Origin of the sequence: Cellulomonas fimi, from assembly GCF_028527925.1 — a bacterium.
GTDB classification, from domain to species: Bacteria; Actinomycetota; Actinomycetes; order Actinomycetales; family Cellulomonadaceae; genus Cellulomonas; species Cellulomonas fimi_C.
This window is the reverse complement of the sequence record NZ_JAPESW010000012.1, coordinates 57,506-99,773: the sequence shown is the minus strand read 5'-3', so window position 1 is coordinate 99,773 and position 42,268 is coordinate 57,506. Positions and strand designations below refer to the sequence as shown.

Sequence of the window (42,268 nt, the reverse complement as noted above, 5' to 3'; positions counted from 1 at the left end):
GTGCCCGCGAAGACGGAGCGACCGGCGTACGACGCGTTGGCCTGGTCCATGAGGCTGTCGCGCACGCCCTCGATCTCGGCGGCCAGGGCCTCGCGCGAGGTGGCCCCGAGGCCGCCGTTGCCGCCCTCCTCCTGCCGATAGGTGGACCAGCACCACTTCGCACCTCGGAGGAGAGGGACGACCGCATGTTCCAGCTGGACCAGCCGCCCGCCCACGTCGGATCGGCCGTCGTCCACCGTCAGCCGATCGTGCACCCCGACAGGTCCGTGTTCGGGTACGCGGTCCGTGCGTCCGTCATGGCTCCGGACGGCTCCGTCGAGCCCGAGCACCGCGTCGAGCACCTCGTCGAGGCGCAGTACCGGATCCTCGACCCGGACCTGCTGTCCGGCGACAAGCTGCTCATCCTGCGTGCCACCACCCGCGTGATGATGGGCGGGCACGACCTGCCGCCCGCCGGCGGCGGGGTCGTCGTCGAGATCCCCGGGCACATGACGTCGGGCGAGGACGCGGCCGAGCAGGTCATCGCGCTCAAGCACATGGGCTACGGCCTCGCGCTCGGCGACTACACGGGCCTGCCCGCGCACGACGAGTTCCTCTCGATCGTCGACTACGTGAAGATCGACGTCGCCACGCAGGCCGACCGGCTCGACGACCTCGTCGCGCACGTCCACAAGTGCGGCGCGCACGTCATCGCGGAGCGCGCCGACTCGCGCGACCGCATCCACGCCGCGCTGTCCGCCGGGGCGGACCTGCTGCAGGGCCCCATGTTCGAGCGGCACCGCTCGGACTCCGGCCGCCAGCTCTCCGCGGGCGAGGTGCAGTGCTTCGAGCTCGTCCGGCTGCTGTCCGCCGAGTACCCCGACCAGGACGCCGTCGTGCACGTCGTGGAGTCGGATCCCGAGCTGACGATGCGCGTCCTGCACCTCGTGAACTCCTCCGCGAGCGGCGTGCGGCGCCGGATCGACTCCGTGCGGCAGGCCGTCGTGCTCGTCGGCCCGCGCCAGCTCAACGCGCTCGCGATGGCGTCCCTCGTCGACGCGCGCACCGCCGCCGTCGGCCCCCTGTGGTCCGTCCTCACCCGGGCGCTCACGTGCTCGCGGCTCGCCGGGACCGACGCCGGGTACGTCGTCGGCATGCTGTCCGCGGTCGCGTCGCACCTCAAGCTGTCGATCGACTCGATCATCGAGCGGTCGGGCGTCTCCGAGGCCATCGCCGACGCGCTGCGCGACCAGACCGGCCCGCTCGGTCCCGTGCTCGCCGCCGTGCTCGCGCACGAGGAGAACGACACGGCCGCCGTCGTCGCCGCCGGGTACGAGCCCATCGAGGTCGCGCACGTGCACCTCGCCGCGATCCCCGAGGCCCTCGCGACCGCGACCGCGCTGGCGACCGCCGCGGCCTGACCCGACGGGCCCCCGGCCCGCGGCCCCGCCCCGTGCTTCCGCGCGGTCCCCTGCCGGTCGGGTCGCACGGGCTCGGGTCGTGCGGGGTCGGGTCGTGCGGGGTCGGGTCGTGCGGGGTCGGGTCGTGCGGGATCGGATGGCGCGAGGTCGGGACGCGCGTCCGTATGCGCGGTCAGTCCGTGACGTCCCAGGCCGCGTCGAGCGCGACCTCGCGCCCGCGCGTCGGGTCGACGAGCACCGTCTCGACCGCGAACCGCGCGGCCCACCGCCCCGCCGCCTGCGCGAGCCCCGCCGCGAGCCCCGCGACGTGCACCGCGTGCACCACCGCGTCCGGCCCTGCACCCTCGACCCACCAGTCGACCGGCGCGCCGTCGACCGTCAGGTCGTCGTGCTCGACCCACGTCGCCGGCGCGTCCGGCAGCAGCGCGCGCGCCTCGGCGGGGACGTCGGCGACCTCACCGCCGGGCCCGACCTCGCCCGCCGCGAGCTCGTCGACCATCGGCAGGTCGAGCAGCTCCGCGGTCCGCGCCGAGCCGGGGACGACCGCGGCGACGTCCGTGCGCTGCCACCACATCGGCCGGTCCGCGACCGCCGCGTCCTCGGCGCGCACGACCGCGACCCGTCCGACGCCGACGAGCGCCGGGACCCGCTGCGGCGCCGCGTCCGGCCTCGCGGCGCGCCACACGGCCGACGCGACCCCCGGGTCCACCGCCGCCCCGACCGCCCATGCGTCCAGCAGCGCCGTCCAGGCCGCCTCGTCCACCTCGTCGAGCGTCGCGACGCCGCCGAGCGCGCGCTGCACCCCGACGTCGCACGCCGCGAGCACGTCGGGCGTGGCGGGCAGCAGCGCGGCGACCACCGGGTCGACGCCGGCACTGCCTCCGTGACCCGCACCGCCTACGCCGCTCGCGACACCGGCACCGCCCCCGTCGCCCGCGCCGCCCGCTGCGAAGGGCCCTCGGGGTGCCAGACCTGCGTGCGTCCGCAGCCACCACGCCGTGTACGACGGCGCCGTCGCGCCGTGCTCGCCGCGCACGCGCTCCACGAGCGCCCGCCGCAGCGCCGGCTCGCCCGCGAGCCGCGCGAGCACCGCGGGCCACGCGCCGTCCGCCACCGCGTCGAGGTCCGCGACCGCGACCGCCTCGCCGACGTACGCGCCCGGACCGAGCCGCTCCGCGAGGAGGTCGAGGTACTCCTCCCAGCCGTCGAGCGACTGCGCCGCGAGCACCCAGGGGTCCGACGGGTCGTCGCCGAGGGACGCCGCGTCCGCGACGACGTGGTCCACCCGGACGACCACCAGGTCGGCGCGCACCCCCGCCGCCTCCAGCACGTCCGCACCCCACCGGTCGACGTCGCCGACCGACACCGGCGCCAGCACACGGTCGTCGAGCAGCGCCGCAGCCGGACCGCCGGGCAGCACGAGCCCGTCGGCCGGGGTCGGCTCGCCGTCGGCGGCCGTGAGCGTGAGCAGCCCGAGCCACGGGCGGACCTCGGGCGGCGGCGCGCCGGGCAGGGTCGCGGCGACGACCGTCAGGACCGCGTCCGTGACCTCCGACGCCGCGTCGAGGTCGTCGTCGTCCGCGGCCGCCAGGACCGCCGACCGGACCGCGGGCTGGGTCAGCAGCGCCTCCGCGTCGGCCTCGAACGCCCCCAGCCGCTGGAGCAGCGGGTGCTCCGCGGCCGGGTCGACGATGCGCAGCCCCCACCGGCCCAGCACGTCGAGCGCATCCGCACCGAGCCGGTCCGCGAGCCCGCCGTCGAGCATCAGCGTGCCGCGCGCGCCGCGCACCACCCGCCCGTCCGCGAGCGGCACCGGCAGCGCACCGAGCGCCTCCCGCGTGCGCGAGTCGTCCGCGAGCCCCTCGAGCGCGGCGTAGAGGTCGGGCCACGACGCGTCCGCCACCGCGGGCAGGTCCTCGACGACATCGGCGAGCGACCTCACGTCGACGCCGAGCGTGCGCGCCTGCGCCTCACGCCCCGGGGGCAGCTCGACCAGCCCCGCGACCCGCGCGCCCAGGGCCGCGACCGCCTCGCCACGTCCGGCCTCGCCCTGCACCGCGACCGCGTCGCGCGGCGCGACCAGACCCGTCCCGTCGTCCGCTCCGCCGTCGGTGCCGGCGTCGGTGCCCGCGCGCCGCAGCAGGGGCGTGCGGGCCAGCCGCTCGACGACCCGCGCCCGCAGGTCGCCGTCGAGCGCGCCGTCCGCGAGGCCCGTCGGGACCAGCGCGAGCGCGTCCCCGCCGTCCGCCGCGACGCGCTGCGCGAGCGTCCCGTACACCTGCGCCGCACGGTCCAGCATCGCGTCCGTGAGCGGCCCCGCGGCGACGCGGCGACGGGTCGGGTCGAGCGGCATGGTCGCGACCAGCAGCGCGGGCAGCGTCGACGGCTCGTCGGTCGGCGTCGGCGCGTGCATCACGCGGGTTCCCGCGTGCGCGCCCGACCGCGGCAGCGCCCACGTCACGCGCCAGTCGCGCGCGGCCCGCTCCTCGACCGGCCGGTCGGCGAGCAGCGCGAGCGGCAGCTCGCCCTCCGCGGACGCCACGAGCCACCGTCGCCCCACGTCCGCCACGCGCCGGGGCGGCTCGTCGGACGTCAGGTCCTCGACGACCACCTCGACCAGCGCCGGCAGCGCGAGCAGCAGCGCGTCGTCGACCGCGCGCAGCAGACCGCGCACCTCGTCGGCGGCGACCTCGTCGCGCAGCTCGAGCACGACCGCCGTGTCGTAGCCCGCGGGCGGTGCGCCGTCGGCCGGGAACGGCAGCCGCAGCGCGGGCAGCGAGCCGTCCCGGCGCCGCACCTCGTCCGCGAGCGCCGGGACCTGCGCGGCCGCGTCCGCGAGCAGCCCGACGGTGTCGCGCAGGCTGAACCGCACGCCGCCCGTCGTCGACACGACCGACACCTCGTCGGACACCGCGCGCACGGCGGCGAAGCCCACCCCGAACCGTCCGACCACCCGGCGCTCGGGTGCCGTGCCGCCGTCGGGGCGCTTCGACGACGCGCGCATCGACGCGAGCGACGCGACCCCCGCCTCGTCGAGCGGCGCACCGGTGTTGGCCGCGACCAGCACGAGCGTGCCGTCGTCCGCGCGCGCCAGCCGCAGCAGCAGCCGCCCCTCGACGCCCGCACGGGTGGCCGCGTCGGCGGCGTTCTGCGCGAGCTCGACCACGACGCGGTCGCGGTAGTAGCCGCGCGCGTGGTCCTCCTCGGTGTTCGCGTCCTCCCGCAGGCGTGCCGGGGACGCGCGCCACGCCCCCAGCACGGCGGCGCGCAGGGCCGCGGTGCCGAGGGCGTCGAGCGTCACTGCTCCGGGTCGGTCCCGGTCTCGGCCGCCGGCGCGTCGGCCGGGGCGTCCTGCGCGTCGGGCTCCTCCAGGAGCGCCTCCTCCACGATCTCCGCGGCGACCGCGGGCTCCACGACGACCTCGTCGGCGGTCGCGCGCTCGCCCGCGTCAGCCCTCTCGGCGGCGTGCTCGTCGGCAGCCGGCTCGTCGACAGCGGGCTCGTCGACAGCGGGCTCGTCGGCAGCGGGCTCGTCGGCGGCAGCCTCCGTGGCGACCGCCTCCGCCGCAGCGGCGTCCACGGCGACGGCCTCGTCCGCGTCGACCTCCACGACGACCACCTCGACCGAGGCAGGCTCCGCGACGACGCTCTCGTCCGCGGCGGCGACCGGCGGGGCAGCCGGCGCGTGCGGCACGACCTCGACGCGCATCTCGTCGATCAGGGGGTCAGGCGCGGGCCAGTCGCTCGGCGGCGCCTCGGCGTCGGTCTCGGAGTGCGCACCGCAGCCGTGGTCGAGGCTCACGACCTTGCCGTCGTCGGGCGACCACGCGTTCGCGCAGACCCCGAACACGGTGCCGAGCGACCCCTGCAGCGGCACGAGGAACCCGCACGACGCGCACGCCGCGGACGCCGCGAGGGCCCCGGCGGTCGTCGGGCCGTGCGAGCCGCGGTACCAGCGCTCGGCGGCCTCGTCGCGACCCTGCGGGGACAGGACGCGCACGCGGGCCAGGGCGAGCTCGTCGATCGCGACGGAGTCGAGCTCGTCGTCGCCCGTGGGGGTCCAGCCGGGCTCGAGACGCGGGTCGTCGGGGCGGAAGGGCAGCACGTCGCCGGGGCCGATGTCGCCCGGGCGCAGGCGCTCGGACCACGGGACCCAGGTGGCGGCGAGGATCGCGTCGTCGCCGGGCAGCAGCTCGGCCTCGCAGACCGTGGGCGTGCGGCCGCGGGGGACGCGCGCGACGGTGACGGTCCACTCCCAGCCGCGGTACCCCTTGGCGAGGCACGCGAAGCGGTGCGAGACCAGCCGCTCGCCCTCGACGACGTGACCGAGGTGCTCGCCGACGTCCGCGGGGTCCTCGGCGATGCCGATCGCGACCTCGCGGGCCAGGTCGACGGCGTTGCCGAGGACGGCGTCCTTCGTGGCGACGGCCATGCTCAGGCCTCGAGGTCGTCGGCGACGCGGCGCAGCAGCGTGGCGTACTGCGTGGCGCGGGCCTTCTCGGGGTAGCGGCCGCGGCGCAGGTCGTTGCCGACGCGGTCGAGCACCTTGATGAGGTCCTCGATGATGACGGCCATGTCGTCCGCGGGCTTGCGCGCGGCCTTCGCGACGGACGGCAGCGGGTCGAGGATCTTCACGGACAGCGCCTGCGGGCCGCGACGGCCGTCGGCGACGCCGAAGTCGACCTTGGTGCCGGGCTTGGGCGTGACGCCCGCCGGCAGCGCGGACGCGTGCAGGAACACCTCGCCGCCGTCGTCGTCGGCGATGAACCCGAACCCGCGCTCGGTGTCGAACCACTTGACCTTGCCGGTGGGCACGGCAACCCCTGTCCTTCTGCGTGACGACGTCCCCTCGACGTCCTGACCCTCCAGGTTACCGGCCCGTGCCGCCGCGGTGCGCCTCCCGGTCGTCGACCACCCGGCCGCGCGGTGCTCGCGGCCGGGTCAGCCCTGCGCGAGCCGGTCGAGCGCGAGCGCGGCGAGCACCGCGGGGCCGGTGACGAGCGCGTCGTCGGCGAACCGGGCCTGCGCGGAGTGGTTGTACGCGGCGGTCGTCGGGTCCTCGCCCACGGGCGTCGCGCCGACCGCGACGAAGACGCCGGGCACCTGCTCGAGCACGTAGGAGAAGTCCTCCGCACCGGGCAGCGGCTGCGCCGCCTCGTGCCACGCGCCTGGCCCGAGCAGCACAGGGACGACACGGGCCGCGCGCTCCACCTCGTCGGGCGAGTTCACCGTGACCGGGTATCCGCGCTGGTAGTCGACGCTGACGGTCAGCCCGTGCGCCGCGGCGACGCCCTCGCACACGCGCGCCAGACGCCCCGGCACGACGGCGTGCGCGGCCTCCGAGAACGTGCGGATCGTCGCCTCGAGCCGTGCCGTCGGCGCGATCACGTTGTCCGTCGTCCCGCCGAGAATGTGGCCGACCGTGACGACGACCGGGTCGAACACGTCGAACTGCCGCGTGACCATCGCCTGCAGCGCGAGGACGATCTCGGCCGCGACGGGGACGGGGTCGGCCGCGAGGTGCGGCATCGACCCGTGCCCGCCTCGTCCGTGGACCGTGACGTGCACGGTGTCCGCCGCCGCGAGGATCGTGCCGGGGCGCGACATGACGACGCCCGTCGGCAGCAGCGACGACATGACGTGCAGCGCGTACGCGGCGACGACGCGGTCGCCCGCCGCGTCGAGCACGCCCTCCTCGATCATGAGCCGCGCGCCGTGGTCACCCTCCTCCCCCGGCTGGAACATGAGCACGACCGAACCCGCGAGCCGGTCGCGCAGGGACGCGAGCAGGCGCGCGGCACCCACGAGCCCCGCGGTGTGCAGGTCGTGGCCGCACGCGTGCATCACGCCGGGGTTCTCCGACGCGAACGGCTCGCCGGACTCCTCCGCGACGGGCAGCGCGTCCATGTCGCCGCGCAGCAGGATCGCGGGGCCCGGGCGGGCGCCGCGCAGCACCGCGACCACCGACGACAGGCCCGTGCCCGTCGTGACCTCGAGGTCCAGGCCGTCGAGCGCGTCGAGCACGAGGCGCTGCGTCGCCGGCAGCGACAGCCCGATCTCGGGCGAGCGGTGCAGCGCGTGCCGGAGCGCGACCACGTCGTCGCGCTGCGCGCGGGCGTCGGCGAGCAGCGCCGCGAGCGCGTCGTCGCCGACGTGGCCCGTGGTGGGGTCGAGGGATGCGGTCACGGCTGACCTCCGGACGAGGGCGGGTGGACGTCTCGCACGCTAGCCCGCCGCCCCGTCCGACGCCGCCGCGACGCTCTCGGGACATCGACGCCTCGACGCGCCGAGGCACGTCGGCGCGGCGCCGGACCCGGCAGACGACGCCCCCGGCCCCCTCGTGACGCTCGGCCGTGCGGTGGAGCGTGACGTCGGCCCCCACCGGCCGCGAGGGCGGGAACGTATCGTGGGACGGATGGCCACGTTCACCGGGTACCTGCGCGCGTGCGGGGACGACGACCTCGTCACCCTGCTGCGCCTGCGCCCGGACCTGGCCTCGCCGTCCCCCTCGACGCTGTCGTCGCTCGCCGCACGGGCGACGAGCCGCGCGAGCCTCGAACGGGCCCTCGCCGCCGTCGACGCGGGCGTCCTGCAGGTCGTCGAGGCCGTCGTCGCCCTGGGCGCCGAGCGCCCCGTCACGGCCGCGTCGGTCCGTGCCGCGGTGGCCGGCGACGACGCTGCGGGGGCACGGCTGGTCGACGCCGCGCTCGCCGACGCGCAGGCACGGGCGCTGGTCCACCCGGACCTGCCGGAGGGCCCCGACGCCGGTGCCCGCACCGCCCGGAGGCGGTCGACCTCGCGTGACGACGTGCCGCTGCACGCGGCTCCCGGGCTCGCGGAGCTGCTCGGCCCGTACCCCGCGGGGCTCGCGCCCGTGGAGCACCACCGCGCCGACGCGCACGCGGACACCCACGGACCCGAGGACCCGGCCGAGGTGCGCGCGCTCCTGCAGGACGCCCCGGCGGGCGCGCGGCAGGTCGTCGACGCGCTGCTGTGGGGACCGCCCGTGGGGCTCGCACCGAGCAACGCGACCGCGACCGCGGGAGCCGTGCAGTGGCTGCTGCGACGCGGGCTCCTCGTGCACGGCGACAGTCGCCACGTCGTCCTCCCGCGCCGGGTCGCGCTCGCGCTGCGCGACGGGCGGACCCACCGCGCACCCGCCCTGCCGCCGACGGTCCCGACGGACGCCCCGCACCGGTCCCCCGCGCTGGTCACGGCCGAGTCGGTCGCGGCCGGCGAGCACGTCGTGCGGCTCGTCGCACGCCTCGCCCATCTGTGGGAGCGCGCGCCCGCGCCCGTGCTGCGGTCGGGCGGGCTGGGCGTGCGCGAGCTGCGGCGGGTCGCGACGACGCTCGACATCGACGAGGCGGAGGCCGCGTTCGTCGTCGAGCTCGCGGGCGCGGCAGGTCTCGTCGCCGACGACGGCGAGGAGTCGCCGTCGTTCCTCCCGACGCTCGACCTCGACGACTGGACCGCGCTCGACGTCCCCGCCCGCTGGGCGGTGCTCGCGCGGACCTGGCTCGCCACGCCGCGCACGCCGTGGCTCGTGGGCAGCCGTGACGAGCGTGGAGCCGTGCGTGCCGCGCTCGACCCCGAGCTGCACCGGACGTGGGCGCCCCGCCTGCGCCGCTCCGTGCTCGGCGTCCTCGCGGACGCGGACGGCGTGGCGCTCACCGCGCACCAGGTGCTCGACGTCCTGCGCTGGCGCGCCCCCCGGGCCGTGCCGCCCGAGCCCGCCGTGACCGCCGTGCTGGTCGAGGCGGGACGGCTCGGCGTCCTCGGCGCGGGTGCCCTCTCCCCCGCGGGACGCGCGCTCCTCGCGTCCGCGGACGACGACCGCACGGCCGCCGACGCGTTCGCCGCCGCGCTGCCCCCGGCCGTCGACGAGGTGCTGCTCCAGGGCGACCTCACCGGCATCGTCCCGGGCCGGCCGAGCGCGGCGCTCGAGGCCCTGCTCGACGCCACGTCGCACGTCGAGTCCCGCGGCGGCGCGCTCACGGTGCGGTTCACGCCGACGACCGTCCGTGCGGCCCTCGACGCGGGCGCGACGGCCGACCAGGTCCTCGCCGACCTCGCGGCGCACGCGCGGGGGGTCGTGCCGCAGCCGCTCGAGTACCTCGTCCGCGACGCCGCCCGTCGCCACGGCCGCCTGCGGGCCGGCACGGCGTCGAGCTACGTGCGCGCCGACGACCCCACGCTCCTCGCGGGCCTCGTCGACGACCCCCGCCTCGCCGACCTGGGCCTCGTCGCGCTCGCCCCGACCGTGCTCGTCGCGCAGGCGAGCACGCGCGAGCTCGTCGACGTGCTCCGCGAGCGCGGGCTCGCGCCCGTGACCGAGGGGCCCGACGGCCAGGTCCTGCACCTCGAGCCCGTCGTCCGACGCGTGGGCCGTCGCGGTGCCGCGGCCGCGCGCCGCCGTGCGAGCGCCGCCGTCGCGCCGACCGGCCCCACCGCGTTCCGCGAGCCGCTCCCCGACGCCCGCCTCGCCGCGCTCGTGCCCGAGCTGCGGCGCGCGGACGCCGAGCAGGTCACGGACCGCGTCGCCCGCACGCGCGACCTCCCGCACCCGGGCGGTGACCCGACGGCCCCGCCCGCCGCGTCCCTGCGGGCAGCCCCCGGTCCGGCCGTCGGACCGGGTGACGGCGACGGTCCCCGCACACCCGGCACGCCCGGCGCCCGGCCGGGGACGACGGATGTGGAGACCGGGGCGTCGTACGCACGACGCGCGGCCGCCGTGCGGGCCCGTGGCGCGGGGCGCGCCGACAGCGGTGCCGGCGAGCCGGGCGGGGGAGGTGACGTGACGGGCGCGGGACGTGCCGGAGCGGGCGTCAGGGGTGCGCTCGCGCGGACGGGCGGCGGCGCGGCCGGCGCGGCCGGCGTCGGCGCTGTCGGCAGCGTCGGTAGCGTGGGCGGCGAGGGAACAGCCGACCCGGCCGCGGCGTTGGTGCTGCTGCGCGAGGCGGCCGCGGAGCGCTCGACCGTGTGGGTCGAGCTCGTCGGGCCGCAGGGCGTGCCCGAGCGGCGGCTGCTGCGACCCGTGCACGTCGAGGGTGGACGGCTCCGGGCCGTCGACCCCGCGCGCGAGGCGGAGCTGACCGTCGCGGTGCACCGCATCGCGTCCGTCCAGCGCGCCGACGACGACCCGCCCGGAACCCGGTTCGGCACCCCGGGTGACACCACTGCCGCCGACGAGGCGAAGGAGACCACGTGACGAACGGCCCGCTGATCGTGCAGAGCGACAAGACGCTGCTGCTCGAGGTCGACCACGACCAGGCCGACGCCTGCCGGCGGGCCATCGCCCCCTTCGCCGAGCTGGAGCGCGCGCCCGAGCACGTGCACACGTACCGGCTCACGCCGCTGGGCCTGTGGAACGCGCGCGCCGCCGGGCACGACGCCGAGCAGGTCGTCGACGTGCTCCTGGAGTACTCGCGCTACCCGGTGCCGCACGCGCTGCTCGTCGACGTCGCCGAGACCATGTCGCGGTACGGGCGGCTGCAGCTCGTGCAGCACCCCGTGCACGGGCTGGTCCTGCACGCGCTCGACGCCGCGGTGCTCGCCGAGGTCATGCGGTCGAAGCGCACCGCCGGGCTGCTCGGCGCGCGGATCGACGAGACCGACGTCGTCGTGCACCCGTCGGAGCGCGGGCACCTCAAGCAGGTGCTGCTCAAGCTCGGCTGGCCCGCCGAGGACCTCGCGGGCTACGTCGACGGCGAGGCGCACGCGATCGACCTCGCGCAGGACGGCTGGCACCTGCGGCCCTACCAGGAGCACGCGGTCGAGTCGTTCTGGCACGGCGGGTCGGGGGTCGTCGTCCTCCCGTGCGGCGCGGGCAAGACGCTCGTCGGCGCCGGGGCGATGGCGAAGTCGTCGACGACGACCCTGATCCTCGTCACCAACACCGTGTCCGCGCGGCAGTGGCGCGACGAGCTCGTCAGGCGCACGTCGCTGACCGAGGACGAGATCGGCGAGTACTCGGGCGCCCGCAAGGAGATCCGCCCGGTCACCATCGCGACCTACCAGGTGCTCACGACGAAGCGGAAGGGCGTCTACACGCACCTCGAGCTGCTCGACGCGCGCGACTGGGGCCTCATCGTCTACGACGAGGTCCACCTGCTGCCCGCGCCGATCTTCCGCATGACGGCCGACCTCCAGGCCCGCCGTCGCCTGGGCCTGACCGCGACGCTCGTCCGCGAGGACGGGCGCGAGGACGAGGTGTTCAGCCTCATCGGCCCCAAGCGGTTCGACGCGCCGTGGAAGGACATCGAGGCGCAGGGCTACATCGCGCCCGCCGACTGCATCGAGGTCCGCCTCACGCTGCCCGACCACGAGCGCATGCTCTACGCGACCGCCGAGCCCGAGGACAAGTACCGCCTCGCCGCGACGGCCGCCGGGAAGAACCGGGTCGTCGAGCGGCTCGTCGCGCAGCACGAGGGCGACCAGGTGCTCGTCATCGGCCAGTACCTCGACCAGCTCCACGAGCTCGCCGAGCACATCGACGCCGACCTCATCACGGGTGAGACGACCGTGCGCGAGCGGCAGCGCCTCTTCGACGCGTTCCGGGCCGGCGAGATCCACAAGCTCGTCGTCAGCAAGGTCGCGAACTTCTCGATCGACCTGCCCGAGGCGTCCGTCGCGATCCAGGTGTCGGGGTCGTTCGGGTCCCGCCAGGAGGAGGCGCAGCGCCTCGGCCGGATCATGCGCCCCAAGTCCGACGGCAAGACCGCGCACTTCTACACCGTCGTCGCGCGCGACACCGTCGACCAGGAGTTCGCGGCCCACCGCCAGCGCTTCCTGGCGGAGCAGGGCTACGCCTACTCCATCGTCGACGCGGAGGATCTCGACGTAGCGCAGTAGATCGTGGGGGCGGCCGAAGGCCGCACTCGCGATCTACGGAGCGGAGTCGAGATCCGACCACAAGCACGGGGACCTCGCCCCGCCCCCCGACCAGAGACGCGATCCGCCACACCTCCGCGGGAGCGACTTCCGCCGGAGTCAGACACATCGATGTCGCACAGCGGAGCCGAAGCCGCCGCCCAACGGAAGGGCGGCCCGGCGTCGGCGGCACGTGAGCGGTCAGCGTCGCGCGACGGCTCCGTCGCCGGCCACCCACGACAGCCACCGATGTGCCTGCGACCGCATGAGCTCGCGGGCGGAGTCGCGCAGGTCCCACAGCGCGGGTCCGACGCGGGCGGCCTGACGGACCCAGCCGGGCGCCGATCCGGTCCACCAGGCGACGACGGCGTCCCGCTGCCAGGCGAGCGTCTCGCCGACGGCGGTCCGCGCGCGCTCGACGACCGCGGCGACGTCGTCCACGACGTGCGCGACGGCGGCGTCGAGGCGTCCACGGTCGACGAGCGAGCCGGTGCGCGTGTCCGGCGCCACCGTCGAGCCCGCGGTGGCGGGGCCTCCCGGTCCTGCGGCGTGACCGGGTGCGGTGAGGGCGAGCATGCCGACGACCGTGAGGACCGCGACGGCGACCGTGCGGCTCACCCGTCTGCTGCGCGGCACCTGTCCCACCTTCCCGTCCCGATCTGCTCCCAGCGGCTCCGGCGGGCGCGGCCCGTCCCTGTGAGTTCGCTGTGTGCCACGACCCTCCCACCGTCGGCCTCGGGTCGTCAATGCGCCGCGCCGCCCTGACCTGCGACGACACGCCGGCGAGCGCGGCGACGGACGGCGGTCCCGCGAGCCGCACGGGAACCCCGCGGCACGGTGTCTCGTTGCGACGGGTACCACCCTGAGAAAGGATCGTCGCGTGCGTCCCCGGTCCCGCGCGTCGTCGCTCGTGCCCTTCGTCGGTCCCGCGTGCGCGGCCGCCGCTGTCGCCCTCGCGGCGGTGCCCGTCCTCGCCGCGGCGCCGGCGTCTGCCGTGCCGCTGCGGTCCGCGGAGCCGGTGTCGATCACGGCGGACATCACCGACGAGGTCGGGGCGCTCGGCGGCTCGCAGGGTGAGGTGCAGGCGGCGCTCGACGAGCTGTCGGACGCGACGCCGTACGACCTGTACGTGGTGTACGTCGCGGACTTCGCCGGGCAGAACCCGGTCGACTGGGCGCAGGCGACGGCCGCGCAGTCGGGACTGGGCGAGTCGGACTTCGTGCTCGCGGTCGCGACGGAGGCGCGGCGGTACGCGCTCGTGCCGGAGTCCACGGGCGACCTGTCGAGCGGCGAGGTGCAGGCGGCCGCGACGGCTGCGGAGGACCAGCTGGCGCAGGACGACTGGGCGGGTGCGGCGGTCGCGACGGCCGACTCGCTGCGCGCCTCGGCGACGGGTGCCGGCGGTGGCGGCGGGTTCGGCTTCGGCGGGGTGCTGCTGCTGGGTCTCGTCGTCATCGGCGGGTTCTTCGCCCTGTCGGCGTTCCTCCGGCGCCGGCGGGACCGCCAGGCCGGACCGCCCCCGCAGCAGCAGGCCGTCGGGCCCGTCGACGAGCTCGCGGCGCTGCCGACCGCGGAGCTCGACAAGCGGTCGTCGTCGGCGCTGGTCCGGATCGACGACGCGCTGCGCACGTCGGAGCAGGAGCTCGGCTTCGCGCAGGCGCAGTTCGGACCGGACGCGACGCGCGAGTTCGAGCACGTGCTCACGACCGCGAAGCAGCAGGTGACCGAGGCCTTCCGCCTCCGCCAGACGCTCGACGACGACATCCCGGACACTGAGCCGCAGGTCCGCGACACGGCGACGCGCATCATCCGGACGGTCGCGCAGGTGTCCGCGGCGCTCGACGCGCAGAAGCAGGCGTTCGACGAGCTCCGTGACGTCGAGTCGCGTGTCGGCGACGCGATCGAGGCGCACGCGCGCGAGGCCGCGGCGCTGCAGTCGCGTGTCGACACGGCCCGCGCGACGCTGCAGACGCTCCAGACGCGGTACCCGGCGACGGCCCTGGCGTCCGTCGTGCACAACCCCGACCAGGCGCGGCTCCTGCTCGACGAGGTCGGCGCGACGCTCACCCAGGGCCGCACGGCGCTCGGGCAGGGCGACCGCGCGACGGCCGTCCGGTACGCACGGGCCGCGGAGGAGGCGCTCGGGCAGGCGCGCGTGCTGCTCGACGCGGTCGACCACGCCGGTGCCGACCTCGCGTCGGCGGGTCCGCGCCTCGACGCGGCGATCGCGTCCATCACCTCGGACATCGCCGACGCGCAGCGGCTCGGCCCCGGCCGCCCCGAGGTCGCACCGCGCGTCGCGGCGGCGCAGACCGCGATCGCCACGGCGCAGACCGCCCGGACGGGCGCGGGCGACCCGCTCGCGGCGCTGCGCACCATCACCGAGGCCGAGGCGGCGATCGACGCGGCCCTGGCGCCGCTGCGCGAAGCGCGTGAGCGTGCCGACCGCGCGCGGAGCCTGCTCGACGAGACGCTCGGCCGGCTGCGCTCGGCGTTGCGCGCGACCAGCGACTTCGTCGCGACGCGACGCGGTGCCGTCGGCCCGGAGGCGCGGACGCGGCTCGCGGAGGCGGAGCGCTGGTACCGGCAGGCGGAGGACCAGGCGGGGACCGATCCCGAGGCCGCGCTCGAGTCGGCCCGCAAGGCCGAGGAGCTCGTCGCCGACGCGCAGTACCTCGCGCAGGCGGACGTCGAGCAGGCCGACGCGTACCGCTACCAGTCGACGGGTCAGCGCGGCATGGGCGGCGGCGGCCTCAACGGCGTGGGCGGGATGGTGCTCGGCGGCATCCTGCTCGACTCGATCCTGCGCGGCGGTGGCGGCTGGGGCGGCGGCGGAGGAGGCGGCGGGGGCGGCTTCGACGGCGGCGGGTTCGGCGACGGCGGCTTCGGCGGCGGCTTCTGACCCCCGGCCACGACCCGGCCGAGGACCGGCGCCCGCGGGCGGACGACGGCACAGGACGAGCACGACAGCACGAGCGCAGGACCACGGCACGACCACGGAGCGAGGGAAGGCACGGCGATGACCGAGAAGCAGAGCATCTTCGGGCGGATCACCCAGCTGGCGCGCGCGAACATCAACGCGCTGATCGACCAGGCCGAGGACCCGCAGAAGATGCTGGACCAGCTGGTCCGCGACTACACGAACTCCATCGCCGAGGCGGAGCAGGCGATCGCCCAGACGATCGGCAACCTGCGGCTCGCCGAGCAGGACTACAACGAGGACGTCGCCGCGGCGCGCGAGTGGGGCGGCAAGGCCCTCGCCGCGTCGACGGCCGCCGACCAGGCGCGTGCCGCGGGCGACACCGTCAAGGCCGACCGCTTCGACAACCTCGCCAAGGTCGCGCTCGGCAAGCAGATCCAGGCCGAGGGCGAGGTCCGCGAGGCCGAGCCGCTCATCGCCTCGCAGCGCGAGACCGTCGAGAAGCTCAAGTCCGGCCTGGCGCTCATGAAGGACAAGCTCGGCCAGCTCAAGACGCGGCGCGACACGCTCGTCGCGCGGCAGAAGTCGGCACAGGCCCAGCAGACCGTGCAGACCGCGATCTCGTCGATCAACGTGCTCGACCCGACCAGCGAGCTCGCGCGATTCGAGGAGAAGGTGCGCCGCGAGGAGGCCATGGCGATGGGCCAGGCGGAGCTCGCCGCGTCGTCGATCGACGCGCAGTTCGCCGAGCTCGAGGCGTCCGGTGCGCAGATCGAGGTCGAGGCCCGGCTCGCGGCGCTCAAGCAGGGCAGCGCGCCGCAGGCGCTCGGCACCACGCCGGTCACGCCCCAGCTGGAGGCCGCGCCCGAGCAGTGACACGGGCGGACGACCCGCGGACGACGACGGCCGGCTCCCACGAGGGGGCCGGCCGTCGTGCTGTCCGTGCGGGTGCGGACGTGTGCTGTCCGTGCGGGTGCTGTCCGTGCGGGTGCGGACGCGTGCTGTCCGTGCGGGTGCGGACCGTCAGGCGGGCGTGCGGTCCGCGGCCCGCGCGACGACCAGGCCCGCGAACGCCCGCGCGATCGTCTCCCCGGCGCGCGCGACGGACGCGTCCTGCTCGGCCGTCGCCGCGTCGACCGCCGCCGTGTCGACGTCGTCGTGCAGCTCGGCCCACGCGTGCAGCGTCGCGGGCGACGCCTCCGGGTGGAACTGGACGCCCCACGCCGACCCGACGCGGAACGCCTGGTACGGGTACTGGCGCGAGTGCGCGAGCCACGTCGCCGTGCGCGGCAGGTCGACGATCGCGTCGGCGTGCATGCTCGGCATCGGGGTCGACCGGTGGTCCTCGGGGACGTCCGCGTCGACGAGCGCGCCCACGACGGGATCGCCGACGGCCTCGGGCCGCCATCGCACGTCGACGACCCCCGACTCGCGTCCGGGCGGAGCGGCGACGTGCACGCGGCCGCCGGTCGCCACGGCGAGCAGCTGGGCGCCGAGGCAGATGCCGAGCGTCGGCACGCCCGCCTGCACGGAGTCGGCGAGCAGCGTCCGGGTGGCGGGGATGCCGGGCGCGTCGTCGGACAGCGCGGACATCTGGCCGCCGAGCACGAGGAGGCCGTCGAGGGTGTCGGCCGGGGGCAGGGCTTCACCGAGGTCGGCGCGCACGAGGCGCACGTCGACGCCGTCGAGCCAGCCGGCGAAGCGGTCGAGCGGCACTCCGGCGTCGAGCTGGACGACCGTGAGCACCGGCGCGGTGGGGGGCGTGGCAGCAGTCACGAGGCAGCACCGTACCCGCTGCCGCACCCGCCTCACCCGGGTCCTCTGGACCGTCCGGGGCGTCGGCGCACGTCAGCGCACATCGCCCGTCGCAGGTTCCACCCGCTCAGACGGCGTCCCGCGGACGTGTCCAGCCCCGGAGGTGTCCTCGGTCTCGTCGACGCGTGCCCGCGCACGCAGCGCGCTCCCAGGCGGCACCCAGGAACCGGGACCAGACTGGGACGATGACCGGTGCGCCCGCCCAGCCCGAGGCCCGCCTGCTCGTCGTCGACGACGAGCCGAACATCCGCGAGCTGCTCGCGACGTCGCTGCGGTTCGCGGGCTTCGAGGTGCACGCCGCCGCCGACGGCGGGGCCGCGCTGCGACTGGCTCGCGACGTCGAGCCGGACCTCGTCGTCCTCGACGTCATGCTCCCCGACATGGACGGCTTCACCGTCACGCGCCGGCTCCGCGAGAAGGGCCAGCACGTCCCCGTCCTGTTCCTCACCGCGCGCGACGACACCGCCGACAAGGTGCAGGGCCTGACGGTCGGCGGCGACGACTACGTCACGAAGCCGTTCAGCCTCGAGGAGGTCGTCGCGCGCATCCGCGCGATCCTGCGCCGCACGTCGCCCGGCGTCGAGCTGTCGTCGAGCGTGCTGCGGTACTCCGACCTCGAGCTCGACGAGGACAGCCACGAGGTCGTGCGCGCCGGTCACCCCGTCGAGCTGTCCCCCACCGAGTTCAAGCTCCTGCGCTACCTCATGCTCAACCCCGGGCGTGTGCTGTCGAAGTCGCAGATCCTCGACCACGTGTGGCAGTACGACTGGGGCGGCGACGCCAACATCGTCGAGTCGTACATCTCCTACCTGCGGCGCAAGGTCGACCAGCTCACCGACGCCGACGGCAACCGGCTGCCGCCGCTCATCCACACCAAGCGGGGCGTCGGGTACCTGCTACGCGAGTCGACGTGACCGCGTCCCCCTCGTCGCCGGGCCCGTCGTCCACGCCACCCGCGTCCGCGTCCGCGCCGTCCACGTCCGGGCCGTCCGCGTCCGCGGCGTCCCCGGCGACCGCGACGCCCGGACCTGCCGTCGCCCACCCCCCGCACGCGGACGTCCCGCCGCCCGCAGCGACGCCGTCGACCGCGCCATCGCTCGCCGCGGAGGCGCCCGGGACCCCCGCCCCCGAACGGCGCACGCCGCTGCGCGCGCGGTGGGACGCCGTCCCGCTCGTCCACCGGCTCGTCGGCATCATCACCGTCCTGGTGGGCCTCGGCCTCGTGCTCGCCGGCGTGGTGAGCGCGACGCTGCTCGGCGGGACGATGGTCGGGCAGGTCGACGAGAAGCTCGAGTCGGAAGGGCTGAGCCTCGCGCAGCAGCAGCTCGACTCCCTGACGCCGTTCGGCAGCACCCTGGCGCCCAGCGACTACTACGTGCGCGTGCAGGTCGGCGGGTTCGAGAACGTGAGCCCGCCGTCGCGGTCGGCGCGGCTGCGGTACGGCGTCCCCGTCGTGCCCGACCTGACGGCCGCCCAGGCGACCGCCCGTCGCGGCGAGCCGTTCACCGTCCGGTCCACGACCGACGACTCGCGCTGGCGGGCCGTGGCCTACCCGCTGACGGTCGAGGGCGCGACCGGCTCCGTCGTCGTCGCGCTCCCCCTCGGCGACGTGCAGAGCACCGTCAAGCGCATGGTGCTGGTCCTCGTCGTCAGCGGGGCCGGGATCGTCCTGCTCGGTGCGCTGGCCGGCGCGTGGGCCGTGCGCCGCTCGCTGCGCCCGCTGCGGGAGATCGAGTCGACGGCCGCCGCGATCGCCGCCGGCGACCTGTCGCGCCGCGTCCCGCCCGCGCCCGAGCAGACCGAGGTCGGGCGGCTCTCCGCCGCGCTCAACGGCATGCTCACGCAGATCGAGCAGGCGTTCGCGGCCCGCACCGCGTCCGAGGCGCGCATGCGCCGGTTCGTCGCCGACGCGTCGCACGAGCTCCGCACCCCGCTCGCCGCGATCCGCGGGTACGGCGAGCTCTACCGGATGGGCGCGCTGCGGGAGCCCGCGCAGGTCGACGACACCATGCGGCGCATCGAGGACTCCGCGACCCGGATGGGCGGGCTCGTCGACGACCTCCTCGCGCTCGCCCGCCTCGACGAGAACCGCCCCCTGCGCCGCGAGCCCGTCGACCTGACCGTGCTCGCCGCCGACGCGGTCAGCGACCTGCACGCGCTCGACCCGTCGCGGACCGCGCGGCTCGTGCCGCTCGTCGCCGGTGCACCGTCCGGCCCCTGCGTCGTCCTCGGCGAGGAGCCGCGGCTGCGACAGGTCGTCGCGAACCTGGTCGGGAACGTCGTGCAGCACACGCCCCCCGGCACGCCCGTCGAGCTGGCCGTCGGCACCGCGCCCGACGGGCAGGCCGTGCTGGAGGTGCGCGACCACGGGCCCGGGATCGACCCCGAGCACGCCGCGCGGGTGTTCGAGCGGTTCTACCGGGTCGACGCGTCGCGCGGCCGCGACTCCGGCGGGGCGGGCCTCGGGATGGCGATCGTCGCTGCCATCGTGACCGCGCACGGCGGCACGGTGGGCCTCGACGAGACCCCCGGCGGCGGCACGACCGTCCGCGTCCTGCTGCCGAGCGCACCCGACGAGGTTCCCGAACCGGACCTCACGGGCCCGTCGGGAGGATCTACTATGGCGCGTCCTGACCATCGGCGTGAGGCTTGATCCATGGGCGTCCATGACGCACCCCAGTGGCTGTTGTCCGCGTTCCAGCGCAGCGCACTGGGGGCCGGAGCGACGGCGACGACGGAGGAGATCCGTGACGTCGGGCAGTCGCTCGTCGACAGGTGGTCCGCACCCGGCCGCGACTTCCACAACCTCAAGCACCTGGTCGACGTGCTCGTCCGCGTCGACGAGCTCGTCGAGGAGACGCACGAGCCCGACCTCGTGCGGCTCGCCGCCTGGTACCACGGCGCGATCTTCGACTCCGCCGAGCGCAAGGCGTACGCCAACCGCGGCGGCGAGGACGAGATCGCGAGCGCCCGGCTCGCCGTCGACGAGCTGACCCGCCTCGGCGTCCCGGAGCGCGCGACCCGACGCGTGCACGACCTCGTCGTCGCGCTCGTCCGGCACTCGCCCGACCCGGCCGACTTCGACTGCGCGGTCCTGTGCGACGCCGACCTCGCGATGCTCGCCGCCGAGCCGCAGCGCTACAAGGCGTACCTCCACGACGTGCGGGCCGAGTACTCGCACCTGCCCGTCGAGGCGTACGTCCGGGCGCGGCTCAAGATCCTCGACAAGCTCCTGCGCCGGCCCTCGCTGTTCTCGAGCCCCCTCGGCGCCGCGTGGGAGGAGCCCGCGCGCCAGAACATCTCCGCCGAGAAGCAGCGGCTGGAGAAGGAGCTCGCGAAGATCGACGCCGAGGCACTGGCCACGCGGCACGCCGAGTCCGCCGCGCTCGAGGCGGCCGACGACGCCGCCGCGCAGGCCGCGGTCCGCGCGTCGAGCGGCGACCGCTAGCACGACCGGGGTCGTCCCGGCCGGCGCGGTGCGGGCATGCCGTCTCGGCGTCCCATCGACGGGCCGCCTTCCGCGGCGGCGCGTCGTCCGCCCGACGAGCACCGACCGGGCGCGCCCCGCGCAACCCTCGACGGGCACCCGGCGGCGAGCCGTCCAGGGGCGCGCCTCGCGCGAGCCTCGACGTGCACCCCGCGGCGAGCCGTCCACAGCCCGCGTCTCGCGACGCCTCTCCCCCGGTCCTCCCGCGCCCACCCCGTCGGCCGCCCCGGTTCCCTAGCGTCGTGACGCACGAGGTACCGCCACGAGGGCGGACCTGTGAAGCCGGGAGGTCCGCATGAGCAGGTACGAGGTCGACAGCGCGCACGTCGCGCAGGCCGCGGCGGGGGTGCAGGCACGCGCCGCGTCGATCCGCAGCGAGGTCGCCGCGATGCACCGCCAGCTCGCCGACCTCCAGGGCACCTGGCGCGGGTCGGCCGCGACGGCGTTCGCGGGGGTCGTCGCGAACTGGTCCGCGACCGAGGCGAAGCTCGAGCAGGCGCTCGACCAGATCAGCGCCGCCATGCACAGCGCCGCGCAGACGTACGCGGACGCGGAGGCGCAGGCATCGCGGCTGTTCACCGCCTGACGACGTCGGGCTCCCGCACCGGGGCGCACCGTCCGACGGCGCAGCGCGGGGTCGACGACGCGGTGGCACGACGGGGCACCTACGCTCGGTGGTGTGACCGTGCTCGTCGACCCCCCGCTGTGGCCGCGGCACGGCACGACGTGGGCGCACCTCGTGAGCGACACGTCGCTCGACGAGCTGCACGCCTTCGCCGCGCGTGCCGGGCTCCCGCGCCGCGCGTTCGACCTCGACCACTACGACGTGCCGGACGAACGGCTCGCCGAGCTGGTCGCCCTGGGTGCGGAGCCGGTCAGCGCGGGTGAGCTGATCCGGCGCCTGCGCGCGTCGGGGCTGCGGGTGCCGGCACGGGACCGCGGGGGGTCCGGGCACTGACCGGTCTGCCGGTCAGTGCCGGTCGTGCTCGTCGCGCTCGTCGTGCTCGTCGTGCTCGTCGTGCTCGTCGTGCTCGTCGTGCTCGTCACGATCCGGCGCGCAGCGCGGCCACCCAGCCTCCGGCCCAGGTGATGTCCGAGCCGGACAGTCCCGCCTCGGCGGTGCAGCCGAAGCCGACGACCCAGGTGCCGTCCTCCAGCTCGACCTGTCCGAGGTTCATCGGGCCGGGCAACGCGGCGAGGAGGCGGCCGAGCGCACCAGGGGCGACCCGCCAGACCTCGCCGGCGATCGGTGCACCGTGGCCGGGGCCGACCCGGACGAGGCCGGGCTTGCGGGGCGTGGTGTCGAGGGCGACGAGTCGGTAGGCGTCGGACGTGCGCACGGTCGCGACGAACCGCGCGCCCAGGTCCTCGAGTTCACCGTTCAGCGGCTGGCCGCGCAGGTGCGCACCGACGACGAGGACGTCGACGCCTGCCGCGACGACCAGCGGCGCGACCGGCGGGGTCGCGCCCGTCGCCCGCGCGACCGGCGGGGTCGCGCCCGTCGCCCGCGCGACCGGCGGGGTCGCGCCCGTCGCCAGCGCGACCGGCGGGGTCGCGCCCGTCGCCAGCGCGACTGGCGGGGTCGCGTCCGTCGGGCGCGCCTCGACAGGAGAGGGGGTGAGGAGGCGGGCGGCGAGGTCGAGGGCGAGCTGGTCGTCGAAGGCGCGGGCGATCACCGTCACGCCGAACGGTCCGCCGTCGGCCTCGCCCGCCGGCACGGCGACGGCCGCGAGGTCGAGGAGGTTGACGAAGTTCGTGTAGGTGCCGAGGCGACGGTTGAGCCCGACCGGGTCGGCCTGCACCGCGGCGATCGTGGGGTGCTCGGTGGTGGTCGGCAGGAGGAGGAGGTCGCAGCCGTCGAGCGTGGCGAGCGCGTCGGCCCGCGCCGCGTCGAGGCGTGCCCGGTCGGCGACGTACGCGTGCGCGGGTACGTCCCGGCCGCCGCGGATGATCGCCGCGACGGTCGGGTCGGCGTCGGCGGGGTCCGTGTCGAGGAACGCCCCGACGGCCTCGTAGCGCTCGGCCACGATCGCGCCGTCGTACAGCAGCGTCGCCGCGTCGAGCATCGCCGACACGTCGACGGTGCGGACGTGGGCGCCGGTCGCCACGACGGCGGCCACGGCCTCGTCGAACGCGGCGCGCCACCCCGGCGACAGCGGTGCGAGGTCCTCGGGCCGCGGGACCGCGACGACCGGTGTCCCGCGCAGCGCGACGCGGACGTCCGCGGGCCACCCGCGCCCGGACGGGTCGGTGGCGTCCGGGCCCACCATGAGGCGGGTCGCGAGCGCGCCGAGCGCGAGGTCGCGGCTGAACGTCGTGACCACGTCGTACGTCCGGCACGCGGGCACGACCCCCGCGGTCGGGACGAGACCCACGGTCGTCTTGATGCCGACGATCCCGTGGAACGCGGCGGGCACGCGGCCGGACCCGGCGGTGTCGGTGCCGATCCCGACGTCGGCGATCCCCAGCGCGACCGCCACCGCGGAACCTGAGCTCGACCCTCCCGACACCCGGTCGGGCAGCGTCGCGTGCCGGACCGCGCCGAACGGGCTGCGTGTCCCGACCAGGCCGGTCGCGAACTGGTCGAGGTTCGTCTTGCCGAGGACGACCGCACCGGCGTCGACGAGGCGCTGCACGGCGGGGGCCGTCACGACCGCCGGCCCCGGACGGCCCGCGGGGGACGTCGCATACGACGGGCACGCGGCGGTCGTCGCCAGGCCGGCGACGTCGACGTTGTCCTTCACGGCCAGCACGACGCCCGCGAGCGGCAGGTCCTCCCCGGCCGCGAGGCGCGCGTCGACGTCGGCCGCCGCGGCGAGCACGTCGGCGCGGTCGACCAGGGTGATCCACACCTCGGGCCGGTCCACCGCGTCGAGCCGCTCGAACGCCGCCCGCACGCGCCGCACGGCGGCACCCCCGACGAAGCCGTCAGCGGCGCCGTCGGCACCGCGCCCCACCGTCGCACCGTCGACGCCTGCGACACCGCCGGTCGTCGTCCCCGCCCCCACCAGGTCCACCACGTCGTCCACCTTCTCCGTCGTCGCCGCGCTCCCGGCCTGCTGCACCACCGTCACGCGTCCCTCCCCGTCACGCACACCGTCCGCGCTCGGTCGACCACCCGCCGCACGCGAGCCGTCCGCATCCCGTCGACCACCCGGCTCACGCGAGCCGTCCGCATGCCGTCGACCACCCGGCTCTCGCACGCCGTCCGCGTGCCGTCACGAGCCCACGGCCAGGATCGCGAGCGGTGCACCCGGTGCGACCTGCTGACCGGGCGAGACGAGCACCTCGAGCACGCGCCCGTCGGCGGGGGCCACGACACCCAGCTCGAGCTTCATGGCCTCGAGCGCGACGAGCAGGTCGCCCTCGCGCACCTGGCTGCCCGACGCGGCCTCGACGCGCCACACGCTCCCGACCATGGGGGCCTCGACGAGGACGTGCCCGTCGGCGAGCTCGATCTGCGCCGCTCCGGCGAGAGCCGCGCCAGCCGGGCCGGCGTCGGGGGCGGGCTCGTCGTGCGCGTCGAGCTCCCCGGCGGCCGCCCACGCGGCGCGCTCCTCGGCGAACGCGGCGGCCTGCCGCGCCTGGAAGGTGGCGATGTCGTCGGCGTGCTCGGCGAGCAGGTCGAGGTGCTCGCGGTAGGAGAACGTGCCGTGCTCGACCTCGACCTCGAGCCGCCCGGCGGCGAACGCGGCGCGCTGGTCGAGCAGCTCGGCGGCGCCGACGGGGTGCCAGACGACGCGGTCGAAGAACCGCAGCAGCCACGGCTTGCCGGCCTCGAAGACCCCGCGCTGGCGGTGGCCGGACCAGATGGGCACGGTCCGCCCGACGAGCTGGTAGCCGCCCGGGGAGTCCATGCCGTACACGCACAGGTACTGCCCGCCGAGCCCGACGGTGTCGGCCGCGGTCCAGGTGCGGGCCGGGTTGTACTTGGTCGTCATGAGCCGGTGCCGCGGGTCGAGCGGCACCGCGAGCGGGGCGCCGAGGTAGACGTCGCCGAGCCCGAGGACCAGGTACTCGGCGCTCGTCATGGTGGCGAAGACGTCGTCCGTCGACGGCAGCCCGTTGATGCGCCGGACGAACTCGATGTTCGACGGCAGCCAGGGCGCCTCGGGCCGGACGCCCGCCTGGTAGCGGTGCACGGCGTCGGCGATGACGGGGTCGTCGAACGACAGCGGCAGGTGGATGCGGCGGCTCGGGACGACGAGGTCGGCGGTCGCGGGGAGCGCGGCCTCGAGCTCGACGAGCACCGCGACGAGCGCGCGGACGGGCAGCACGTCCGGGTCGACGTGCACGTGCAGCGACCGGACGCCGGGCGTGAGGTCGACGACGCCGGGCAGGTCGCGCTCGCGCACCGCCTCGGCGAGCGCGTGCACGCGCATCCGCAGGCCGAGGTCGAGCACCATCGGCCCGTACTCGACGAGCACGTTGTCGTCGCCGCCGCGCAGGTAGACGACCTCGGGCGTGCCGAGCGGGTCGGCGGGGTCGCCGGGGACGCGCGCGAGCACACCGTCATCGCCGTCGGGTCCGGTCGCGAGCACGGCCGGGACGGCAGCGGCAGCCCGCAGCACGTCGGACCCGCGCAGCGCGTCGGCGGTCGTCTCGGGGACGGGCACGAGCCGGACGGTGTCGCCGGGCCGGATCTGGCCCATCTTCCAGCGGTGGCCCGCGACGACGGTCACCGGGCACGCGAACCCGCCGAGGCTGGGCCCGTCGGGTCCGAGCAGGATCGGGGTGTCGCCCGAGACGTTGAGCGCGCCGACCGAGTACGGGTTGTCGTGCAGGTTCGACGGGTGCAGGCCCGCCTCGCCGCCGTCAGGCCGCGCCCACTGCGGCTTCGGCCCGGTGAGCCGGATGCCGGTGCGGTTGGCGTGCGTCTGCACCTGCCACGTCGCGTCGTAGAGCATGCGCATGTCGTCGGGCGTGAAGTACGTCGGCGCGGGCTGCGGCCCCTCCTGGACGGCGACCTCCCACGCGTGCACGAGCTGCGGCCGGACGTCGAGCGGGACCGGTGCGACGGGAGGCGCGTCGGACGCGACCGCCGCCGGGACGAGCGTGTCACCCAGCGCGAGCGCCCGGCCGGTGTACCCGCCGAAGCCGCCGAGCGAGAACGTCGACGCCGACCCGAGGTACAACGGCACGTCGAGCCCGCCGCGCACGAGCACGTAGGTGCGCAGGCCCGCACCCGCCGGCGCACCGACGTCGAGCACCGACCCCGCGGGCACGACGACCGGCTCCCACTGCGGGACGGGCGCGCCGTCGACCGTGACGGGCGCGTCGGCGCCGGTCACGCACACGACGGCCTCGTGGCTGAAGCGCAGCCGCGGGCCGGTCAGCGTGCACTCGAGCCCGGGCACACCCTCGGGGTTGCCCAGCGCACGGTTGCCGAGCCGGAACGACAGGTCGTCCATCGGGCCGGACGGCGAGATCCCGACGTCCCAGTGCCCGAGGCGACCCGGCCAGTCCTGCACGGTCGTCATGACGCCGGGCCGCTCGACGGCGATGTGCGGCTCGTCGTCGACGACCCCGCCGAGCGTGCCGGTTGTGTGCGTCGCCGCGCGCACCGCGGGGTCGGCGACCGCGGCCCGCAGCAGCGGCAGGTTCGTCTGGAGGCCCGACATGCGCGTGCCCGCGAGCGCGGCGGCCGACGCGGCGAGCGCGGCGTCGCGGTCGTCGGCGTGCACGATCACCTTGGCGAGCATCGGGTCGTAGAGCGTCGTGACCTCCTGCCCGGTCTCGGCCCACGCGTCGATCCGCACGCCCGTCGACGGGTCCGGGTAGACGACCTCGGTGAGCAGGCCGGCGCTCGGCTGGTGGTCCTTGCGGGGGTCCTCGGCGTAGACGCGCGCCTCGACCGCGTGGCCGCGGATCTCCGGGCCGGTGTCAGGCACGTCGTCGAGGAACGACGCGTCGCCCTGCGCGAGCCGGATCATCCAGGCGACGAGGTCGACGCGGGTGACGGCCTCGGTCACCGGGTGCTCGACCTGCAGGCGCGTGTTGACCTCGAGGAACGACACCTCGCCGCGGTCGACGTCGTACACGTACTCGACGGTCCCGGCGGATCGGTAGGCGACGGAGGCGGTGAGCGCGCGCGCCGACGCGTGCAGGGCCTCCCGGACGTCGGCGGGCAGCGCGGGCGCGGGGGCCTCCTCGACGACCTTCTGGTGCCGTCGCTGGAGCGAGCAGTCGCGGTCGCCGAGGCTCACGACGCGGCCGGCGCCGTCGCCGAACACCTGGACCTCGAGGTGCCGGGCGCGCGCGACGTACCGCTCGAGGAAGACGCCGGCCGACCCGAACGACGCGGCGGCGATGCGCTGCACGCGGTCGAACGCCGCGGCGAGCTCGTCGGGGTCGGCGCACGCCTGCATGCCGATGCCGCCGCCGCCGCCCACGGCCTTGACCATGACGGGGTAGCCGACGAGCTCGGCCGCGGCGAGCGCCTCGGCCACGCTCTCCAGCAGCCCGGACCCGGCCACGAGCGGCACCCCTGCCGCGCGGGCGGCCTCGCGTGCCTCGTGCTTGTCGCCGAAGACCGACAGGTGCGCGGCCGTCGGCCCGACGAACGCGAGCCCCGCCGCCTCGACCTGCGCGGCGAACGCCGCGTTCTCGGACAGGAACCCGTAGCCGGGGTGGATCGCGCCCGCGCCGGTCTCGGCGGCGGCGTGCAGGACGAGCTCGGTCCGCAGGTAGCTCTCGGCGGCCGGGCCGGGGCCGAGGCGGACGGCCACGTCGGCGAGCCGCACGTGCGGGGCGGCCGCGTCGGCGTCGGAGTAGACCGCCACCGTCCGCAGGCCGAGGTCGCGCGCGCTGCGCAGGATGCGGACGGCGATCTCGCCACGGTTGGCGACGAGCAGGGTGTCGAACACGGCGTCCCCCGGTGCGGTCGTCGGACCGGCCCACGACGACCGCGCGGGCGGAGGCCGACTCAAGACCGGAGGGGTGTATACACCCCGGTATCCCGCACGCTACGAACCGGTTGTTTCCCGCCCCGGCGCCCGGCGTAAACGTCGCGTTACGACCGCCCCACGGCCGTGACGGATCGGGCTCGGGCCTGAGCCTGGCGTGCGCGGTCGCCGTGGCGACGTCGACGGCGCGACGGCCGGTCAGCCGGCGAGGGCCATCCGGGTCATCGCGTTCGTCGCGCGCTCCATGACGACCTCGAGCGACTCGCCGACGTGCTTGTGCAGGGCCGTCAGGGCCTCGGGGAGGCGGCGCGCCAGGACCAGCTCGACGATCTCGATGTGCTCGTCGATCGTCAGCGCGATGCGGCCGGTCTCGACGAAGTCGTGCATGCGGACGGCCCGGATCTTCTGGTTCACCGTGACGAGCGCGTCGGTGAGCTGTGCGTTGCCCGACGACCGCGACAGCGCCTGGTGGAACCGCTCGTCGAGCAGCACGAACGACGGGTCCGGCTCGGGCGGGGCGTCGCGCAGGACGTACCAGCGGTCGAGCTCCTCGCGCAGGATCCGCTCGTCGTGCCGGACCTCGGGGTTCTCGATGGCGCGCGCGATGCCGCGCAGCTCGAGCGTGATGCGCAGCTCGTAGAGGTTGCGCAGGTCCTCGAGGCTCGGGACGACGACCGCGTACCCGAAGTCGGTGCGCTCGACGAGCCCGTCGGACAGGAGCCTCGACAGGGCCTCACGGACGGGCGTCCGCGACACCTCGAAGGCCTTGCCGAGCTTGGGCTCCGTGAGCCGCTCGCGCGGCGAGATGCGACCGTTGAGGATGTCGTCGCGCAGCCGGTGGTAGACGACCTCGCGCAGCGACCGCGCCTCGGCGGCGGCCTCGTCGGAGGTCCCGGCGGGCGGGACGGCGCCCGCACCGACGGCCGCGTCGGCGGCCGTCGCGGACGGGCCGGTCAGGCCGGTGCTCATGCTCACGGAGCCTAGTCCTCCCCCTCGACGCGCCCGCGGCGCGACGCTCCTGCGCCGGCCACCGCGAGCGGCGCCCCCGGCGTCGCGGCCGGCGTGCCAGCGACGACGGTCACAGGGCCATCGCCGCCCGCACGTCGGCCTCCTGCTCGGCGCCGCCGGAACCGGTGCTGGTGACGCGTCCGGACTCCAGCACGTAGTACCGCTGCGACGCGGCGAGGGCGAACCCGACGTGCTGCTCGACGAGCAGGACGGTGAGCCCGCGCTGCGCGGTGAGCGTCGCGACGGCGTCCTCGATCTCCTGCACGACGGACGGCTGGATGCCCTCGGTCGGCTCGTCGAGGACGAGGACGCGCGGACCGGTGACGAGCGCCCGCGCGATCGCGAGCTGCTGCCGCTGACCGCCGGACAGCAAGCCGGCCCGGCGCGACAGCAGCCCGCGCAGCGCGGGGAACAGGTCGAGCGCGTCGTCGACGCGCGACGCGCCCGCGGACCCGGCGCCGTCGGCGACGAGCTGCAGGTTCTCGCGCGCGGTGAGCTGCCCGAACGACTGCTGGCCCTGCGGCACGTACGCGAGCCCACGACGGACCCGCTGGTGCGGACGCAGGCGCGTGACGTCCTCGCCGTCGAGCGTGACACGGCCCGACCGCACGGGCAGCAGGCCGACGGCGGCGCGGAGCAGCGTCGTCTTGCCCGCGCCGTTGTGGCCGAGCACGGCGGTCACGCCCCCATCGGCGACGGACACGTCGACGCCGTGGACGACGGACGTACGCCCGTACCCGACGTGCACCCCGGTCAGCTCCAGCATCACGACACCTCCGCGGACGACGGGGACGGGGACGACGGCGTGGACGACGAGCCCGGCGAAGGCGGTGCCCCGCCCGTGGCGGCCGACGCGGACGCGCGCGCACCCGCGTCGCGGCCGAGGTACACCTCGACGACCTTCGGGTCGGCCTGCACCTGTGCGACGGACCCCTCGGACAGCACCGACCCCTGGTGCAGGACGGTCACGGACGACGCGAACGCCCTCAGGAACTCCATGTCGTGCTCGACGACGATCACCGTCCGCTGCTCGCCGATGCGCTGGAGCAGTCGCCCGGTCTGCTCGCGCTCGGACTGCGACATGCCGGCGACGGGCTCGTCGAGCAGCAGGAGGCGCGCGTCCTGGACGAGCAGCATGCCGATCTCGAGCCACTGCTTCTGCCCGTGCGCGAGCACCCCGGCGGGCAGGTCCCGCACGTGGCCGAGCCCGACGGTGTCGAGCGCCTGCTCGACGTGCTCGGGGACGACGGACCGCCGCCGCAGCATCGTCCACGGCCGACGCCCCGCTCCGGCGGCGATGTCGAGGTTCTGCAGGACCGTGAGCTCGTCGAACACGGACGCCGTCTGAAAGGTGCGGCCGACACCCGCACGCGCGGTCCGGTGGGACGGGCGGCCGACGAGCTCGACCCCGCCGAACCGCGCCGACCCGGTCGCGGGCGCGAGGCCGGTGATGGCGTCGACGACGGTCGTCTTCCCCGCACCGTTGGGGCCGATGAGGAACCGCAGGTCGCCCTGCGTGACGGTGAGGTCGATGCCGTCGACGGCGACGAACCCGTCGAACACGACCCGCAGGTCGCGCATCTCGAGGTAGTCGTGCCGGAAGCGCTCGCCGGGAGCCGCGATGACGGCTTCGAGCGCCTCGGTGTCGAGGCCGGTCGTGCCGTCGACCGGGACCGCGTCCACCGACGGGGTGTCGTGCTGCTCGGTGCTCATGCGGTCCTCCCGCTGACGGCGGGGTCGTGGACCCCGGACTCCTGGTCGTCGCTGCGCCGCGCGTCGGGCCGCACCGCGTCGTCGGCAGCGATCCCGGCCCCGGACCCGCCGCGCCGTCGCCGCCAGACCTGACCCAGCGTGGCCAGGCCGTTCGGCAGGAACGCGACGACGACGATGAACAGCGCCCCCTGGAAGTAGGTCCAGAACGACGGGAACGACTCGGACAGGCTGGTCTCGGCCCACGAGACGCCGATCGCGCCCAGGACGGGGCCGAGCAGGGTGGCCCGGCCGCCGATGGCGACGCCGACGAGGAACGCGATGGACGGCACGACGCCGACGTCGGCGGGCGAGATGATCCCGACGATGGGCGTGAACAGCGCCCCGCCGATCGCGGCGAACGCGGCGGCGACGGTGTAGGCGACGACCTTGACGAGCGCGGGGTCGTAGCCGAGGAACCGGACGCGGTTCTCCTGGTCGCGGACGGCGACGAGCAGCTCGCCGTAGCGGGACCGCATGAGCAGCCGGACCGCGGCGACCATGAGCAGGAGCACGACGGCGGCGATGTAGTAGAGCATCCGCTTGTTGACGGGGTCGGACAGGTCGTAGCCGAAGAAGCCGCGGAACCCGTTGAGGCCGTTGGTGCCGCCGGTGACCTTCTGCTGCCCGATCAGCAGGATCGCGAAGGCCGCGGCGAGCGCCTGGGACAGGATCGCGAAGTAGGCGCCGCGGACCCGCCGCTTGAACACCGCGAGCCCGAGGAGCGCCGCGAGACCCGCCGGCAGCAGGAGGATCGCCAGGATCGTGACGACGGGCGACCGGAACGGCTCCCACCAGCCCGGCACGGTCCCGTCGCCGTACAGCAGCATGAAGTCGGGCACGCCGCCCGGACCGGCGTCGGCGAGCTTGAGGTGCATCGCCATGAGGTAGCCGCCGAGCCCGAAGAAGACGCCCTGCCCGAGCGTGAGCATCCCGCCGCGACCCCACGCGAGCCCGATGCCGACCGCGACCATCGCGAGGCAGAGGAACTTGCCGAGCAGGTTGAGCCGGAAGTCCGACAGGACGGCGGGTGCGACGCCGAGGAGCAGCGCGGCGGCGAGCAGGAAGCCGCCCCAGACGCGGGCGCGGGGGCCGAGCCGGGCGCTCATGCGAGGCTCCGGGTCCGCACCGACACCAGGCCCTGCGGCCTGACCTGCAGGAACGCGACGATGATGACGAACACGAGCACCTTGGCGATCGAGGCGGTCGTCGAGTACTCGATGCCGGCCTGCAGCAGCCCCAGCCCGATGGCCGCGATGACCGCGCCCTTGAGCTGGCCGATGCCGCCGACGACCACGACCAGGAACGCGTCGACGATGTAGTTGGTGCCGAGCGTCGGGCCGATCGACCCGAGCAGCGTCAGCGCGACGCCCGCGACCCCCGCGACGCCGGACCCGAGGAAGAACGTGAGCCGGTCCGTGGCGCGCGTCGAGATGCCCGACGTCTCCGCGAGGTCCCGGTTCTGGACCGTCGCGCGGATGCGTCGGCCGAGCGGCGTGTACCGCAGCGCGAGGGACAGCGCGACGACGGCGAGCACCGCGAGCGCGAGGATGAACAGGCGCGTCTTCGGGATGCCGACGCCGAGGATCTCGACCGCGCCGGACAGCCAGGACGGCGCCCGCACGTCGACGTTCGGCGCCCCGAACACGTCGCGCGCGGCCTGCTGGAGCACGAGCGCGACGCCGAACGTCACGAGCAGCGTGTCGAGCGGCCGCTTGTACATCCGCGAGATGAGCGCGACCTCGAGCAGCAGGCCCAGCAGCCCGCCGACGAGGAACCCGATCACGAGGGACACGAGCAGCGAGACGCCCGCGTCGGCGATCACGCCCTGCACGACGAACGCGGTGTACGCGCCCGCCATCATGAACTCGCCGTGCGCCATGTTGATGACGCCCATCTGACCGAACGTCAGCGCGAGGCCGAGCGCCGCGAGCAGCAGCACCGACCCGAGGCTGAGCCCGGCGAAGAGCTGGGAGACGAGGGCGTCCATGCGCGGCCCGTCCTTTCCTGTGGTCCGGGGACGAGGAGGGGTGGCGCCCCGGCGGCGGGCCGTCGCGGCCGCCGCCGGGGCACCACCTCAGCGGGTCAGGACAGGCCCTCGGCCCAGTCGTAGCCCTCGAGGAACGGGTCCGGCTCGATCGGGCCGTCGGACGACCACTCGGTGTAGATGAGGCCGTCGGGGCCGATCTTGCCGATGAGCGCGGTCTTGGCGATGTGGTGGTTGTCGCCGTTCACCGTGACGGTGCCCTCGGGGGCGTCGAACGAGACGCCGTCGGCGGCCTCCTGGATGTCCGCGACGTCGAAGGACTCGGCCTTCTCGACCATGCCCTTCCACAGGTAGAGCGACGTGTACGCGGCCTCCATCGGGTCGCTCGTCACGCGGTCGTCGCCGTACTTCGCCTTGAACGCCGCGACGAACTTCTCGTTCTCCGGGCTCTCGACCGTCTGGTAGTAGTTCCACGCGGTGAGCTGGCCCTCGATGTTCTCGATGCCGATACCGCCGACCTCCTCCTCCGCGATCGACACGGAGACGACGGGCAGCGTGTCGGCGGTCAGGCCGACGTTCTTGTACTCCTTGAAGAACGCGACGTTCGAGTCGCCGTTGAGGGTGTTGAACACCGCGTCGGCGCCCGAGCCCTTGAGCTTGGTGACGATCGTCGCGAAGTCGGTGTGACCGAGCGGCGCGTACTCCTCACCGACGATCTCGACACCGTTCGCCTCGGCCCAGGCGACGATCTCCTTGTTGGCCGTGCGCGGGAAGACGTAGTCCGACCCGACGAGGAACAGCTTCGTCTTGCCCTGCTCCTTGAGGTACTCGACACCCGGCAGGATCTGCTGGTTCGTCGTCGCGCCCGTGTAGAAGATGTTCGGCGACGCCTCCAGACCCTCGTACTGGACGGGGTAGAACAGCAGCGCGTCGTTGCTCTCGAACACCGGGAGCATCGCCTTGCGGGACGACGAGGTCCACCCGCCGAACACCGCCGCGACGCAGTCGGACTTGATGAGCTTCTCGGCCTTCTCGGCGAACACCGTGGGCTCCGAGGCGCCGTCCTCGCCGACGATCTCGAGCTGCTTGCCGAGCACGCCGCCGCCGGCGTTGATCTCCTCCGCCGCCAGGTCGAGCGCGTCACGCACGGTCTGCTCGGAGATCGCCATCGTGCCCGACAGCGAGTTGAGGAAGCCGATCTTGATCGAGTCGCCGGAGGTGTCGACGCAGGACGTCGAGCCCGACGCGCTGGAGTCGCCGGACGCCCCGGCGTCGGTCCGGGAGCCGCAGGCCCCGAGGGCCAGGACGAGCGCGACGGCGGCCGGAGCGGCGAGCGCGCGGGTGGTGAGGAGTCTGGTCAACGGACGTGCCTTTCGCTGGGGACGAGCTCACGGACGAACCGGACGAGGCACGAGGACAGCCGCAGGCACCGCGCTGTGTCCCGAGGTGTATACATCCCTGTGCCCATGCCCGGAGACGCTAGGGACGGGATGTTTCCGCCAGCCCTCCGGTCGCGTGAACGATCTGTTTCGCCCAGGTCCCGGTTCGGCCACGACGGGCCGTCCGTCGACGGTGGTCGCGTCCGGCGTACGCTCCCGACATGCCGCACCTGCGTCCGCTCGACCAGTCCTCCAAGCTGAAGGACGTCCTCTACGAGATCCGCGGCGCGGCGCTCGACGAGGTCGCGCGGCTGGAGGCCGAGGGGCACACGATCCTGCGGCTCAACACCGGCAACCCGGCGGCGTTCGGGTTCGAGGCGCCGCACCAGATCGTCCGCGACGTCATCGCGTCCATCCCGAGCGCGCACGGCTACACCGACTCGCGCGGCATCCTGTCGGCGCGCCGGGCGATCGTCACGCGCTACGAGACCGAGCCCGGCTTCCCGCAGATCGACGTCGACGACGTGTTCCTCGGCAACGGCGTGTCCGAGCTCATCACGATGGTCATGCAGGCGCTGCTCGACGAGGGCGACGAGGTGCTCATCCCGTCGCCCGACTACCCGCTGTGGACCGCGATGACGTCGCTGTCGGACGGCGTGCCCGTGCACTACCGGTGCGACGAGTCGAACGGCTGGCAGCCGGACCTCGACCACCTGGAGTCGCTCATCGGGCCGCGCACCAAGGCGATCGTCGTCATCAACCCGAACAACCCGACGGGTGCCGTGTACTCGCGCGAGACGCTGACGGCCATCGCCGACATCGCCCGACGCCACTCGCTGCTCGTGCTGGCCGACGAGATCTACGACCGCATCCTCTTCGACGGCGCGGTGCACACGCCCATGGCGACCGTCGCACCCGACCTGCTCACGCTGACGTTCAACGGGCTGTCGAAGACGTACCGCGTCGCCGGCTACCGCTCGGGCTGGCTCGTCGTGACGGGCCCGCGCGAGCACGCCGCCGGGTTCCTCGAGGGCATCGAGCTGCTCGCGTCGACGCGGCTGTGCCCCAACGTGCCCGCGCAGCACGCCGTGCAGGCCGCGCTCGGCGGCGTCCAGTCCATCGAAGGGCTCATCGCGCCCGGCGGGCGGCTGCACGAGCAGCGCGAGGTCGCGTGGCGCGGCCTCACGTCGATCCCCGGCGTCACGTGCGTGCGGCCCGACGGCGCGCTCTACCTGTTCCCGCGCCTCGACCCCGAGGTGCACGAGATCCACGACGACGCGCGCCTCGTGCTCGACCTGCTGGTGAGCGAGCACATCCTGCTGGTGCAGGGCACGGGCTTCAACTGGCCCACGCCCGACCACCTGCGCGTCGTCACGCTGCCCGAGGCGCGCGTCCTGGCGGAGGCCGTCGAGCGCATCGGCAACTTCCTCGCGTCCTACCGCCAGTGACGGGCCGGGTCGTGCGCCGGCGGCGCCGAACCCGTCAGCAGGAGAACCACGCCGCCCGGGCGGGCCACTCCCCCGTCTCGGCACGTTCCCGCGCGACCTTGCGGGCCACCCGCACCGCGCCGGTCGGCATGTCGTCCCGCCCCTCGACCCGACACGCCGTCCAGTCGTCGGTCGGCACGACGAGGATCCCAGCGTCCGGATCGGGTGCACCGTCCTCGCGCTCCTCGGTGTACCGGTAGCGCGCCGCGTCGCGCTCGACACCCTCCAGATGCCCCCAGAAGATCACGCGCTTCGCCGATGGCTCGGGGTCAGGAGGCGGCGAAGCGGGCGTGGACGCGTGCGGCGACGGTGATGTCCTCCGGCTTGAGGTCGAGCCCGCCCGCCGGCCCGGCCGCCGCGGCCGCGCGCGACATCTGCGCCACGCCCGGGTCGCTCGTCGGGCGGGACTGGTCGCCCAGCATGCCGGGGTCGGCGACGGCGAGCGGGCGGACGGCCGACAGCCCGAGGGCCTGCGCGTAGGTCGTGGCGGTCGCGACGGCGTCCTGGACGGCACGGGTGCGCGCGTCGGCGGTGAGCCGGGTCTTCGTGACCTCGGTGAGCGCCCACTCGACGCCGCTCACTGTGACGCCGTCGCGGGCGGCGATGTCCTCGACCCACGCGGCCAGGCCCGCGAGGTCGCGGAACTTCACGTCGAGCCGGACGGCCGCGTGGTGCACGAGGGGCAGCTGCTTGCCGTCCTTGTTCCACGGCCGGTCGGACCACACCCGGATGCGGTCGGAGGACCACCACGTGACGGCGGGCGCGGGCGCGGCCGGGTCGGCGAGCCGCTTCGCCTCGTCCGCGAGCCGCCCGTGCTCCCGCAGGGTCCGCTCGACGACGCGCTCGCGGTCGGGGCCCTCGAAGCCGACCGTCAGCACGACGGTCCCGCGCTCGGCCGGGTGGTGGTGGTCGAACCGTCCCTCGACGGTCACGGTCGTCTCGTGCACAGGCCGGAGCGTAACCCGGCGCTCAGACGATCTTCGGGAACGCCAGCAGCAGCGCCGTGCCGGCGACGAGCAGCACGAGCGCCACGCCGAGGACGACCCAGCGCAGCCGCTCGGTGCGCCCCCGATGGGACAGCGACGCGAAGAACAGGACCAGCGCGAACAGCACCGTGAGGAACGTGTAGCGGTCGCTGCGCTCGTCGAGGAGGAGCCCGCGGGCGAACCACTCCTCGGCCCGCTTGTCCGCGGCCGCCGCCTCCGCTCGGCCGGGTGGCTGGTACGACGGCATCGCGAACGGGCTCGCGGGCGCGGACGGGTCCTGCAGCGGCTTGAGCGCGAGCCACTCGTCGACCGCGGGCCCGAAGTGCGGGCTGAACCGCTGCCGGACGAACTCCGCGAGCGGCTCGTCCTGCTGCGCGACCGCCTGCACCCACACGGCGAACGTCTGCAGGTCGTAGCCGCGCGCGGCGTCCGCCTCGGCGGCGTACCGGCTGGCCTCGATGCGCGACGACGACGCCCGCGAGAACGCGATCGACATCTCGCCGCCCCACTGGCTGGCCTCGAAGACGCTCCACGCGGTGAGGACGGCGGTCACCGACAGGACGACGACGGTCACGATCTCGCGGACGTGCCCCTCGCGTCGCACGTGGGCGTGCGGCCGGAGCGCTTCCGCAGGCTCGCCGTCGCCGTGCGGGGCGGCGGGTCCCTCGTCGCGGTGCGCGGGGACCTCGTGCTCGCGGATCGCGGCGTCGTGCTCGTCCGGCATGTCGACCTCCCGACGGCCGCCGCTCCCACGGCGGATGCGGGCACCGTAGGTCGGCACGGGAGCGCAGCACGTCACCCGACGGGGGTGACCGGCAGGGCCGCGGCGCCGCAGCGACCGGAGCACGACGAGGGGCCGGCCACCCTCAGGTGACCGGCCCCTCGTGCCGTGCTGGGTCGTGCAGGTGCGGCCGTCAGGCCGCGCGACTCACGTCAGCGGGTCAGAAGCCGCCGCCGAAGTCGTCGCCACCGCCGGCCGGGAGGGCCGGAGCCTTCTCGGGCTTGTCGGCCACGACGGCCTCGGTGGTGAGGAACAGCGCCGCGATGGACGCCGCGTTCTGCAGCGCGGAGCGCGTGACCTTGACCGGGTCGTTGACGCCCGCGGCCAGCAGGTCCTCGTACTCGTTGGTCGCGGCGTTGAGGCCGTGACCCGTCGGGAGGTTGCGGACCTTCTCGGCCACGACGCCGCCCTCGAGACCGGCGTTGACGGCGATCTGCTTGAGCGGGGCCTCGATCGCGGACTTCACGATGAGCGCACCCGTCGCCTCGTCGCCCTCGAGCTCGAGCTTCTCGAACGCGAGCGCGCCGGCCTGGATGAGGGCCACGCCACCACCGGCGACGATGCCCTCCTCGACGGCCGCCTTGGCGTTGCGCACGGCGTCCTCGATGCGGTGCTTGCGCTCCTTGAGCTCGACCTCGGTGGCCGCGCCCGCCTTGATGACGGCCACGCCGCCGGCGAGCTTGGCGAGGCGCTCCTGCAGCTTCTCGCGGTCGTAGTCCGAGTCGGAGTTCTCGATCTCGGCGCGGATCTGCGAGACGCGACCGGCGATCTGCGCGGCGTCGCCGGCACCCTCGACGATCGTGGTCTCGTCCTTGGTCACGACGATCTTGCGCGCCGTGCCGAGGACCTCGAGGCCGACCGTGTCGAGCTTGAGGCCGACGGTCTCGGAGACGACCTGGCCACCGGTGAGGATGGCGATGTCCTGCAGCATGGCCTTGCGGCGGTCGCCGAAGCCCGGCGCCTTGACGGCGATGGACTTGAACGTGCCCTTGAGCTTGTTCACGACGAGCGTGGCCAGGGCCTCGCCCTCGATGTCCTCGGCGACGATGAACAGCGGCTTGCCGGCCTGGATGACCTTCTCCAGCAGCGGCAGCAGGTCCTTGACGTTCGAGATCTTCGACTCGACGAGCAGGACGAACGCGTCCTCGAGGACGGCCTCCTGGCGCTCGGGGTCGGTCACGAAGTACGCGGACAGGAAGCCCTTGTCGAAGCGCATGCCCTCGGTGAGCTCGAGCTCGAGGCCCAGCGCGGACGACTCCTCGACCGTGATGACGCCCTCCTTGCCCACCTTGTCGAGGGCCTCGGCGATGAGCTCGCCGATCGCGGTGTCACCGGCGGAGATGGCGGCCGTGGCGGCGATCTCCTCCTTGGTCTCGACCTCCTTGGCCTGCGCGAGGAGCTGGGTCGTGACGGCCTCGACGGCCTTCTCGATGCCCTTCTTCAGCGCGATCGGGTTCGCACCCGCGGCCACGTTGCGCAGGCCCTCGCGGACGAGCGCCTGGGCGAGGACGGTCGCCGTCGTCGTGCCGTCACCGGCGACGTCGTCGGTCTTCTTGGCGACCTCCTTGACGAGCTCCGCGCCGATCTTCTCGTACGGGTCCTCGAGGTCGATCTCCTTGGCGATGGAGACACCGTCGTTGGTGATCGTGGGGGCGCCCCACTTCTTGTCCAGGACGACGTTGCGGCCCTTGGGGCCCAGGGTGACCTTGACGGTGTCGGCGAGGGTGTTGAGACCCCGCTCGATGCCGCGGCGGGCCTCCTCGTTGAAGGCAATGATCTTGGCCATGGGGCTGTGATCCTTCGCTCGGTTTGCGTGGTGGCCGCTGGGTGCCCGCGACGGACGACGCGCCGCGTGCGGTCATGTCCCGCGACGCGACGCACCTCACCGGGCGGCCGATGCTTCTGTCACTCTCGACCCGAGAGTGCTAAGTCAATGGTTAGCACTCGACCCCTGCGAGTGCAAGACGCGTTCGCCCAGGGACGAGCGCGCAGCCCGCCGGCACGACGTCCGCCACGACCGCGCCGAGCCACCGTGGGACACGCGCCGCGCGGGTGGCTCCTGGACGACCGACCGATCCGCCCGCGGACTCACCCGCCGAACCGGCCGGGCGGGTGCGCGCTCCGGTCTATCGTGCGCGTGTGCCAGGTCACACCGGGGTGGTCGACGACGTCGTCGGCACCGTCGCCGAGCCCGGGGCGACGCCCACCGCGACCCCGGCACCCGTCCGCCGTGTCCTGTCGGGCGCCGCCGTCGGCGCACGACCGCGGCCCGTCCCGCCCCGGCGCGCGCCGAGCCGCCTCGCGCGCGCCACCACCGCCACGCTCGGCGGGGTCGTCGCCCTGGCCGTCCTCGCCGCGCACCTCCCGTCGGACGGCCGGTCCGGCCCGCCCGCCGTCCCGGTCGCCGCGGTCGTCGGCCCGCCGACGACATGGGCGCAGATCCCGCTCTACCAGGAGACCGTCACGCTCCTGCCCGACGGGACGCGCGCGGAGGTCCGCAGCGGCACCGACCCGACGTTCCTCGCAGGCTCCCGCGTGCTCGACCCGGCCGCGGCGACGCTCGCGCAGGCGGTCGGGGCGTCCTCGGCGGCGACGGTGACGGCGCGCGGCGAGGCGGGGGCGGACGCGGCCGCCCGGCTGCAGCGCGACTGGCTCGCGACGGGGACGGTCCCGGGTGCGGGCGGCCCGTACGAGCCGATGGCCCGCGCGGCGCTGCTCGACCTGCGCACGCTGCTGCTCCCGGGCGGCGCGGCGGTCGCGGGCTGGTCGGAGCGGTGGCGGTACGTGTGGCCGCGCGACGCGGCGTTCGTGTCCGTCGCGCTCGCCCGCACGGGCCACGTCGACGACGCGCTCGACGTGCTCGCGTTCCTCGACGGCGTGCAGGCCGCCGACGGCTCCTTCCAGGCGCGCTACCTGCCCGACGGCTCGGGCCCTCCCGACGACCGCGGCGTGCAGACCGACGGCACGGGGTGGGCGCTGTGGGCCGCGGGTCTCGTCGTCGCGGAGCTCGACGACCCCGCGCAGCGTGCCGCGGCCGCGGACCGGCTGCGCCCGCTCGTCGTCCGCTCGACCCGGCACGCCACGGCCCTCGTCGCGCGCACGGGCCTGCCGCCCGCGTCGCCGGACTACTGGGAGGTGCCCGAGCGCTCGCTCACGCTGGGTACGGTCGTCCCCCTGGTCGCGGGCCTGCAGCAGGCGGAGACGCTCCTGCGCACGACGGGCGACGTCGCGCTCGCCGACGCCGCCGCGCGCGCCGCGACGCGCAGCCAGGTCGCGACGATCCGGGAGTTCGGCGGGTCGGGCTACGCCCGGTACGCGGCGGGCGGTCACGCGGACGCGGCGACGGCGTTCCTGCTCACGCCGTTCCTGCGGGCACCCGCGCCGGGCGCGCACGACGCGTGGCTCGCGTCGGTCCCGACGATGCGCCGCCCGGCGAGCGGGCTCGCGCCGGGCGCGGGATGGCGGGACGACGGCGTCTCGTGGACCCCGCAGACGTCGCTGTACGCGTGGGTCGCGGCGGAGAACGGCGAGCCGGGGCTCGCGCACGGCTGGCTCGACTTCCTCGACGCGCACCGCACGACGGCCGGGTCGATCCCGGAGAAGGTGCTCGGCGACGGCTCGCCCGCGGCCGTCGCACCGCTCGCGTGGAGCGCCGCGTGCGTGCTGCTCGCGCTCGACGCGCTCGACCGCACGGCACCGGCGGCGCCGCCGCACGCCGCTCCGCTCCCCCGCTGACGCTCCCCCGCTGACCGCCCATCGCTCCCCGCTCGCACAGTCCCCGCGGACGCACGAGGGCCGCGCACCACGGGGTGCGCGGCCCTCGCCGATGCGTCCGACGTGGACGTCCGGAGCTGGAGTGCCGGGGAGACGACGCCGGGGCGTCAGGTCAGACGGGACGGACCTGCTCGGCCTGGGGGCCCTTCGTGCCCTGGCCGACCTCGAAGTCGACCTGCTGACCCTCCTCGAGGGTCCGGTAGCCGTCGACCTGGATGGCGCTGAAATGCACGAAGAGGTCCTGGCCTCCGCCGGTGGGGGTGATGAACCCGTACCCCTTCTCCGCGTTGAACCACTTCACGGTGCCCTGGGCCATGCGTACTCCTCGACGATCGGTGCGCCGCGGGCTCCGCCGGCCCCCGGTGCGCGTGAGCCTAGTGGTCACGGACCCGCCACGACCAGGGTCATCTCGGAGGTGACCAGCGCGTCGACCCGCGCGTCAGGCGTCCGGGTCGCTCCGCAGCACCACGACGATGCCGTCGCCCGCCTGCTCCGGGGAGAGCGTCACGGTGGTGAGGCCGAGCGTCTGGGCGACGAGGTCGGCGGTGGACCGCAGGTCCTCGCTCGCGTAGAAGACGGTCGAGTCGGTCACGCCCTCGCCGTCGGAGTTGCCCGTCGTCGCGGCGGTGAAGCCGGCCTCCTGGAGCTTGGCCTGCTGGCGCGCGGCGACACCGCTGACACCCGACGCGTTGAGCACCTGGACGGGCGTGCTCAGCACGGGCTCGACCACGGGCGGCGCCTCGGTCTCGACGGGTGTCTCGCCGGTCTCCCCCTCGGTGGGCTGCTCCTCGGTCCCGTCGGTCGCGCCCTCGTCACCGGTCCCGCCGTCGTCGACGGTCGACGTGCCGGGCGAGTCGTCGGTGCCGTTGATGATGCCCCAGGCTGTCACGGCGCCGTACGCGAGGACGGGGGCGAGGACGAGGACGGCCAGGAACGGCCACCACCGGCTCCACGCCGAGCGCGGTGCCCGGTGGACGCCGCGGGGCGCGTCAGGGTCCGCCGGGGCGTCGAACTCGTCGTCCGGGTAGGGGTAGTCGGCCTTGCTCACGGCCGCAGGCTATCCGCTGGACCTGGGGCTCAGGCGTCGGTCGCGAGGCGACGCGCGGTGCGGGCCCGCTGACGGGACTGCCGCAGGCGGCGCAGGCGCTTGACCAGCATGGGGTCGTGGGCGAGGGCCGCGGGCTCGTCGATGAGCGCGTTGAGCACCTGGTAGTACCGCGTGGCGGACATGTCGAACAGCTCGCGGACCGCCTGCTCCTTCGCACCGGCGTACTTCCACCACTGGCGCTCGAACGCGAGGATCTGCTCGTCGCGCTCGGTCAGGCCGGAGGTTCCCCCGTCCGGCCCAGCGTCGACGGTGCCGATCGGGAGCGCGGTCGCGGTGTCCATACGGCCTCCTCGGTGGTGCAGGGCGGGTCGGTCAGCGGCCATCGTAGGTGCGAACCACACCGGTGTCATTCCGCCTCACCGCGGGGTCACCAGGTCGGCGGCGGAGCGGTAGCCTCGCCCGCGTGAACCCGGCTCCCCTCGCGTCGCTCGTCGCCCCGGACTGGGCGCAGGCGCTCGCGCCGGTCGAGCCGCAGATCCGCGCCGCGGGGCAGTTCCTGCGCGACGAGGTCGCCGCGGGCCGCGAGTACCTCCCGGCGGGCGAGTCGGTGCTGCGGGCGTTCAGCCGCCCGCTCGCGGACGTCCGCGTGCTCGTCGTCGGCCAGGACCCCT

Annotated in this window: 34 protein-coding genes and 1 pseudogene (1 of these 35 only partly in view); 13 read left to right on the top strand and 22 right to left on the bottom strand. The window is 75.3% G+C overall.

Going from position 1 to position 42,268, the window contains the following annotated elements; all coding sequences use genetic code 11:
• A pseudogene (locus tag OMK64_RS08105) lies at positions 1–215 on the bottom strand (hypothetical protein); the annotation flags it as partial.
• On the opposite strand from OMK64_RS08105, the gene OMK64_RS08100 reads away from it, so the two are divergent.
• Complete coding sequence (locus OMK64_RS08100) at positions 186–1,400, top strand: EAL and HDOD domain-containing protein (RefSeq protein ID WP_272727572.1); 1,215 nt, start codon at positions 186–188, stop codon at positions 1,398–1,400. The pseudogene OMK64_RS08105 and the gene OMK64_RS08100 sit on opposite strands and share 30 nt — an antisense overlap.
• Before the next feature lie 172 nt (positions 1,401–1,572).
• Here the strand turns inward: OMK64_RS08100 and OMK64_RS08095 are convergent, their stop codons facing one another.
• From OMK64_RS08095 to OMK64_RS08080, 4 genes are all read right to left on the bottom strand, one after another.
• Positions 1,573–4,701: a sacsin N-terminal ATP-binding-like domain-containing protein gene (locus OMK64_RS08095; protein WP_272727571.1), complete on the bottom strand. Its 3,129-nt coding sequence runs from the start codon at positions 4,699–4,701 to the stop codon at positions 1,573–1,575.
• Entirely contained in the window at positions 4,698–5,831 is a 1,134-nt protein-coding gene (locus tag OMK64_RS08090) for a DUF3027 domain-containing protein (protein WP_272727570.1), read from the bottom strand. Before OMK64_RS08090 ends, OMK64_RS08095 begins: the two co-directional genes overlap by 4 nt.
• A 2-nt stretch (positions 5,832–5,833) precedes the next feature.
• Positions 5,834–6,214, bottom strand: coding sequence for a cold-shock protein (locus tag OMK64_RS08085; protein ID WP_124344539.1), 381 nt, complete (start codon positions 6,212–6,214; stop codon positions 5,834–5,836).
• Positions 6,215–6,340: 126 nt separating this feature from the next.
• Entirely contained in the window at positions 6,341–7,585 is a 1,245-nt protein-coding gene (locus tag OMK64_RS08080; RefSeq protein WP_272727569.1) for a M20 metallopeptidase family protein, read from the bottom strand.
• A gap of 229 nt (positions 7,586–7,814) precedes the next feature.
• Between OMK64_RS08080 and OMK64_RS08075 the strand changes: the two genes are divergently transcribed.
• Positions 7,815–10,610 (top strand): helicase-associated domain-containing protein, encoded by a 2,796-nt coding sequence (locus OMK64_RS08075; protein ID WP_272727568.1) that lies wholly within the window; start codon positions 7,815–7,817, stop codon positions 10,608–10,610.
• Positions 10,607–12,253, top strand: coding sequence for a DNA repair helicase XPB (locus tag OMK64_RS08070; RefSeq protein WP_272727567.1), 1,647 nt, complete (start codon positions 10,607–10,609; stop codon positions 12,251–12,253). The genes OMK64_RS08075 and OMK64_RS08070 overlap by 4 nt, the downstream gene beginning before the upstream one ends.
• Positions 12,254–12,472: 219 nt before the next feature.
• Here the strand turns inward: OMK64_RS08070 and OMK64_RS08065 are convergent, their stop codons facing one another.
• Positions 12,473–12,907, bottom strand: coding sequence for a hypothetical protein (locus OMK64_RS08065; RefSeq protein WP_272727566.1), 435 nt, complete (start codon positions 12,905–12,907; stop codon positions 12,473–12,475).
• 244 nt (positions 12,908–13,151) lie between these two features.
• Here OMK64_RS08065 and OMK64_RS08060 point away from each other — a divergent pair, with 244 nt between their 5' ends.
• Both OMK64_RS08060 and OMK64_RS08055 read left to right on the top strand, forming a co-directional pair.
• Positions 13,152–15,173: a TPM domain-containing protein gene (locus OMK64_RS08060; protein ID WP_272727565.1), complete on the top strand. Its 2,022-nt coding sequence runs from the start codon at positions 13,152–13,154 to the stop codon at positions 15,171–15,173.
• Positions 15,174–15,290: 117 nt separating this feature from the next.
• Positions 15,291–16,067 carry a PspA/IM30 family protein gene (locus OMK64_RS08055; RefSeq protein ID WP_272727564.1) on the top strand — a complete coding sequence of 259 codons (777 nt, stop codon included), beginning with the start codon at positions 15,291–15,293 and terminating at the stop codon, positions 16,065–16,067.
• A 147-nt stretch (positions 16,068–16,214) separates the two neighbouring features.
• On the opposite strand, the gene OMK64_RS08050 is transcribed toward OMK64_RS08055, so the two are convergent.
• The gene (locus tag OMK64_RS08050) at positions 16,215–16,967 is read right to left on the bottom strand and encodes a type 1 glutamine amidotransferase (RefSeq protein WP_272727563.1); all 753 of its coding nucleotides are present in this window, start codon (positions 16,965–16,967) and stop codon (positions 16,215–16,217) included.
• A gap of 224 nt (positions 16,968–17,191) precedes the next feature.
• Here OMK64_RS08050 and OMK64_RS08045 point away from each other — a divergent pair, with 224 nt between their 5' ends.
• From OMK64_RS08045 to OMK64_RS08025, 5 genes are all read left to right on the top strand, one after another.
• Positions 17,192–17,920: a response regulator transcription factor gene (locus OMK64_RS08045; protein ID WP_272727562.1), complete on the top strand. Its 729-nt coding sequence runs from the start codon at positions 17,192–17,194 to the stop codon at positions 17,918–17,920.
• Positions 17,917–19,659 carry a sensor histidine kinase gene (locus OMK64_RS08040; RefSeq protein WP_272727561.1) on the top strand — a complete coding sequence of 581 codons (1,743 nt, stop codon included), beginning with the start codon at positions 17,917–17,919 and terminating at the stop codon, positions 19,657–19,659. Before OMK64_RS08045 ends, OMK64_RS08040 begins: the two co-directional genes overlap by 4 nt.
• A gap of 3 nt (positions 19,660–19,662) precedes the next feature.
• Positions 19,663–20,454 carry an HD domain-containing protein gene (locus OMK64_RS08035; protein WP_272727560.1) on the top strand — a complete coding sequence of 264 codons (792 nt, stop codon included), beginning with the start codon at positions 19,663–19,665 and terminating at the stop codon, positions 20,452–20,454.
• 334 nt (positions 20,455–20,788) lie between these two features.
• The gene (locus OMK64_RS08030; protein WP_272727559.1) at positions 20,789–21,079 is read left to right on the top strand and encodes a WXG100 family type VII secretion target; all 291 of its coding nucleotides are present in this window, start codon (positions 20,789–20,791) and stop codon (positions 21,077–21,079) included.
• A 93-nt stretch (positions 21,080–21,172) separates the two neighbouring features.
• Positions 21,173–21,451: a DUF4031 domain-containing protein gene (locus OMK64_RS08025; protein ID WP_272727558.1), complete on the top strand. Its 279-nt coding sequence runs from the start codon at positions 21,173–21,175 to the stop codon at positions 21,449–21,451.
• An 85-nt stretch (positions 21,452–21,536) separates the two neighbouring features.
• Here OMK64_RS08025 and OMK64_RS08020 read toward each other — a convergent pair whose 3' ends face one another.
• The 8 genes from OMK64_RS08020 to urtA all read right to left on the bottom strand — a co-directional run bounded on the left by OMK64_RS08020 (position 21,537) and on the right by urtA (position 33,503).
• Positions 21,537–23,567 (bottom strand): allophanate hydrolase, encoded by a 2,031-nt coding sequence (locus OMK64_RS08020; protein ID WP_272727557.1) that lies wholly within the window; start codon positions 23,565–23,567, stop codon positions 21,537–21,539.
• 144 nt (positions 23,568–23,711) lie between these two features.
• Positions 23,712–27,359 carry an urea carboxylase gene (gene uca, locus OMK64_RS08015; protein WP_272727556.1) on the bottom strand — a complete coding sequence of 1,216 codons (3,648 nt, stop codon included), beginning with the start codon at positions 27,357–27,359 and terminating at the stop codon, positions 23,712–23,714.
• Positions 27,360–27,596: 237 nt separating this feature from the next.
• The gene (locus tag OMK64_RS08010; protein WP_272727555.1) at positions 27,597–28,367 is read right to left on the bottom strand and encodes a GntR family transcriptional regulator; all 771 of its coding nucleotides are present in this window, start codon (positions 28,365–28,367) and stop codon (positions 27,597–27,599) included.
• Positions 28,368–28,476: 109 nt separating this feature from the next.
• Positions 28,477–29,172: an urea ABC transporter ATP-binding subunit UrtE gene (gene urtE / locus OMK64_RS08005; protein WP_272727554.1), complete on the bottom strand. Its 696-nt coding sequence runs from the start codon at positions 29,170–29,172 to the stop codon at positions 28,477–28,479.
• Entirely contained in the window at positions 29,172–30,119 is a 948-nt protein-coding gene (gene urtD, locus OMK64_RS08000) for an urea ABC transporter ATP-binding protein UrtD (RefSeq protein WP_272727553.1), read from the bottom strand. Before urtD ends, urtE begins: the two co-directional genes overlap by 1 nt.
• Positions 30,116–31,264, bottom strand: coding sequence for an urea ABC transporter permease subunit UrtC (urtC, locus tag OMK64_RS07995; protein ID WP_272727552.1), 1,149 nt, complete (start codon positions 31,262–31,264; stop codon positions 30,116–30,118). The genes urtD and urtC overlap by 4 nt, the downstream gene beginning before the upstream one ends.
• Positions 31,261–32,145: an urea ABC transporter permease subunit UrtB gene (gene urtB / locus OMK64_RS07990; RefSeq protein WP_272727551.1), complete on the bottom strand. Its 885-nt coding sequence runs from the start codon at positions 32,143–32,145 to the stop codon at positions 31,261–31,263. The genes urtC and urtB overlap by 4 nt, the downstream gene beginning before the upstream one ends.
• Before the next feature lie 95 nt (positions 32,146–32,240).
• A complete protein-coding gene (urtA, locus tag OMK64_RS07985) occupies positions 32,241–33,503 on the bottom strand; it encodes an urea ABC transporter substrate-binding protein (RefSeq protein ID WP_272727550.1) in 1,263 nt (420 codons plus the stop codon).
• Positions 33,504–33,742: 239 nt separating this feature from the next.
• On the opposite strand from urtA, the gene OMK64_RS07980 reads away from it, so the two are divergent.
• Positions 33,743–34,969 (top strand): pyridoxal phosphate-dependent aminotransferase, encoded by a 1,227-nt coding sequence (locus OMK64_RS07980; protein WP_272727549.1) that lies wholly within the window; start codon positions 33,743–33,745, stop codon positions 34,967–34,969.
• 34 nt (positions 34,970–35,003) lie between these two features.
• On the opposite strand, the gene OMK64_RS07975 is transcribed toward OMK64_RS07980, so the two are convergent.
• From OMK64_RS07975 to groL, 4 genes are all read right to left on the bottom strand, one after another.
• The gene (locus tag OMK64_RS07975) at positions 35,004–35,255 is read right to left on the bottom strand and encodes a hypothetical protein (RefSeq protein WP_272727548.1); all 252 of its coding nucleotides are present in this window, start codon (positions 35,253–35,255) and stop codon (positions 35,004–35,006) included.
• Between the two features lie 22 nt (positions 35,256–35,277).
• Positions 35,278–35,955 carry an SIMPL domain-containing protein gene (locus OMK64_RS07970; protein ID WP_272727547.1) on the bottom strand — a complete coding sequence of 226 codons (678 nt, stop codon included), beginning with the start codon at positions 35,953–35,955 and terminating at the stop codon, positions 35,278–35,280.
• Between the two features lie 22 nt (positions 35,956–35,977).
• Positions 35,978–36,718, bottom strand: a complete 741-nt coding sequence (locus OMK64_RS07965) for a hypothetical protein (RefSeq protein WP_272727546.1) — start codon at positions 36,716–36,718, stop codon at positions 35,978–35,980.
• A gap of 217 nt (positions 36,719–36,935) precedes the next feature.
• A complete protein-coding gene (groL, locus tag OMK64_RS07960; protein WP_272727545.1) occupies positions 36,936–38,561 on the bottom strand; it encodes a chaperonin GroEL in 1,626 nt (541 codons plus the stop codon).
• A 353-nt stretch (positions 38,562–38,914) separates the two neighbouring features.
• Between groL and OMK64_RS07955 the strand changes: the two genes are divergently transcribed.
• Positions 38,915–40,510, top strand: coding sequence for a glycoside hydrolase family 15 protein (locus tag OMK64_RS07955; protein WP_272727544.1), 1,596 nt, complete (start codon positions 38,915–38,917; stop codon positions 40,508–40,510).
• Positions 40,511–40,661: 151 nt separating this feature from the next.
• Here the strand turns inward: OMK64_RS07955 and OMK64_RS07950 are convergent, their stop codons facing one another.
• The 3 genes from OMK64_RS07950 to OMK64_RS07940 form a co-directional block, all read right to left on the bottom strand.
• Positions 40,662–40,865, bottom strand: coding sequence for a cold-shock protein (locus OMK64_RS07950; RefSeq protein WP_013769803.1), 204 nt, complete (start codon positions 40,863–40,865; stop codon positions 40,662–40,664).
• A gap of 123 nt (positions 40,866–40,988) precedes the next feature.
• Complete coding sequence (locus OMK64_RS21070; RefSeq protein ID WP_272727543.1) at positions 40,989–41,597, bottom strand: LytR C-terminal domain-containing protein; 609 nt, start codon at positions 41,595–41,597, stop codon at positions 40,989–40,991.
• A gap of 29 nt (positions 41,598–41,626) precedes the next feature.
• On the bottom strand, positions 41,627–41,938 hold the full coding sequence (locus OMK64_RS07940; RefSeq protein WP_124343644.1) for a DUF3263 domain-containing protein: 312 nt from the start codon (positions 41,936–41,938) through the stop codon (positions 41,627–41,629).
• Positions 41,939–42,060: 122 nt separating this feature from the next.
• Here OMK64_RS07940 and OMK64_RS07935 point away from each other — a divergent pair, with 122 nt between their 5' ends.
• Positions 42,061–42,268, top strand: partial view of a uracil-DNA glycosylase gene (locus tag OMK64_RS07935; RefSeq protein WP_272727542.1) — the 5' portion only. The gene runs 470 nt beyond the window's last position; the window shows 208 of its 678 coding nt (coding positions 1–208); its start codon is at positions 42,061–42,063; its stop codon lies off the right edge, out of view.

What these genes read in the sequence shown, in the direction of transcription:
- urtD (WP_272727553.1), bottom strand. Translation starts at nt 30,119, where the DNA reads ATGAGCACCGAGCAGCACGACACCCCGTCGGTGGACGCGGTCCCGGTC.
- OMK64_RS07980 (WP_272727549.1), top strand. Translation starts at nt 33,743, where the DNA reads ATGCCGCACCTGCGTCCGCTCGACCAGTCCTCCAAGCTGAAGGACGTC.
- OMK64_RS07940 (WP_124343644.1), bottom strand. Translation starts at nt 41,938, where the DNA reads ATGGACACCGCGACCGCGCTCCCGATCGGCACCGTCGACGCTGGGCCG.
- OMK64_RS07950 (WP_013769803.1), bottom strand. Translation starts at nt 40,865, where the DNA reads ATGGCCCAGGGCACCGTGAAGTGGTTCAACGCGGAGAAGGGGTACGGG.
- OMK64_RS08010 (WP_272727555.1), bottom strand. Translation starts at nt 28,367, where the DNA reads ATGAGCACCGGCCTGACCGGCCCGTCCGCGACGGCCGCCGACGCGGCC.
- OMK64_RS08055 (WP_272727564.1), top strand. Translation starts at nt 15,291, where the DNA reads ATGACCGAGAAGCAGAGCATCTTCGGGCGGATCACCCAGCTGGCGCGC.
- urtC (WP_272727552.1), bottom strand. Translation starts at nt 31,264, where the DNA reads ATGAGCGCCCGGCTCGGCCCCCGCGCCCGCGTCTGGGGCGGCTTCCTG.
- OMK64_RS08045 (WP_272727562.1), top strand. Translation starts at nt 17,192, where the DNA reads ATGACCGGTGCGCCCGCCCAGCCCGAGGCCCGCCTGCTCGTCGTCGAC.
- OMK64_RS08035 (WP_272727560.1), top strand. Translation starts at nt 19,663, where the DNA reads ATGGGCGTCCATGACGCACCCCAGTGGCTGTTGTCCGCGTTCCAGCGC.
- urtB (WP_272727551.1), bottom strand. Translation starts at nt 32,145, where the DNA reads ATGGACGCCCTCGTCTCCCAGCTCTTCGCCGGGCTCAGCCTCGGGTCG.
- OMK64_RS08030 (WP_272727559.1), top strand. Translation starts at nt 20,789, where the DNA reads ATGAGCAGGTACGAGGTCGACAGCGCGCACGTCGCGCAGGCCGCGGCG.
- OMK64_RS08100 (WP_272727572.1), top strand. Translation starts at nt 186, where the DNA reads ATGTTCCAGCTGGACCAGCCGCCCGCCCACGTCGGATCGGCCGTCGTC.
- urtE (WP_272727554.1), bottom strand. Translation starts at nt 29,172, where the DNA reads ATGCTGGAGCTGACCGGGGTGCACGTCGGGTACGGGCGTACGTCCGTC.
- groL (WP_272727545.1), bottom strand. Translation starts at nt 38,561, where the DNA reads ATGGCCAAGATCATTGCCTTCAACGAGGAGGCCCGCCGCGGCATCGAG.
- OMK64_RS07965 (WP_272727546.1), bottom strand. Translation starts at nt 36,718, where the DNA reads ATGCCGGACGAGCACGACGCCGCGATCCGCGAGCACGAGGTCCCCGCG.
- OMK64_RS08090 (WP_272727570.1), bottom strand. Translation starts at nt 5,831, where the DNA reads ATGGCCGTCGCCACGAAGGACGCCGTCCTCGGCAACGCCGTCGACCTG.
- OMK64_RS08075 (WP_272727568.1), top strand. Translation starts at nt 7,815, where the DNA reads ATGGCCACGTTCACCGGGTACCTGCGCGCGTGCGGGGACGACGACCTC.